55 protein-coding genes, 8 tRNA genes, 2 rRNA genes, 1 pseudogene and 1 riboswitch are annotated in these 57671 nt (G+C 39.6%); of the genes and pseudogenes, 20 read left to right on the top strand and 46 right to left on the bottom strand.

The window, feature by feature from the left end:
- Positions 1 to 621: 621 nt before the first annotated feature.
- Positions 622 to 2037, bottom strand: a complete 1416-nt coding sequence (gene pdxR / locus ACFO3P_RS11200) for a MocR-like pyridoxine biosynthesis transcription factor PdxR (RefSeq protein ID WP_193064951.1) — start codon at positions 2035 to 2037, stop codon at positions 622 to 624.
- Positions 2038 to 2174: 137 nt separating this feature from the next.
- On the opposite strand from pdxR, the gene ACFO3P_RS11195 reads away from it, so the two are divergent.
- Entirely contained in the window at positions 2175 to 3086 is a 912-nt protein-coding gene (locus ACFO3P_RS11195) for a DMT family transporter (RefSeq protein ID WP_193064950.1), read from the top strand.
- A 149-nt stretch (positions 3087 to 3235) separates the two neighbouring features.
- On the opposite strand, the gene ACFO3P_RS11190 is transcribed toward ACFO3P_RS11195, so the two are convergent.
- The 11 genes from ACFO3P_RS11190 to shc all read right to left on the bottom strand — a co-directional run bounded on the left by ACFO3P_RS11190 (position 3236) and on the right by shc (position 11518).
- On the bottom strand, positions 3236 to 4102 hold the full coding sequence (locus tag ACFO3P_RS11190) for a hypothetical protein (RefSeq protein ID WP_289585393.1): 867 nt from the start codon (positions 4100 to 4102) through the stop codon (positions 3236 to 3238).
- 100 nt (positions 4103 to 4202) lie between these two features.
- On the bottom strand, positions 4203 to 4517 hold the full coding sequence (locus tag ACFO3P_RS11185; RefSeq protein ID WP_193064948.1) for a DMT family transporter: 315 nt from the start codon (positions 4515 to 4517) through the stop codon (positions 4203 to 4205).
- Complete coding sequence (locus ACFO3P_RS11180) at positions 4517 to 4858, bottom strand: DMT family transporter (protein WP_042535888.1); 342 nt, start codon at positions 4856 to 4858, stop codon at positions 4517 to 4519. The genes ACFO3P_RS11185 and ACFO3P_RS11180 overlap by 1 nt, the downstream gene beginning before the upstream one ends.
- A 74-nt stretch (positions 4859 to 4932) precedes the next feature.
- Positions 4933 to 5032, bottom strand: a riboswitch (guanidine-I (ykkC/yxkD leader).
- A 106-nt stretch (positions 5033 to 5138) separates the two neighbouring features.
- Entirely contained in the window at positions 5139 to 5426 is a 288-nt protein-coding gene (locus ACFO3P_RS11175; RefSeq protein ID WP_256705530.1) for a hypothetical protein, read from the bottom strand.
- A 10-nt stretch (positions 5427 to 5436) separates the two neighbouring features.
- Complete coding sequence (locus ACFO3P_RS11170) at positions 5437 to 5751, bottom strand: hypothetical protein (protein WP_042531090.1); 315 nt, start codon at positions 5749 to 5751, stop codon at positions 5437 to 5439.
- A 110-nt stretch (positions 5752 to 5861) separates the two neighbouring features.
- Complete coding sequence (locus ACFO3P_RS11165; RefSeq protein WP_289585392.1) at positions 5862 to 6407, bottom strand: hypothetical protein; 546 nt, start codon at positions 6405 to 6407, stop codon at positions 5862 to 5864.
- Between the two features lie 48 nt (positions 6408 to 6455).
- Entirely contained in the window at positions 6456 to 6806 is a 351-nt protein-coding gene (locus ACFO3P_RS11160) for a hypothetical protein (protein WP_289585391.1), read from the bottom strand.
- A gap of 378 nt (positions 6807 to 7184) precedes the next feature.
- Complete coding sequence (locus ACFO3P_RS11155) at positions 7185 to 7346, bottom strand: hypothetical protein (protein WP_212929428.1); 162 nt, start codon at positions 7344 to 7346, stop codon at positions 7185 to 7187.
- A 105-nt stretch (positions 7347 to 7451) separates the two neighbouring features.
- Entirely contained in the window at positions 7452 to 8210 is a 759-nt protein-coding gene (locus ACFO3P_RS11150) for a hypothetical protein (protein WP_289585390.1), read from the bottom strand.
- A gap of 27 nt (positions 8211 to 8237) precedes the next feature.
- Positions 8238 to 9278: a DUF1835 domain-containing protein gene (locus ACFO3P_RS11145; protein WP_289585389.1), complete on the bottom strand. Its 1041-nt coding sequence runs from the start codon at positions 9276 to 9278 to the stop codon at positions 8238 to 8240.
- Between the two features lie 362 nt (positions 9279 to 9640).
- A complete protein-coding gene (gene shc, locus ACFO3P_RS11140; protein WP_289585388.1) occupies positions 9641 to 11518 on the bottom strand; it encodes a squalene--hopene cyclase in 1878 nt (625 codons plus the stop codon).
- A gap of 84 nt (positions 11519 to 11602) precedes the next feature.
- Here shc and ACFO3P_RS11135 point away from each other — a divergent pair, with 84 nt between their 5' ends.
- The 4 genes from ACFO3P_RS11135 to ACFO3P_RS11120 all read left to right on the top strand — a co-directional run bounded on the left by ACFO3P_RS11135 (position 11603) and on the right by ACFO3P_RS11120 (position 14672).
- Positions 11603 to 12769: a DUF2515 domain-containing protein gene (locus ACFO3P_RS11135; protein ID WP_289585387.1), complete on the top strand. Its 1167-nt coding sequence runs from the start codon at positions 11603 to 11605 to the stop codon at positions 12767 to 12769.
- Positions 12690 to 13154: a CBO0543 family protein gene (locus ACFO3P_RS11130; protein WP_193064942.1), complete on the top strand. Its 465-nt coding sequence runs from the start codon at positions 12690 to 12692 to the stop codon at positions 13152 to 13154. Before ACFO3P_RS11135 ends, ACFO3P_RS11130 begins: the two co-directional genes overlap by 80 nt.
- Positions 13155 to 13208: 54 nt before the next feature.
- Positions 13209 to 14252 (top strand): YkvI family membrane protein, encoded by a 1044-nt coding sequence (locus tag ACFO3P_RS11125; RefSeq protein WP_193064941.1) that lies wholly within the window; start codon positions 13209 to 13211, stop codon positions 14250 to 14252.
- Positions 14253 to 14348: 96 nt separating this feature from the next.
- Complete coding sequence (locus tag ACFO3P_RS11120; protein WP_193064940.1) at positions 14349 to 14672, top strand: Uma2 family endonuclease; 324 nt, start codon at positions 14349 to 14351, stop codon at positions 14670 to 14672.
- Positions 14673 to 14754: 82 nt separating this feature from the next.
- On the opposite strand, the gene ACFO3P_RS11115 is transcribed toward ACFO3P_RS11120, so the two are convergent.
- Complete coding sequence (locus ACFO3P_RS11115) at positions 14755 to 15006, bottom strand: DUF4181 domain-containing protein (protein WP_226895139.1); 252 nt, start codon at positions 15004 to 15006, stop codon at positions 14755 to 14757.
- A 160-nt stretch (positions 15007 to 15166) separates the two neighbouring features.
- On the opposite strand from ACFO3P_RS11115, the gene ACFO3P_RS11110 reads away from it, so the two are divergent.
- Both ACFO3P_RS11110 and ACFO3P_RS11105 read left to right on the top strand, forming a co-directional pair.
- On the top strand, positions 15167 to 15925 hold the full coding sequence (locus ACFO3P_RS11110) for an SDR family oxidoreductase (RefSeq protein ID WP_193064938.1): 759 nt from the start codon (positions 15167 to 15169) through the stop codon (positions 15923 to 15925).
- A 19-nt stretch (positions 15926 to 15944) separates the two neighbouring features.
- Entirely contained in the window at positions 15945 to 16274 is a 330-nt protein-coding gene (locus ACFO3P_RS11105) for a hypothetical protein (RefSeq protein ID WP_193064937.1), read from the top strand.
- Positions 16275 to 16298: 24 nt separating this feature from the next.
- Here ACFO3P_RS11105 and ACFO3P_RS11100 read toward each other — a convergent pair whose 3' ends face one another.
- Positions 16299 to 16676: a MerR family transcriptional regulator gene (locus tag ACFO3P_RS11100; protein WP_226895137.1), complete on the bottom strand. Its 378-nt coding sequence runs from the start codon at positions 16674 to 16676 to the stop codon at positions 16299 to 16301.
- 629 nt (positions 16677 to 17305) lie between these two features.
- Here ACFO3P_RS11100 and ACFO3P_RS11095 point away from each other — a divergent pair.
- Positions 17306 to 18136 (top strand): carbonic anhydrase, encoded by an 831-nt coding sequence (locus tag ACFO3P_RS11095; RefSeq protein WP_193064936.1) that lies wholly within the window; start codon positions 17306 to 17308, stop codon positions 18134 to 18136.
- A 237-nt stretch (positions 18137 to 18373) separates the two neighbouring features.
- On the opposite strand, the gene glmS is transcribed toward ACFO3P_RS11095, so the two are convergent.
- Positions 18374 to 20176: a glutamine--fructose-6-phosphate transaminase (isomerizing) gene (gene glmS, locus ACFO3P_RS11090; RefSeq protein ID WP_042531067.1), complete on the bottom strand. Its 1803-nt coding sequence runs from the start codon at positions 20174 to 20176 to the stop codon at positions 18374 to 18376.
- A 583-nt stretch (positions 20177 to 20759) separates the two neighbouring features.
- Between glmS and ACFO3P_RS11085 the strand changes: the two genes are divergently transcribed.
- Positions 20760 to 21353 carry an AAA family ATPase gene (locus ACFO3P_RS11085; protein ID WP_193064935.1) on the top strand — a complete coding sequence of 198 codons (594 nt, stop codon included), beginning with the start codon at positions 20760 to 20762 and terminating at the stop codon, positions 21351 to 21353.
- Between the two features lie 58 nt (positions 21354 to 21411).
- Here ACFO3P_RS11085 and ACFO3P_RS11080 read toward each other — a convergent pair whose 3' ends face one another.
- Positions 21412 to 23205, bottom strand: coding sequence for a S9 family peptidase (locus ACFO3P_RS11080; protein ID WP_193064934.1), 1794 nt, complete (start codon positions 23203 to 23205; stop codon positions 21412 to 21414).
- 307 nt (positions 23206 to 23512) lie between these two features.
- On the opposite strand from ACFO3P_RS11080, the gene ACFO3P_RS11075 reads away from it, so the two are divergent.
- Together ACFO3P_RS11075 and ACFO3P_RS11070 are read left to right on the top strand one after the other, a co-directional pair.
- The gene (locus ACFO3P_RS11075; RefSeq protein ID WP_193064933.1) at positions 23513 to 24580 is read left to right on the top strand and encodes an LLM class flavin-dependent oxidoreductase; all 1068 of its coding nucleotides are present in this window, start codon (positions 23513 to 23515) and stop codon (positions 24578 to 24580) included.
- A 3-nt stretch (positions 24581 to 24583) separates the two neighbouring features.
- A pseudogene (locus tag ACFO3P_RS11070) lies at positions 24584 to 25149 on the top strand (NADPH-dependent FMN reductase).
- 62 nt (positions 25150 to 25211) lie between these two features.
- Here the strand turns inward: ACFO3P_RS11070 and glmM are convergent.
- The 5 genes from glmM to sigW form a co-directional block, all read right to left on the bottom strand.
- The gene (gene glmM, locus ACFO3P_RS11065) at positions 25212 to 26555 is read right to left on the bottom strand and encodes a phosphoglucosamine mutase (RefSeq protein WP_042531057.1); all 1344 of its coding nucleotides are present in this window, start codon (positions 26553 to 26555) and stop codon (positions 25212 to 25214) included.
- Positions 26556 to 26589: 34 nt separating this feature from the next.
- Positions 26590 to 27822: a CdaR family protein gene (locus ACFO3P_RS11060; protein WP_042531055.1), complete on the bottom strand. Its 1233-nt coding sequence runs from the start codon at positions 27820 to 27822 to the stop codon at positions 26590 to 26592.
- Positions 27815 to 28636 carry a diadenylate cyclase CdaA gene (cdaA, locus tag ACFO3P_RS11055; protein WP_042531053.1) on the bottom strand — a complete coding sequence of 274 codons (822 nt, stop codon included), beginning with the start codon at positions 28634 to 28636 and terminating at the stop codon, positions 27815 to 27817. The genes ACFO3P_RS11060 and cdaA overlap by 8 nt, the downstream gene beginning before the upstream one ends.
- A 483-nt stretch (positions 28637 to 29119) precedes the next feature.
- Entirely contained in the window at positions 29120 to 29761 is a 642-nt protein-coding gene (rsiW, locus tag ACFO3P_RS11050; RefSeq protein WP_042531051.1) for an anti-sigma-W factor RsiW, read from the bottom strand.
- 15 nt (positions 29762 to 29776) lie between these two features.
- Positions 29777 to 30340: an RNA polymerase sigma factor SigW gene (gene sigW / locus ACFO3P_RS11045; protein ID WP_042531049.1), complete on the bottom strand. Its 564-nt coding sequence runs from the start codon at positions 30338 to 30340 to the stop codon at positions 29777 to 29779.
- A 137-nt stretch (positions 30341 to 30477) separates the two neighbouring features.
- On the opposite strand from sigW, the gene ACFO3P_RS11040 reads away from it, so the two are divergent.
- Positions 30478 to 30630 (top strand): aspartyl-phosphate phosphatase Spo0E family protein, encoded by a 153-nt coding sequence (locus ACFO3P_RS11040; RefSeq protein WP_139089041.1) that lies wholly within the window; start codon positions 30478 to 30480, stop codon positions 30628 to 30630.
- 288 nt (positions 30631 to 30918) lie between these two features.
- On the opposite strand, the gene ACFO3P_RS11035 is transcribed toward ACFO3P_RS11040, so the two are convergent.
- The 10 genes from ACFO3P_RS11035 to ACFO3P_RS10990 form a co-directional block, all read right to left on the bottom strand.
- Positions 30919 to 32034, bottom strand: a complete 1116-nt coding sequence (locus ACFO3P_RS11035; RefSeq protein ID WP_042531047.1) for a phosphomevalonate kinase — start codon at positions 32032 to 32034, stop codon at positions 30919 to 30921.
- A 9-nt stretch (positions 32035 to 32043) separates the two neighbouring features.
- Positions 32044 to 33018, bottom strand: a complete 975-nt coding sequence (gene mvaD, locus ACFO3P_RS11030) for a diphosphomevalonate decarboxylase (protein WP_193064931.1) — start codon at positions 33016 to 33018, stop codon at positions 32044 to 32046.
- 96 nt (positions 33019 to 33114) lie between these two features.
- Complete coding sequence (mvk, locus tag ACFO3P_RS11025) at positions 33115 to 34071, bottom strand: mevalonate kinase (protein WP_042531043.1); 957 nt, start codon at positions 34069 to 34071, stop codon at positions 33115 to 33117.
- Positions 34068 to 35357 carry a hydroxymethylglutaryl-CoA reductase, degradative gene (locus tag ACFO3P_RS11020; protein ID WP_193064930.1) on the bottom strand — a complete coding sequence of 430 codons (1290 nt, stop codon included), beginning with the start codon at positions 35355 to 35357 and terminating at the stop codon, positions 34068 to 34070. The genes mvk and ACFO3P_RS11020 overlap by 4 nt, the downstream gene beginning before the upstream one ends.
- Before the next feature lie 334 nt (positions 35358 to 35691).
- A tRNA-Lys gene (locus tag ACFO3P_RS11015) sits at positions 35692 to 35764 on the bottom strand.
- A gap of 95 nt (positions 35765 to 35859) precedes the next feature.
- Positions 35860 to 35934: transfer RNA gene (locus tag ACFO3P_RS11010), tRNA-Gln, on the bottom strand.
- Positions 35935 to 35943: 9 nt separating this feature from the next.
- Positions 35944 to 36028, bottom strand: a tRNA-Tyr gene (locus ACFO3P_RS11005).
- A gap of 42 nt (positions 36029 to 36070) precedes the next feature.
- Positions 36071 to 36146, bottom strand: a tRNA-Thr gene (locus ACFO3P_RS11000).
- 4 nt (positions 36147 to 36150) lie between these two features.
- Positions 36151 to 36226: transfer RNA gene (locus ACFO3P_RS10995), tRNA-Val, on the bottom strand.
- 3 nt (positions 36227 to 36229) lie between these two features.
- Positions 36230 to 36304, bottom strand: a tRNA-Glu gene (locus tag ACFO3P_RS10990).
- Positions 36305 to 36742: 438 nt separating this feature from the next.
- Here ACFO3P_RS10990 and fabI point away from each other — a divergent pair.
- The 3 genes from fabI to ACFO3P_RS10975 all read left to right on the top strand — a co-directional run bounded on the left by fabI (position 36743) and on the right by ACFO3P_RS10975 (position 40601).
- Positions 36743 to 37519, top strand: coding sequence for an enoyl-ACP reductase FabI (fabI, locus tag ACFO3P_RS10985; protein ID WP_042531039.1), 777 nt, complete (start codon positions 36743 to 36745; stop codon positions 37517 to 37519).
- Positions 37520 to 37702: 183 nt separating this feature from the next.
- A complete protein-coding gene (locus ACFO3P_RS10980) occupies positions 37703 to 39127 on the top strand; it encodes an aldehyde dehydrogenase family protein (RefSeq protein ID WP_289585386.1) in 1425 nt (474 codons plus the stop codon).
- A 235-nt stretch (positions 39128 to 39362) separates the two neighbouring features.
- Positions 39363 to 40601: a metal ABC transporter solute-binding protein, Zn/Mn family gene (locus tag ACFO3P_RS10975; RefSeq protein ID WP_193065335.1), complete on the top strand. Its 1239-nt coding sequence runs from the start codon at positions 39363 to 39365 to the stop codon at positions 40599 to 40601.
- Positions 40602 to 40657: 56 nt separating this feature from the next.
- Here the strand turns inward: ACFO3P_RS10975 and ACFO3P_RS10970 are convergent, their stop codons facing one another.
- Positions 40658 to 41251 carry a class D sortase gene (locus tag ACFO3P_RS10970; protein ID WP_193065334.1) on the bottom strand — a complete coding sequence of 198 codons (594 nt, stop codon included), beginning with the start codon at positions 41249 to 41251 and terminating at the stop codon, positions 40658 to 40660.
- Positions 41252 to 41411: 160 nt separating this feature from the next.
- Between ACFO3P_RS10970 and ACFO3P_RS10965 the strand changes: the two genes are divergently transcribed.
- The 3 genes from ACFO3P_RS10965 (at position 41412) to ACFO3P_RS10955 (ending at position 43545) form a co-directional block, all read left to right on the top strand.
- Entirely contained in the window at positions 41412 to 41777 is a 366-nt protein-coding gene (locus tag ACFO3P_RS10965) for a helix-turn-helix domain-containing protein (RefSeq protein ID WP_193065333.1), read from the top strand.
- Positions 41778 to 42028: 251 nt separating this feature from the next.
- Positions 42029 to 42802: a triose-phosphate isomerase gene (tpiA, locus tag ACFO3P_RS10960; protein WP_193065332.1), complete on the top strand. Its 774-nt coding sequence runs from the start codon at positions 42029 to 42031 to the stop codon at positions 42800 to 42802.
- Between the two features lie 260 nt (positions 42803 to 43062).
- Positions 43063 to 43545, top strand: a complete 483-nt coding sequence (locus ACFO3P_RS10955) for an RpiB/LacA/LacB family sugar-phosphate isomerase (protein WP_193065331.1) — start codon at positions 43063 to 43065, stop codon at positions 43543 to 43545.
- Positions 43546 to 43645: 100 nt separating this feature from the next.
- Here ACFO3P_RS10955 and ACFO3P_RS10950 read toward each other — a convergent pair whose 3' ends face one another.
- The 10 genes from ACFO3P_RS10950 to ACFO3P_RS10905 form a co-directional block, all read right to left on the bottom strand.
- Positions 43646 to 44425: a DeoR/GlpR family DNA-binding transcription regulator gene (locus ACFO3P_RS10950; protein WP_042531025.1), complete on the bottom strand. Its 780-nt coding sequence runs from the start codon at positions 44423 to 44425 to the stop codon at positions 43646 to 43648.
- A gap of 303 nt (positions 44426 to 44728) precedes the next feature.
- Positions 44729 to 46741, bottom strand: a complete 2013-nt coding sequence (gene tkt / locus ACFO3P_RS10945; RefSeq protein WP_193065330.1) for a transketolase — start codon at positions 46739 to 46741, stop codon at positions 44729 to 44731.
- A 99-nt stretch (positions 46742 to 46840) separates the two neighbouring features.
- Positions 46841 to 47500 (bottom strand): dihydroxyacetone kinase subunit DhaL, encoded by a 660-nt coding sequence (gene dhaL, locus ACFO3P_RS10940; RefSeq protein ID WP_226895223.1) that lies wholly within the window; start codon positions 47498 to 47500, stop codon positions 46841 to 46843.
- 20 nt (positions 47501 to 47520) lie between these two features.
- Positions 47521 to 48510 carry a dihydroxyacetone kinase subunit DhaK gene (locus ACFO3P_RS10935; protein WP_193065328.1) on the bottom strand — a complete coding sequence of 330 codons (990 nt, stop codon included), beginning with the start codon at positions 48508 to 48510 and terminating at the stop codon, positions 47521 to 47523.
- Between the two features lie 89 nt (positions 48511 to 48599).
- A complete protein-coding gene (locus tag ACFO3P_RS10930; protein WP_193065327.1) occupies positions 48600 to 49598 on the bottom strand; it encodes a PdxA family dehydrogenase in 999 nt (332 codons plus the stop codon).
- Positions 49599 to 49707: 109 nt separating this feature from the next.
- On the bottom strand, positions 49708 to 51213 hold the full coding sequence (locus ACFO3P_RS10925) for a tripartite tricarboxylate transporter permease (RefSeq protein ID WP_289585385.1): 1506 nt from the start codon (positions 51211 to 51213) through the stop codon (positions 49708 to 49710).
- A 19-nt stretch (positions 51214 to 51232) separates the two neighbouring features.
- Positions 51233 to 51748 carry a tripartite tricarboxylate transporter TctB family protein gene (locus tag ACFO3P_RS10920; protein WP_052484944.1) on the bottom strand — a complete coding sequence of 172 codons (516 nt, stop codon included), beginning with the start codon at positions 51746 to 51748 and terminating at the stop codon, positions 51233 to 51235.
- Between the two features lie 61 nt (positions 51749 to 51809).
- Positions 51810 to 52781, bottom strand: coding sequence for a tripartite tricarboxylate transporter substrate binding protein (locus ACFO3P_RS10915; protein ID WP_042531013.1), 972 nt, complete (start codon positions 52779 to 52781; stop codon positions 51810 to 51812).
- 84 nt (positions 52782 to 52865) lie between these two features.
- Complete coding sequence (locus ACFO3P_RS10910) at positions 52866 to 53699, bottom strand: sugar phosphate isomerase/epimerase family protein (protein WP_052484943.1); 834 nt, start codon at positions 53697 to 53699, stop codon at positions 52866 to 52868.
- 686 nt (positions 53700 to 54385) lie between these two features.
- Positions 54386 to 54622 (bottom strand): HPr family phosphocarrier protein, encoded by a 237-nt coding sequence (locus tag ACFO3P_RS10905; RefSeq protein ID WP_193065326.1) that lies wholly within the window; start codon positions 54620 to 54622, stop codon positions 54386 to 54388.
- Between the two features lie 201 nt (positions 54623 to 54823).
- On the opposite strand from ACFO3P_RS10905, the gene ACFO3P_RS10900 reads away from it, so the two are divergent.
- Together ACFO3P_RS10900 and ACFO3P_RS10895 are read left to right on the top strand one after the other, a co-directional pair.
- Entirely contained in the window at positions 54824 to 55219 is a 396-nt protein-coding gene (locus ACFO3P_RS10900) for a VOC family protein (RefSeq protein WP_193065325.1), read from the top strand.
- Between the two features lie 646 nt (positions 55220 to 55865).
- Positions 55866 to 56777: a glycine betaine ABC transporter substrate-binding protein gene (locus ACFO3P_RS10895; protein ID WP_226895222.1), complete on the top strand. Its 912-nt coding sequence runs from the start codon at positions 55866 to 55868 to the stop codon at positions 56775 to 56777.
- A 329-nt stretch (positions 56778 to 57106) separates the two neighbouring features.
- Here ACFO3P_RS10895 and ACFO3P_RS10890 read toward each other — a convergent pair.
- The 4 genes from ACFO3P_RS10890 to ACFO3P_RS10875 all read right to left on the bottom strand — a co-directional run.
- A tRNA-Thr gene (locus ACFO3P_RS10890) sits at positions 57107 to 57179 on the bottom strand.
- Positions 57180 to 57185: 6 nt separating this feature from the next.
- A tRNA-Asn gene (locus ACFO3P_RS10885) sits at positions 57186 to 57257 on the bottom strand.
- Between the two features lie 27 nt (positions 57258 to 57284).
- Positions 57285 to 57400, bottom strand: a 5S ribosomal RNA gene (rrf, locus tag ACFO3P_RS10880).
- 62 nt (positions 57401 to 57462) lie between these two features.
- Positions 57463 to 57671: ribosomal RNA gene (locus ACFO3P_RS10875) — 23S ribosomal RNA — on the bottom strand; the annotation flags it as partial.

Genomic DNA, 57671 nt, shown 5'->3' with positions numbered 1-57671 from the left:
AAACGAGGTTGTCTTTCTTCTTTCGTACTGGTTGTTTTGTTCAGTTTTCAAAGAGCAATTTGTTTGTCGCTGTTTCAAATTGGCGACTTTATTAATTTATCATATCTGCAATTCGTTGTCAACAACTTTTTAAATTTATGTTAGCTGAACGATCGCTCGAATTAGCAACGAGATTAAATTTACCATGCTGAAAATAGAAAGTCAACGATTATTTTAAAATATATCCAAATTAAATTAAATTAAATAACTTCATACTATGAATCAATAATTCTATCAAACAGCAAATAACGCAACAAAATGCTGATACGCCAGTCTTTCAGTGGTAGTAACTTATATTTAAAACGTTAGATAAATAATAGTTAGTCAAAAACAATTTCGAACGAAACTTTCTTTCCCCAATTCTATTCGAGCTCTTCTTTGATTTAAAAAAAGGTGCCCGATTCTGCTTTTTGTAATAACGAGTATAAGAATCATGCACATTTTCAACGGCTTTTTTGAGGCTAATACAATCAGCTTCTTTGAGGATGGGATAATGAACTCCCGAACCGTTTTATTCGACGCACAGTTATTAAAAAACTGGCCATTCAATTATATTGAAGGGGCTGTCCGTTTTGCAATATCTCATCCCATATTATTTTTAATTATTTCACTCAACTGAAATATTCCCTTTTCAATTTCATCCAGCGAAGCAAAACCATAGGACAGTCGTACAAATTGTCCTGCTTTTTCCTTATAAATACTTCCTGGATTGATGAGAATCCCTTTGGATAATGCTTTTTCAAATAGCTTTTTCACTTTAAAAGCAGGATTTATTTTCACCCATATAAAGAAGCTGCCTTTTGGAATATCCCAAGTGGCGACAGAACCTAAATATTTTTCCAATGCCTCTAAAGCTCTTTGTCGGCGAATCCTCAGTTGTTTTTGAACTTTTTCGATATGATGTTCATACAAACTGCTGGATAACCATTTCTCTGCTACAAGCTGAGATAATGTACTTGACCCGTAATCTAATTGCATTTTCAAGTCCGCTAACCGGTCAATAACAGGCTCTGGACCGACCAGCCAGCCGATGCGTAATCCAGGACTTAATGTCTTTGATAAGCTTCCAATATATAAGACATTGCCATGACGATCTTTGGCTTTTAATGAATCTGGAGGTGCATTATCCATCCATAAATCACGATACACATCATCTTCAATAACAGGAATCTGTTCTCTAATGCAGTATTCCATTAATTCTTCTCTTCTTCTGTCCTCCATTAAGATACCTGTTGGGTTATGAAAGGAAGGTATGGTATATAAAATATTTCTGCCCGTTTCCTTCGTTTGGTAAATAGAATCGACCTTAACGCCCTTGTTATCCATCGGCAACCCCTCGAGATCCATACCGGCTGACTGAAAAACAGATAACGAATAAAGGTAAGAAGGTTCTTCCAAGAATACCGTTGATTTATCCTTTAAAAGGCCAATGGAGATAAGATAGAGGGCTTGAAGCGCTCCAGAAACCACTAAGATGGATGATGGCGACACATCGATACCTCTTTCTTTCAAATAATTACTAATGGCCTCTCGCAGCTTTATATTCCCTTTTGGCTCTTCATACCCGAACGGGGTCAATTGTTTCGAAACTTTTTGGATGATTTCCTGCATTTCTTCTAAAGGAAATAACTCTGGTGATAATTCCCCTTTACTTAATTGAATGAAACGATTATCTGATTCCGTTTCATTGATTTCTTGTACTGTAGAGACACTTGCCTTATGAATACCCTGCGTGACATTCCCATTCCAGTTTGTGGAAAGATGGTCTCCCATCAATGTCCATGTGTTATTGGTGACAACAGTCCCTTTTCCTGCTTTTCCTTCTATTAATCCATCTGCCATTAATTCCTCTAACGCTATGATAACCGTACTTCGATTGACTCCAAACATTCTTGCCAAATGACGCTGGCTCGGTATTTGGCTTCCAATCGCCCACTCTCCTTTAGAAATTTTCTCTTTTATAAAATCAATAATGATTTGATATTTGGGCTTTTTCATAGATACTCCTTTTCCGACCCTATTTAAACTGGTTGGATTTTTTCTATTTAAGCTGTTGCAGACATTCTAACACACTCATATTACCATAGGAAACACCGTTCGAAACTGGTTGTACTTAAAATAAATGAGGTGTACTTATGATAAAATCTTTCCATGTAAAAATCGCTTTTGCTCATTTGGTAACCATTATTTTATGGGCATCTGCATTTCCCGGAATCCGAGCTGCTCTGACTGCTTACTCCCCAGAGCATATATCCCTTTTACGATTATTAGTTGGATCATTGATGCTGATTCTTGCAGCTTTTATCAAAAGAATTCGTTTGCCGGAAATCAAAGATATACCCATTATTTTATTATTAGGTTTTCTGGGGTTCTCCGTCTATCAAACAGCACTAAATTATGGGGAACAAACGGTTAGTGCAGGGATTGCAAGTTTATTGGTCTCTACAACACCTATATTCGCTGCATTATTGGCTTTATTATTTTTCCGTGAAAAATTTGGCCTGTGGGGATGGATAGGCTCCTTTATCAGTTTTTGCGGGGTAGCTTTTATTGCTTTCGGTGACTCCGCCGGCAGCTTTTCATTTAACGCTGGCATTATCCTTATTTTAATCGCATCCCTTTCAGAAAGTATTTACTTTGTTTTTCAAAATGCTTACTTAAAAAAATATGGTTTTTTCGCATTCACGATATATACGATTTGGGCAGGCACGCTTTTCATGTTGATTTTTATGCCTGGACTTGGAGAGGCAATCATGAACGCGCCAATGGACGCAACACTGGCAGTGGTTTATCTGGGAATTTTTCCAACGGTTATTCCCTACTTCACTTTGGCCTACGTTACGTCCAAAACCGGGGCTTCCGAGGCAACGAGTTCACTTTATTTAACACCAGTGTTTGCTTTCCTTATTGCATGGGGTTGGTTGAATGAGATTCCTCATTTCCTTGCAATCGCGGGAGGCATGATTACTTTATCAGGGGTGTTTATGTCAAATATAAAGAGAGAGGATGAGTTACAGGTTAGCCAGACACCGTTAAAAAATTTATAAAAGCACAAAGAGAGAACCGGAGCTAAACTCAAGTAAACAAGTTTAGCTCCGATTCTCTCTGTTTATTTACAGCCATCCCTCTTGTAAAATCAGACAATGATATAGCGATAAAATCAATGGAGGAATAGCGCCTTATCGATTAGACGGAATTATCTTTTTTCAGACATAGGATATAAAGGATATTCCCATTGGTGCGTACATTCTTCCAGCATATAATATCCGCGTTCCTTGTTTGGCACAATACGCGAGCATTGCTGTGTCGGAATGGCTCCAGCCTCATTCTCATTGGCTATGTCAATCCACTCTTGATTTGCAGCCGCATCATACCGTACTGTTAATGTATTTCCATTCACGGTGATGGTTTGTCCGCCCTCTTTCTTTTCAGCATTATCCATAAACTGCTCTATCGCTTCCTCCAGGTTTTCCGTCTCGTCTGTTTCAGATGAAGGTTGTGTAGAATCTAAATAAACATCCTCCGTCCCTTTCCAAGTATGGAAACGAACAGAATCTGCTGTTAACCACTCTACATTTCCTAACCCCAAAGCATTTTCAGCATTGAAGCTTTCAGACGGATAGTCCCTGCGTCGAGCAACTATGCTAATGGATTGGTCATCCAGTTGTTTGCCGATAAAGCCAAATTTCGTCTTGTAAAAATTATAAGAATAGGTTGTCTCCCCAAGGGTAAAGCTGCGATGCTCGATTACCAGCGACTGCTGATCGTATGGTGAATCGATTTTTGTGTAACTATATTCCATCAACAAGACCATGAAGCCATGAAACAATATGATTGGTATAAAAATAACAAGCCCGGCAATTGTCCATATTTTAGGAAGGTTTGAACGAATAGAGAGCTTTGCACGAAAACCGATTGCAGCAAGAACGATCAGGTTTATAACCATAGGAATAACATATCCAGTTGGTTTTAAAAAAAGAAAATAATAATCGGTATCATGCATCATGATAAGAACCAAATCCATGATTCCTAAAACAAGGAGCGCCCATTTTGTTTTTGTCATAAGATTCCCCGTTCTTAGTTCATTTCTTGTGGAATGGTTTTCTTTTAACCCATTCGCCTTTATCAAAAGATTCTACTGAAACCAATACCCATTTCGCTTATTACGTGATTAATTTAAGCCCGATTACAGAGCATAAAACCATAGCGATAAAAACCATACGCCTCCAGTCTTTTGATTCTCCATAAAATATCATGCCGATAAGTGCGCCGCCGACAACACCAATCCCTGTCCAAATGGCGTAGCCTGTTCCCATAGGGATGAATTGTAAGGAATAACTCAGCAAAGCAAGACTTGAACCAAACCCTAAAATAAGTAGAATGACTGTTTGCCAATTCCGTTTTACAGAGAGCTGATTAATCATGGCAACACCAAATGTCTCCAGTAAGCCTGCGATAATTAAAGTAAACCAAGCCATCAGGATTCAGCTCCTTTCTCTGCCTTATCTGGTGTGACCAATTTCAAACCCATCACTCCAGCTAATAATGTTGCTATGAGAATTACTTTTTCCCATTTAAACGCTTCTCCAAAGAAAAGAAATCCTGCAATAACAGTACCTGCTGTCCCTAACCCTACAAAAATAGCATAAACCGTTCCTGCCGGCAGTACTTGTGCCGCTGTAATCATTAAATAATTACTAACAATAATACATATAACTGTGCCAGTCCATGTCCAAAAATCATATGCATGCGTTAAACCAATCACCCAAAAAATTTCCAAAAAAGCTGCAACGAATACTTTCATCCAATTTCGATTCACTGCAAACACCTCCACTTTTATTATTTCCAAAAAACGAATTAAAAAAAGCCCTGAGAGGCAACTGTACATACAGCTTCTCCCGGGCTTTTATCCCTCCGTGACACAGTAATTCACTGTGTGTTTTCTCTCGGACCAGACCAGCATTTGATGTGCGGAACCCTAGAAAACATTTTTTTCAACGTAATTTCTTATCATAATAGACGTTTTTTTTCTGCCATAAAAGCTTTCATTTAAAAAACCATATCAAAAAGAAGAAATTGATGCAACATTTTTACATACGTCAACTTTCCCCATCAACAAAGCGCAGCATCCCTCTATCAACCGATATAACATCCTCCTGATTAAAAATAATACAGGCTTTTCCACCAACATATTTATCAGACTCGAACTCCCCAAGAACAGTTACATAGCCTTTTTCAAAAAGATAAACAAGCTGTTTGTCATTTTCCTCCGATTCAAAAGCCGTTAAATCATTATGTAAATACGCTGTTACCGGTTTATCATATAACCGCATGTATCTCTCTTCCTTCCCCTCATTTTGTCCCTTTCTTCCATCGCTTTCTAACACATTTATTCCCCTATTTTGCTGCTTTGTCCCGATATACAAATATAGTAATAGCATTTAATAGGATGGTAACGATAAGCAGAACCGCTGCGGCAGAAACAACAGCACCTGCTGTATCCATCAGAGCAATCCAATCCTCTATTTTTACTAAATGATAGTTATAAGCTAACTGAAAACATAACGAAATAGCACAAGCACTCATGCTCGCAAGGGAAAACGCAGCCCAATTCTTTGGATTGTTTTTATCATATCTTGTGAGAATAATAACAGGAAGTATCCACGCAACGAGTCCAAGCAGAAGACTGCCTATATTAAGTAAACCGATCATAGCTGGTTCCTCTTTTCATTTTTCAAATGGGAGACGGGGCTTCCGTCTTGATATATGGAATAAGTCCACTCGCCATTTTATTACTTCATGTATAAAACATTGATAATCTTTTATTCATAACCGCCCTTAGCATCAGGTAACGCTTTATACGCATCCTTTTCCTTAACAATGCTAAATACATCATCGCGTAATCCGATAAATTCCTTTGTATCTTCAGTCGGTTCACAGTAAGCTCCAGAAACAGAATGTGTTATTGTTTCTCCGTTGACGATAATTTCCCACGCATCCTCTTCATGTGGTTCTACACTGCAAATCGTTCCGTCGACGGGTTCTGGAGTAAACTCTTTTGGTTCTTTTATATTGATTTCTTTCATTTTTTCATAAATTTGGTTCATTTCTTCCTCTGTTAAGCTGATTTCTGCAGTTGCTGTACCATTTTCTATTAAATCCTTCGTCACTGTGCCTTCGAAAGTGTTAATCTCATTATTTTTGCCCACACCAAACTGGATGGAAAAATCAAAGTCATCCGGCATACTTTCCGGCATATTGGCAACCGAATCAACGGGAGTCGTTTCAGGTTCGGGTTCATTTGTTTCCGGTTGACTGCACGCGTATAGAGAAAGCGTAAGCAGCATAAAAAGGAATAACTTCTTCATTAGATATACCCGCCTTTACTAAAGAATAGTATGGTATGCTCACTTATTTCAGTTCCAAAGCAATATTTCCCAAAGCTCCCGATCTTCTATGACTAAGTCATACGGATTTTTTATGTCCAGACAATGAATACTCCTCTTTTTAAAAAGAGCTAAATCTTCTTCGCCATTCCAAGATGTAAAATACTCAACAACTTGACTATTTTGAATTGCTTCGTCCATATAATTGTATAGTATAGTTAAACATTTCTCTTCTTCTGCAGTTCCTTTAATTTGATTGTTCAAAGGAATTTGATTAGCATATGCAGCTGCTTGATGCTTGTATGAAAAATGAGAACTATACGAAAACCTGCGTTTAATTGTGCTATCATAATTATTTTCAATTAAATAATCTTGGCTCATTGAAGTAAAGTCATTTAATTAATAATAGCCTATCAAAGATATAGATTAATAATCTGACATTTTAATATCCTTATTCGAACATTCACTGCAAATCACAGGAACGTTCTCCCACTCAAATCTTTTTCTAGGCATTGTTTGCGTCTTCAAATGGCTGGGAGGGAAATTCCACTTTATCCAGCACTTTTCACCTGTTTCTATGATTTTATCGCAATGATCACAATGGAATTTTTTATCTTTATTATTATACATAATGAAGCCGCTCCTCTCTATGGCGTCCTTTGGTTAAGAAAAATGATCCGCATTTATTTTCATCCTTTAGAAACTCCAAGGTGCTTCTATTGGTGTCTTGCTTAGAAGTCTTCCTGCGTATTATCGTATTCATTGCATTCGCTTCTCAACAAATAACAAAATTAATGTTGCTATCGGGCCTAATACAAGGGAAAGCAAGAACCAATTTAACCCTGTCCGATTCTTTCCCTGTGCAAGTCCGGCATTTATCAATGCCAGTGTGCCCCATCCTACAAAATATTGGTTATCCATCATTGATCCTCCCCTCTAAAATAATCAGCACATCAGCTGCCAACAACACACCACACTTTATTATTGTCATCACGTTCTCCTAAAATCCTATTAATGCATCCCATCCTATGACGGCCTCTTTCCCTCTATGTTAACTGTAGTCATGCTTTGCCTGTCAACTTCATAAGAAGCTGTCCAAGTACCTGATTCCCTCCCCTTTTTCCAGTGTTCTGTAAAGGTGACAATATACGTTTCATCCCCAATTTCTTCTGCATCTGTTTCCTTTGTAATGTGATAGCCTTCCACTGTACCTTCCCATTGTCCAATATTGTCAGGGAAGTCATCTGTTAACGTTCCTTCACCATAAGTTGCAAAATCAACCGCATCTTCTTTGGTAAATGGGGGCATAGGCGGAGAGGTTACTTCTAAATAACCCCAGCTTATTCCAAGGCAAGCGATTGGGATAATCCAAAAAGGGTTAACGCTCTTTTTCTTCCTCTTTCTTCTGTCTAGCCACTTATCAAACATCCCATAGATGATGGCGGCTGGCATTCCGTATAAGGCAGCCATTCCATCTTGAAAGATGATGCCATTAGCCAGTCCGAAAAAGCCGAGAATCAACACATACAGCCAGTCATGTTGACGAAACCACTTACTTTGCAAATATTCTATTGCTATTGCCACCGCGTTTCCATAAATCAGGATAATCATCCCAATATACAGGGCATAAACGGTAAACCAGCCCATGAATTGATTTCCGCGATGGTATGCAGATTCAAACCCATTTATAAAATGAATAACAATAAACAATGCCGATAGAAAGATGGTGGTCACAAAGGTTGCGCTTAGCTTTCTTAGAAAGAGGCTTTCTAAATTATTTTCCATATGTATTTACTCCTGACGCTTCGTAATTCATTTGAGTTTCACACTGTAAAACCGCATTGCTTTGGGAACACCTTTTATTTCAAAAACGCCCTTCAAAATTAAACGTCTTACGCTATACTCCACAAACACATCGCTAATATATTGATCTAAATAGCCGATCACCTCGCCAATAAGACGTGCTGATAGGATGAATTCCGTATTCTTTTGCTCCTGATGCAGCATTTTTGCTTTGTTGATTATCACGTCGTCATAATAGCTTTCATCTACACTTTTTATATCTCTATTTTCCCATATCCTCAGAGCTTCTTGTGTAGCAGCTAATGCTTGCCATTTCTGCTCGAATTTTTCCCGCTGCTCTTTGCTTAAAGCAGGTGTCTTACTGCTATTTTGATAAATCAACTGCAGCTTTTCAGACATGATTTCCCCGGTGTGCAACGGATAATTATCCTTTTCTGGAATATTGAATTGTTTTTTATACTGTTTCGTTGTGTTTATAGCGGTTATATCATTCCTTTTATCTCTCAATAAATACAGAACATAGCTTAAAGCAGTCTGTTCATGAGCGTTTTCCCCAGTCCAAATGATAATAGACGCCGTTTCAGGGATAGCACTTATCATGGAGAGTGTACGATTGAAATGATGTCGGTATTCATCTAGACAATCATCATCCAGAATAAGATGATTTTTTAACCATTCCTCCCTGTAGTCAAGTCCCGCTTGATCATGCAATTGCCAAATCGGGCCGATTGAAAAGGCATCTGAAAAGGAGATAACCATTTCTTCATCTTGTAATCCCATTTCTTTTAATACCCATTTCAAGCTTCCAGCCGCGGAATCATCAAAGAGGATATGCACAACTTTATCATTGGTACTATTTTTTATTTTTGTTTGATCTCTTTTGACACTCAAAAAATCATGGTATGTTTTCTTCAAATCTGCTACAAACTGCTCCTCCGTATACTGGTCTGATTCTTCAAGCATATGGATTCGAAAAAAGGTTTGAAATAAAAGGGACCTCACTTCCTCTTCCGCAGCATGATTAAGGGTTCCTTTTAATTCATCGATCAATGTATCTCCCACCTTTATAGGTTTTATTACGATAGCGCCTATTAGCTCTTAATTAAACGAAACTGCTCGATCACATAAGAATTTTTTTATAATCCTCCATCATTTATTTCAACTATCTCCATAAATTCACGTTACACGAAATTACTTATTGATGTAAATACTTATTAAGAGATAACCTCATACTCCCTTTTCTAACTAATAAAAAATCTTTATATAACGGATCTGTTTCTATCAATATCAGTGCCTATTTTGCTTGTCTTTTTTGAACCAGCAAAAATTACCCGGCATGCTTTATCCGAGCATACCGGGTAATTTTCTACTATGTGTTCAAAAAGCAGCCAACGGTTATTACTCATCTCTTTTCAATAAAACTTCTCCCGATAATTCGCCAGAGCAAGCAACGGAAACAAATATTCATAGCTATGGTAGTGAATATAAAATCCTCCAGGAAGCCCCTGCCCCTTCGGATAGGCTGTTGTCCAATCCGCTTTCACCGACGCATCCAGCAAATACGCAATACCCCGCTTGATTTCCGGTGTTGCTTTTCCTTCTGCAGCAATCAGCGCATCTAATGCCCAGGCGGTATGTGTACGCGTGCTTTCCTTGAGCGGGACATATTTTTTCTCTATATCGCTTTTGCACGACTCTCCCCAGCCGCCGTCCTGATTTTGAATGGCGTATAACCATTGGATCGCTTTTTGAACCTGCGGATGGTTGCTGCGTGTTTTAACCGCTGCTAACCCTGTAATCGCCGACCAGGTTCCGTAGATATAACAAATCCCCCATCTGCCATACCAGGATCCATCCTTTTCCTGATTTTGCAGAAGCCACTTCACACCGCGTTTTATAAAGGGCTGATACGTATCTGTATGCGTGTCATTTCCGAAGAATTCCAATGTCCTCCCAGTTAAATCAGCCGTTGATGGATCCAGCAGCATCGATCCTCCCCCTTCAATCGGCAGCCAGGAAAGCAATGTATTATCTACATTCTTCTCAAAGGCCGGCCAGCCGCCATCATCATTCTGCATGGAGACTGCCCACTGAATTCCGCGGTCCCAGGCTTGTCGATAGACGGGGGTGTTACGGGCAAAGGAACGAATAGACCTCAACGCAGCTGTTGTATCGTCCAGATCAGGATTGAACGTATTGATATGAGAGAACCCCCATCCGCCCGGTGTCACATCTTGGTTATGGATGCTCCAATCGCCGTACTTCATCTGTTGTCTCCCAAGTAAATACTGATTTGCCTTCTTAATTACCGTGGCAGAGGAGGGTACACCAGCCTTTTGCAAAGCATGGCTGATCAAAGCCGTATTCCAGACGTTTGCCGTCGTATACTGCATGTGCGTTTGTTTTCCAATACTGGTTTGAAAAGCTTTTAGTCCCTCTACTGCCTTGATAATAATCGGATCCTTTTTCGAATAGCCTCTGGCCATCAGAGCAAATATCATCAAAAACGTTGCACTGAAATAGCTGTAAAATGTCCCGTCTGATTCCCTTCGATTCAGCATATACTCCTCTGCACGCTGCAAGGCTAATTCATGGAGCTGTTCCGGGTTCCCTATCAGACTGCTAATTCCTCGTTGAAAAGGGGTTTGAAAGGAGCGCCAATCGTTTAACTCCGCTTCCCAATCGCCGTCATCTCCCCGTTGTAAAAATAGATCGGACAAATCAGGCGAACGCTTTGTCTTCCGGCTGAATTTATAATCTGCAGTAATTAATATAGGAACCAAATTGGACCGTGCATATAATGATAAGTCAAATAGATTAAGTGGAAAAGAAACCGGAAAAAGAATGAATTTAACCGGAACAGGAAGATAGCGCGGCCACTTGTACTGCCCTGTCAGAGCTAACATAACCTTTGCAAACATATTGATTTCCTTTAAGCCGCCATGCCGCTGGATAAACCTTGTTGCCAGATGAATCTCCCGGTCCTCCTTTTTTCGGTGACCGGAGTAAAGGAGCGCATAACAAGCCTCCACCGTTGCCGTGAGGTTCCCTTCCTCTTCATCGTGGAATATTTTCCAGGCACCATTCTTCCCTTGTTTACGAAGGATTCTGCTTACCAGCGCATCGATAAGATTCTCATCATCCATTTCCAAAGTACGTAAGAGGATAATCATATAACAATCTGTGGAAATCCCCGTTTCAAAGGGATACGCCCAGGAACCATCATGCTTTTGTTCTTTTGTAAGCCTGTCAACCAGACGATTTATCTCTACATCTACCTTTTCCTTCATTAGAAAACCTCTCTTATAAGAACCATTTTTCCTATACATATGACACACCGTGTAAGCATATTCCTTAGAGAAGGAGGAGACTGGATGACAATTGGCTGTTTCAAAAAAAGGAAAGTGTATGAAAAGTCTGCTCTTGAGATAAAAAAAGAACTGAAGAATATAAGGAATCCAAAAGCAAACGGCCTATCCGTATCCATGCTTCCTAAAAGAGAGCAGGTATTCATTCAACGCATTCATCAACTGACAATTAAATGGAATAAAAATAATGTCACCCGGACACAAGCCTACTTCGATTTTTATATGCAGCACCCAGAAATCCATTGGGCTTTATTAGGGCATATGGTATCACGCAACGGCGGTTGGAACATGACTGATTTGAAAGGCGACCTCCTATCGCGTTTGTTATCCGAAAAAGAACAAAAAAACTTTTATTTATTTTTAGAACGGGGCAATTGGTTAATATTCCAGGATGTTTATCCGCAATTATTGCTGTATCAGCAAAGTGTAAGAATGCATCAAAATCTTTTTCACCTTCTTCCTTTCTTGAATGTCTCTAGATTTATGGAAGTGGTATGGAATCATTTTTGGGAGCATGGTGACCGTTATCTGTTAGCCATCGCAACCATTATTAATGAACAAAGCTATTTAGAAAAAAGAGTGGTGCATCATCCTCATTTTAAAGAAACGGTTTTAGATACATTGGGTTTTAAGCTGTATGATTTTTTACGCTTTAACCATGTTATTTTCCCGCATTATCACCTTGGAAAAATAGAAAAGAAGCCCGTATTAATCGGTGATACCCTGCACCATTTCGGCTCTCTCCATGAGCGGATTATGCTGGGGAAACGTTTATATGCCATCCTTTTTCAACAGAAATCTGTCTTAAAAGATATTCTGCTATGGGTAGGGAAGCATCCGCATACAGGCTCCCGAGCCGATTATTGGAAAGATTTGTTTCATTCTGTGAATGAATCTGCACCGGGTACGGTCTATCGGCGAAGAACAAGGCATTGTGAACGCAGAAAAGGAGCTCCCCGAATCTATAGCCCTCCATTGAAATATGCTTGGAAAAACGTTAACCACTCCCCGGCTGAAAGAGGAGACTGGTTTAACGATGTAAGTGTGATTGATTATTTCGTAGAAGAAGAAAAAAATACAGGTGGGGAAATTCATGAAAAATACTGCAAGGCAATGGAAAAAATCGAGCTTATCATCATTGCAAAAAAGGCGATCTTCCTCAGACAGGAGTAAAGAACAGCAGGCGTATGTCATCGCAGCTCTCTTTTCTTCCATCGTCGGGACCTATTTAGATTTATTTTTTGTCGGCATCGGCATGTATCACTTTCCTATGCGGCTTTTCCCAGAAATATTTACAGTCAATATTGCCTTTACACTGCTGATTCTTCCTGTTTCCGTCATTTTATTCTTGTACCTGGCCAATCGGATGAGGACCCTTCCGCGGTGCATAATGATTCTTACGATTAGTACAGCGGTCATTTTTATCGAAAAAACCGCTGAAAAGCTGGGAGGATTTATGCCTCATCCAGATTGGAATCATGCCTATTCCTTTTTCGGGTATATGCTTTTCCTCATGATTGTTTGGATAATTTTTCGGTTTTTTCAGGTGAAAATTTGAAAAGCTGGTATTTACTCGTCCTCCTAATCATAGAAATGATGAGGAGGTGGCGTGATGCGGAATCGAAAAATTTCTATATTGCTGTTAGCAGCTACATATGTTGGAACGGTTATTGGAGCAGGCTTTTCTTCAGGGAAAGAAATTGTTACGTTTTTTAGTGTCTATGGAGCTTTAGGGACCGTCGGCATTGCAATCAGCGGAATCTTGTTTATTTGGATAGGAACCAAAATAATGATTATATCTGTCCGAATTGGAGCCTATTCTTATCAGGATTTAAATGAATACCTCTTTGGAAGAAAGATTGCCAAAGTGATTAATCTGTTTATCTTTTTCGTCGTTATCGGCGTTACTTCCGTCATGCTTTCCGGGGCAGGCGCTGTATTTCATGAACAGCTTGGCCTTCCGTTTCAAATGGGAGTGATCCTTACACTCATTCTCTCTTATATCGTTGTCATGAAAGGATTAAATGGATTATTTGCCATCAACTCCTATATTGTGCCATTAATGCTTCTTTTCGTCCTGTTTGTAGCAGGCTCTATCGCGGGAGAGCATCCGCATCTGCTGGCAGAAAAACTCCTACCTGTTCAGTTATCGGACAACCTTTCTTGGGCAGGCTCTCCTTTTGCCTATGCAGCATTTAATCTGATGACAGCACAGGTTGTTCTTGTACCATTGGGAAAGGAAATTCAGGATGAACACGTTTTACGCTGGGGCGGATTTTTGGGTGGAATGGCTTTATTTTTCATCCTATTATTAATCCATTTTTCATTGTCCGTCTTTCCGCAAACATTTCCTTATGAAATACCGATGGCCGAGATTGTCCAACATTTTGGAGCCCTTATTCATATTCTGTTCTTAATCGTTATTTACGGCGAGATTTTCAATACAGTGGTCGGGAATGTGTTTGGAATCACACGACAGCTGCAGTCGGCATTTCGTCTTCGTTATCAACATGCTGTCCTGGTAATTCTGTTTGTTGTCTTTTTAATCAGCCAGGTGGGATATGGAAAATTACTGTCGGTATTGTACCCGTTGTTTGGTTATCTGGGGTTGTTCTTTCTGTTGTGGTTATTGATTAAAAGAATGCCTGAGAAATAAATAGACTCTTTTATTGGGAGATAATAAAGTAAATAGGTGCTTCATTTTATTTTTAATAAGAATTCGCTTATAATTCAAATAAGGCTAGTGATTGAATTGCGTTTAACAGATAAAAATTTCAACACCCATAAAGAATTGGAAGTGAAACAACAAACCGATGAAGTATTAGTATATATCGATGGAATTATTTACACTTCTCCGCCTCTAAGTATAAAACATCAGAGGATATCGTCTTTTCTCTACGTAGAACTTCATAATGCATTAAAAAACAGCGGTTGTGACGCATTTTCTGCACCAACAGCTGTCTTGTTTGAACCAAACGAGAATAATCATAATAAAAATAAAAGGGTTGTCCCTGACTTATTTGTGACATGCCATCCCGAAAACTTCACTGAAAATGAAAATCTGTTTTTTGATTAAATAATAAAAGATGCCGAAATAACAGCAAATATCTCGCTGTTGTTTTTTTAATTGTGCTTATATACGATTAACATTTCCCCATTTATATGAAACTGTACGCAACCGTAGCCATACCAATAAAAATCCATATTCTGAGGTGCGGAAAATCATTTATTGCAATGACCATCACGATTAAATTTACCAGGTAGAGTATTCTCTCCCCATATTTATGTAGTCTGTTCACATATTTCCTACCTAAATCAGCTATTTGTATCTCCCATTTTTTCATGAGATATCGGTTGACAAAGTGATTTAAAATAAGAATGGCAATTACAAATGAACTAAAGAGATACATTAGCCTTCTAAAACATATAGCAGAAACCACTTAATTTTTACTAAAGTTAATATTTCATTCAAGTTCATTCAATTTATATAATATTTTCAAATTTTTTATTGCCTTCAAGCGCACTTCAAGGTTTATACTCTAACTGAATTATATTAAGGAGGTAATGAGCATGGCAAAATTTAATACATTGAAAGATAAAATAGTGGTTATTGCAGGCGGCGGAAAAAACCTTGGCGCTTTGATAAGCAAGGATTATGCAAATGACGGAGCAAAAGTAGTCGTGCATTATCACAGTTCTTCCTCTAAGGAAGAAGCAAAGCAAACCGTTGAATCAATTAAAGATAATGGCGGAGAAGCTGCATTATTTCAAGGTGATTTAACAAGTGCAACTAAAATAGAAGAACTGTTTGATTTTGCCGTAAGTCAGTATGGCAACATTGATATTGCTGTTAATACAACCGGCAAGGTTCTTCGCAAACCGATTGTAGAAACGTCTGAAGAAGAATATGATAGTATGCAGCAGATTAATGCAAAAACAGCCTACTTTTTTATCAAAGAAGCTGCGAAGCATATGAACGACAATGGGAAAATCGTTACGATTGTTACAGCATTATTAGCTGCTTATACGGAGGGATACTCTACTTATGCGGGCGAAAAGGCACCTGTTGAACACTATACACGAGCTGCTTCGGCAGAATTAATGAGCCGGGGAATTTCCGTCAATAATATTGCTCCTGGTCCAATGGATACGCCTTTCTTTTATCCGCAAGAAACGGAGGAAAGAGTAGCATTTCATAAGTCGCAAGCGCTTCATAATCAATTAACTCAAATTGAAGATATCGCTCCAGTAGTTAAATTTTTGACTACAGACGGATGGTGGATTAATGGACAAACTATATTCGCAAATGGAGGGTATACAACCCGCTAATCAAAAGGAGGAGATTTCTATGCATTGTTTTTTAGCCGAATATGCTCCAATAGAAACGACGATATCTATTCTGGCTTCTAATGGGGATGTAAACGCAAGTAGAAAAGTTTCCATCTCTAAAGAATCTTTCATTAACGATTTAACGAAAAAAATGATTGAACTGTCACATGAACAAGGTCTTTACCACCATGATATCTTTGCAATTGGTGTCGTAGTGGATGCGAAAGAAATGCTTGGACGCGGGTCGGAACAGCTCCAAAAAGAACTAGCATCTTCATTTGGTTTTACATCCGTTGTTGATTCGGACGAAAATATTGTTCGTAAAAAGCTACTGCAAAATGCCAAATAAACCATACGAAAACCTCTCAGGAATCTAAATCTGAGAGGTTTTTTTGGGTGACTTCTCTTCTTCTAGTATCTTCATTTTCTTGGTCAGCTTGTCCAATGCTATATCAATCTCCATTTTCTGTTTCTGCAATTTTTCCTGATGGTCACGAAAAATTTGTGTTCTTTCTTCTAAAGTGCTATCCCCTTTCATGTATAAGTGTGCCACATGCCTTAATATTTCAATAGACATTCCCGTTGCACGCATACACCCTATTAACTCCAGCCAAAATAAATCTTCTTCTTTAAACATCCTGTAACCATTTTCACTGCGCTCAAGAAATGGCAAAAGTCCTTCATTATCATAATAACGAATGGTTGATGCCGGGACTTCTGTTTTCTCGGAAGCCTCTTTAATTGTCAGCATATTTCCACACCACCTGTTTCTCATTTTCCTTTGTGTGTCATTTCAGCAAAACGATAAAATAAAACTTGTTAAATCTCCCACTAAAAAATATAATTTTTCATTCATTTCTTTAAATATACTATTATTATAAACATTCAAGTGATCTTGAATGCAACCAGAAGAGCAGCGAACATACATCTTCCCCTTTACATGTACTGAAATAATCTTCATTTTGCAATGAAACTTATGCTGGAGTCACCCTACTCGGCAGCGACGTTAAGCAATATGACCACTGGATTATGTACAATATAACATTCGAATGAATTCTGTACTGATACAGTTGGATTGCCAGGATTAGAATCAGCAGATGCAATGGCGGCTTTCAACCATGCCAAAATAATTTTATAAACTATTCTTATACGTTCTCTCGATTTGGCATCATAAAATTTATAATCTGGTTCAAACTCATAGTTCTTTGTGAGAGCGACCTCACATTAGTAAGGAACAGTCCTTCTATAGTAACCAGGTCAGGAATAATTCTAAAATAAAATACACGTCTTAACAGTGAATAGTTACTATTATTCATTGATTAGCTTAATTGAATTCGTTACCATTTAGTTATTAACATGAAATAAAAAGGTGGCGAAGTTATGAAAAAATTTAAATTGATGTGGATGGCAGTATTTTTATCAATTACACTATTAACTGCATGCTCCGGAAACACTGCAACTGAAGAGGGTTCTGCAGAAAAAAGTGTTGATGAAGCCGAAGAAGAAACTCACTCTGTAGAAGAGATAGAATGGTCCTATACAGGTGACACTGGTCCTGATTATTGGGATACACTGCATCCAGAATATCTCACTTGTGCTGAAGGACAGGAGCAATCACCAATTGATATTGATTTAGCAAAAGTTAAACTAGATGAAACATTAAACGATATCGAAATTAACTATCAGCCTACTGCATTTACATTAGAGAATAATGGCCATACAATTCAACTGAATGACCCAACTGGAAGTAACTCTATTATTGTTGAAGGTGAAGAATATAGCGTACAACAATTACACTTCCACATTCCAAGCGAAAATACCATTGATGGACGATTCTTTGATATGGAAGGACATATTGTACATAGTAATGAAAATGGAGATCTTGCTGTACTTGGGTTCATGATTGAAGCTGGAGAAGAAAACGAAATTCTAGCAGAAGCCTGGTCAAAATTGCCTGAAACAGAAACTAACAAGGATTTAGAACTAGATAATTTGATTAACTTACGTGATTTATTACCGGAAGACCTTACTACTTTTAGATTTAACGGTTCGTTAACAACACCACCGTGTACAGAAGATGTTAGCTGGCTTTTACTAGAAGAACCAATTCAATATTCTCAAGAACAGATTGATGCATTTGGTGAGCTTTTCTCACCGCATAATCATCGTAAACCGCAATCATTAAATGATAGAGATATTCACACGCATTAATTCTTTATCTAGTTTATAGTCCATACACAAGCCGTGGTCCTATTTTTAAGGATGGTTTAAAGCAGGGATTAATTTTGGATTTCCTACCTAATTTGAATATAAAAACCCGAAGGTTTGGTGGGAATATACCGAGAAGACCTTCGGGTTTGAGAACGTTACTTTTTTATAAGGAACGTTTTTATTATTTAAGCCGCTTTATTTTTATATAGGGACACTTTTTGTCATTAAGACTCTTAATTACTCCACCGTAACACTCTTCGCCAAATTCCGTGGTTTATCCACGTCACAGTCACGATGCAATGCTGCATAATAAGCCAGAAGCTGCATTGGAATCACACTTACCAATGGAGTCAATAGCTCATGCACTGCCGGCAGTACAAAAGCATCCTCATCCTGCTCTAAGCCTTTTGAGCTGATAATAAGTGCATTTGCCCCGCGTGCAACCACTTCCTGCACGTTTCCACGAATAGAATAGTTTACATTTTCTTGTGTAGTTAAAGCAATAACTGGCGTACCATCCTCAATCAATGCGATGGTACCATGCTTCAACTCTCCTCCAGCAAAGCCTTCTGCTTGGATATAGGAGATTTCTTTCAGCTTCAATGCTGCTTCTTGCGCAACATGATAATCTGTACTGCGGCCAATAAAGAAAGCATTGCGTGTTGTCGCAAAATAATCTCTTGCTAACTGCTCCAGCTCTTCTTTTTGGTTCGTAATGATTTCCATTGCATTCGCTACGATAGCCAACTCTTGTAATGGATCAAAATCTAATTTAATACCTTTTACCCTTGCTGTATCTACTGCAAGAACCGCTAAAACAGCAATTTGTGCTGTATATGCTTTTGTGGAAGCAACAGCGATTTCTGGTCCAGCATGTAAAGGCAAGGTATAATCTGCTTCACGAGAAAGGGTTGATCCAGGCACATTTGTTAATGTCAGTGCTGGATGTCCTAATTCTTTTACTTTAACTAATACAGCACGGCTATCTGCAGTTTCCCCACTTTGGGAAATAAAGATAAATAAAGGTTTTTCAGATAGCAGTGGCATGTTATAGGAAAATTCACTTGCAACATGTACTTCTACAGGGATATTAGAAAGCTTTTCTAGAAACTCTTTTCCAACTAATCCGGCATGATAGCTCGTTCCTGCTGCAATAATATATATGCGATCTGCTTTTTGCATGGCTTTACGAATATTTTTTTCTAGCTTTAATTCGCCTTTTTCATTCTGATATTCACGAATAATATTGCGCATCACAATTGGCTGTTCATCGATCTCTTTCAGCATGAAATGAGGATACGTTCCTTTTTCTGTATCACTTGCATCGATTTCCGCTGTAAACGGCTCGCGGTTGATAACTTCTCCATCTAATGTCTGCACTTCTACAAAGCTTCGATTGACAAGAACAATTTCTTTATCATAGATTTCCAAGTACTCGTTTGTTTCTTTCAACGTCGCCATAGCATCGCTGGCAATCAGGTTAAAACCTTCGCCTAAACCAACCAATAGCGGACTTTTATTTTTGGATACATATAAAGTTTCCTGATCTTCTGCATCAATCAGACCAATAGCATAAGAACCTTTCAGCAGGCTCATTGCTTCACCAAATGCTTTTTTGGTATTTTTATGTTTTTCATAAAGTTTTTCAATAAGCTGTACGATAACCTCTGTGTCTGTTTCACTTACAAAGTCAACATCTTCCAGATATTCCTTCTTCAGGTCTACATAGTTTTCAATAACCCCATTATGCACAATGGTAAAACGTTCTGTTGAGCTCTGATGTGGATGTGCGTTTTGCACACTTGGCACACCATGCGTCGCCCAACGCGTATGACCGATACCAATAGTCGCATCCTTGCTGTTATCTACTTCTTTGCGTAACGCTGCGATACGTCCTTTTACCTTTGTTACGTGTACGCCATCTTCCCCTAAAGTCGCAATACCTGCAGAGTCATATCCGCGATATTCTAATTTTTCCAAGCCTGTTAATAAAATTTCTTTCGTATCATTTTGTCCAATGTAACCGACGATTCCGCACATGTCGATGTCCTCCTTGTTTGAAGGGGCAGAGACAAAAGACCGATTCGAAGCGAAGGGGCCTTGTTCTGCCCCTTTCTCGTGTTAGTTTTTATAGACATCATTCTTTATCTCTTTGTTCATCAAGTCACCCTGATGGTTTAAAGATAAAGCAGCAGCTGCGATGGACAGCTGGGAGGCACCCGCCGAATAATTCGATAACCCCCGACCTCGTCAACTATTCTTCCTGACCGTCCGTAGAATAGTCCTGGCGCTTGTTATTATAGTTTCCTTTCGTGTTTCTCTGCTCCTCTCTCCTTTTATTTGCTCTTGTTAAACGGACTTCTTTCATTTGGAAAACAAGAACTTTCTATATTCTATCGGAAAGTCGTATTCAAGGTCAACCTTTTTCTTGCTTTCCGATAAGATAGTTTATGAAATCCTTCTAAAATGTTGCAGAATATCCATAAGTGTCGGGAGGTATCCGCCTTACAGAAGTGGATGGGAGAAGGTTTGAAGAGGGGTGAAGCAGAGTGATATAATGAAAAATAAATGAAAAGACTTTAAAGAAAATTTTAAAACCTCACCTGACAAAAGGAGCTTCCCCATGACAAAAATTATTTGGATCAACGGTGCTTTTGGAGCAGGAAAAACACAAACAGCATATGAGCTTCACAGAAGACTGGAAAACTCCTTCGTGTACGACCCAGAAAATATTGGTTTCTTCCTAAATCAGAATTTGCCTGACACGTTGAGAAAGAATGACTTTCAAGATTATGAAATGTGGAGAGAATTTAATTGCAAGACCATAAAGTATATCGCTGAAAACGATAAAGAGCCAATTATTATTCCAATGACAATCACAGATAAGCTTTATTTTAAAGAAATTACCGGAAGTTTGGAATCAGAAGAAATCCAATTATATCCGTTCGTTTTATCCGCATCAAAAGAAGTCATTGAACGCCGGTTAAAGAAACGGCTGGAAAGAAAGAATTCATGGAGCTTCAGACAAATGGACCGATGTATAACACGTTTAGCTGATGACGCATTTGGAGAAAAAATACAGACAGACCATTTATCCATTGACGGCGTTGTAGAAATCCTTGCAGCAAAAGCCAATTTAGTATTACAAGAAGATAACCGCTCCAATCTAAAAAAGCGATTGGACCGGATAACAACACAGATAAAACATATTCGATAATTTATAAACAAAAAACATCAGCAAAGCTATCCCATTCGCAGCTTCACTGATGTTTTTTCTACTTATGCTTTTCCATAAAATCTAACATCCGCTTATACACTTTAATCTCATTCTCTTTTTTAGAGAATCCGTGCCCCTCATCCTCCAGCACCAGGTACTCCACATCGCGGCCTTTATCCTGCAGCTTTTGGACAATTTGATCTGATTCTTCCTTCACCACACGCGGATCTTTTGCACCTTGGATAACCAGCATCGGCTTTGTCATGGTTTCCAAATAAGTCACTGGAGAATCATTTACAAAGCGCTCCTTATCACGCTCTGAATCACCTAGCCATCTTTCCATAATCGGCTTCCAATCCGCCGGTACAGAATTGACAAAGGTAAATAAGTCGGACGGGCCAAAGATATCAATCACTGCTTTAAAATATTCTGGATGACGTCCATGCAGGAGCAGCGCCATATAACCGCCGTAGCTTCCTCCTACTAAGAATAGATGATCCGGGTCCGTAATCTTTTGATCAAACAGCCATTTGATGCCTTCCACATTATCGAGGCGCGGTCCATGCCCCCAATCCTGCTCGACGAGTTTCACAAAAGAGGAACCATAGCCTGTACTCCCGCGAAAGTTTGGTGCGAAAATATGATAGCCGCGATTGAGGATGCTTTGGAACATCGCACGGAAAAATTTCCGTTCTGCTGCCTGCGGTCCGCCATGCGGCCAAAAAACGGTATACCCATTGGCATTTTCCGGTTTTGCCCTGAACAGAAGTGATTCGATTTCCATCCCGTCAAATGAAGCATAGGTCACAATTTCAGGATCCACGAGCTCCTCTTCCGATACACCCAGAACACGATTATCTGTGAGCTGCTCCCATTTCTCACCATTTGTCAGACGATAAATGTTATCCGGCTTTACTGCGGATCCTCCAAGGAGATATACTGCCCCTGATTCTGTTACAGTCACCTGATCAATCAAATCAAAAGGCTTTGTGATTTCTTTCAGCTCTCCTGATTTTATTTTATACTGATAAAGCTTATCGACAACACCCTTTTCTGTCACTACATACAATGAATCGGATGATTTATCATATTTTACGGTTTCAATCGATTCTTCCTCCAGCTCAAGAACTTTTGAAAACGTCTCTTGCTTCATGTCATACTTGGCTAAATACATATATTCGCCTTCATAATCCGTCGGGAAATAAATGCTGTGATTATCCGTAAAAACTGGATCATAGGATACATGCACTTTTTTCGGATCAGGAGTAAGATAGATTTTCTCTTCCTCTTTTTCGATGAATATATTATTATACGTGTTCGCAAACACGCTTTCGTATATTAGTGTCTCTTCATCTTCCGATACACCTGCCAGTGTAGTCGGCGCTCCTTCTCCCTCTGCTATCAGCTCATCTTTATCTGTATCCAGATGGCGCACATGTGTGTTTAAAAAGCTCGGATTATTTTTAGAGGTATTATAATAAATTCGTTTTCCGTCCTTGCTCAGGTGTGCAAACAAGTATTTTTCGTCCTCTGCTCCCGTAATCAGCGGCTGCGGTAATCCGCCCTCTGGAGGCAGGGCGTAAATGTGATAATTTTCATCCCCATCTGCATCAAAGCTTGTTAAAACATACTTCCCATTTGGATCAAACTGAATAAATGAGGAGGATTCATCCTTTTGAGAAAACTGAAATGGATACGCATGCTCTTTACTCAAGTCTAATGCCCATAAATTACGTTTACCGCTCAAGTTCGTTGAAAATACCAGCTTTTGTTCATCTTTGCTCACTTGGAAATGATCGATACTATACGTATAAAAGAACTGTTCTACTTTCGGTTTTGGAAATTTTATCATTCTGCCCGCACTCCCTTTTATCTGTATTTTCTATATTATACCACTATTTATAAAATACACCATACACTCTGGCCTTTCCGTGCGGAACAGCAAAACTATCTTTAATTCAAGCTACTTTGATTGTCATTTTATCATTTGAATAGTAAAGTGATATAGAGAGGAGAATTTGAGACGATACATGCAGAAAATAACACGCCATTTTCCTATCTGCCTGTAGCTCACTTCCTCCCCAAAGCAATTTACTTCAAATACATTTTTTAATAGATAGGTTTAACCTTAAAATCTAAAACAATGGAGGAGCATAGGTATGGAACAATATCGCATTGACCAAAAGAAAGGATTAGAATTTGGGCTCTATACACTGGGAGACCATCTGGCCAACCCTTTCACCGGAAAACGGATTTCGGCACAGCAGCGTCTTCAGGAAATTATCGAATTAGCAAAGCTGGCAGAACAAGCAGGGTTAGATTTTTTCAGTGTCGGAGAAAGTCATCAGGATTATTTCACTACGCAGGCACACAGCGTGGTATTGGCGGCGATTGCGCAGGCGACAGAAACCATCAAGCTGGGCAGCTCGTCAACGATTATCAGCACTTCTGACCCCGTTCGGGTTTATGAAGATTTTGCTACGATTGATTTAATTTCGAATGGACGTGCCGAAATTATTGCCGGAAGAGCTTCCCGAATCGGGCTATTTGAATTATTAGGATATGACGTACAGGATTATGAAGCGTTATATGAAGAAAAATTTGATTTGCTGCTGCAAATTAATGAGAAGGAAAGGCTCAGCTGGGAAGGGGACTATCGTGCACCCTTAAAAGATGCCCATGTGCTGCCCCGCCCGAAAGATAATACACTGCCCATCTGGCGTGCAGTTGGCGGAACCCCGGCCAGTGCAATGAAGGCAGGCTATACCGGGGTACCGATGATGCTGGCAACACTTGGCGGACCGGCCAGCGCTTTTAAAAATGTTATTGATGCGTATCGGGAAACAGCTGAAAGAAGCGGACATCATACTGACGATCTTCCTGTCGGCGTCACCGGTTTTTTCCATGTGGCAGAAACAAGCCAGGAGGCACTGCAGCAAATGTACCCTTATATCAATGAAGGAATGAAGCTGACGAATGGACAAGGATTTCCAAAGCAGGCATTTGCACAAGCAAAGGATAAGCGCAGTGTCATCAATGTCGGCAGTCCGCAGGAGGTTATTGAAAAAATTCTCTATCAGCATGAGCTGTTTGGACATCAGCGCTACTTAGCGCAAATGGACTTTGGTGGCGTTCCATTTGAACAATTGGCTAAGAATATTGAAATGATTGGCACGAAAATTTTGCCTGCCATTCGTAAGCACACTGGCATGAATCAGGAGGATTAGCACATGAAGATCATTGGTTTATCCGGCTCCATTGTCGGTTCAAAAACACGGACAGTCATGGATGCTGTAGCAAAAGAAATTGCTGAAAAATATCCAGAAGCAGATTTTCAGCTGATTGATTTAAAAGATTATGATTTGCAATTTAGTGACGGCCGGAACTATCTCGATTATTCCGGAGACACCGCCTGGGTCACCAGGCAGGTGATGGAGGCAGATGTGATGATTATCGGCACGCCTGTCTTCCAGGCATCGATTCCGGCAAGCTTAAAGAATATTTTTGATTTGCTTCCTGTCGGGCATTTCAGAATAAGACCGTAAGCTTTTTCGTAACCGCAGGCTCTTCCAAGCATTATTTAGTTGCTGATCATCAATTAAAACCAACTTTATCCTATATGAAAGCACAAATAGTACAAACCTTTGTTTATGTTGAGGAAAAGAGCTTTCAACAAAAGAAAATCGTCGATGACGATGTCTTCATTCGATTAGAGCGTTTGATTGAGGATACCATGGACACGTATGAAGCCAACGAAATCATCCGGAAAAAGAAAGAGGATTCCTATGGATTCTAGAAGTTAAAAAAACGCATGGATGGGTACATCCATGCGTTTTTTACTTTAGGTACATGATATTATTAAGCACCTAAATGATTTTCAATGACTTTTACGATTCGTTCTGCATAGGTCTGGCAATCTTCCTCTGTCTTCGCCTCTACCATGACACGCACAAGCGGTTCTGTTCCAGATGGGCGGACTAAAACGCGTCCATTCTCTCCCAGTTCTTCTTCCACAGCTTGTACTTCATCTAAGATGATTGGACTGGTCAATGCTTCATTCTTATCTGTAACCCGAACATTAATCAATGTCTGCGGGAAAATAGTCATTTCGTCTGCCAGTTCTGACAAGGTCTTGCCTGATTCACGCATTACATTCACAAGCTGCAATGCAGATAACAGACCGTCTCCTGTCGTAATATAATCTAAAAAGATAATATGGCCGGATTGTTCCCCGCCTAGGTTATAGTCGTTTTTACGCATTTCTTCCATAACATATCGGTCACCGACTGCCGTCTTATCGCTTTTCAGACCAGCTTCTTCTAATGCCTTATAAAAGCCTAAGTTACTCATGACAGTGGATACGACAGTGTCCTTACGAAGCATCCCAATTTCTTTCAGGTATTTTGCGCAGATGAACATGATTTTATCGCCGTCCACGATGTTTCCTTTTTCATCCACAGCAATCAAGCGATCACCGTCTCCATCAAAAGCCAGTCCGACATCCGCTTCTTTATCCAGCACATATTGCTGTAGTCCTTCCGGATGTGTAGAACCGACACCATCATTAATATTCAGGCCGTTCGGTGTAGAGCCCATGGAATGAATGTCAGCCTCCAAATCTGCGAATAGATGTGTAGCCAGGCTGGATGTTGCTCCATGTGCACAATCTACAGCGATACGTATTCCGTCAAAATCGTTATCAATCGTATCTTTTAAGAAGGACAGGTATTTCTGTCTGCCTTCAAAATAATCACTCACTGATCCGATACCAGCGCCTGTCGGGCGAGGCAGATCATCCTCTTCTTGTTCTAATAAAGCTTCAATTTCCGCTTCCTGAGCATCTGTCAGCTTAAATCCATCTGAGCCGAAGAATTTAATCCCGTTATCTTCTACAGGATTATGGGATGCAGAAATCATCACCCCTGCCTGCGCGCTCATTGCTTTTGTTAAGTAAGCGACCCCCGGCGTTGAAATAACACCCAGCCGCATTGCTTCTACGCCTGTTGACAGAAGTCCTGCAATCAACGCGCCTTCCAGCATATGTCCAGAAATACGTGTATCTCTGCCGATTAAAACGCGTGGCTTTTCACTGCCTTTTGTTAACGTATATCCGCCAAAACGACCGAGCTTAAATGCCATTTCAGGAGTCAGCCCTTCATTTGCTACTCCCCTGACACCGTCTGTTCCAAAAAATTTACCCATTATTATATCTCTCCTTTGACCATACAATATACAACTATTCTTCTGCTGTTTCAGCCGGATCGATTATTTCCACCGTGACCTCTTCCACATTTCCTGTGGCAGTGACATCCTCAGGAGCTTCAATGTCAATAGGCACTTCATGCTCTCCTGATTCTAAATCAGATAAATCCAGTACGGCGTTGATATCATCTGCCGTTAAACCATTTACCACCGAGGCATCCCCTGTCACTTCTACTTCTAATGCAGGGTCTGCATAAGATGCTTCCAATCCATTTGCTAAGCCTTCTTCTTCTAAAGCTACATTCTCGATTACATTTGTTCCTTCTACTTCTACCGTAACTTCTACCTCTTCCGTCTCCGGTGCTTGCACGTTTTCAGGCAAATCAAGCGGTACTTCAACTGTGCCGGATTCTTCAATCTCGGATAAGTCCAGCGGCTCGGTAGTCACTTCTGAAATATCCTCCAGCACGTCACTTTGAGAGTAAATCTCCACTTCCTCTTCATTTGGAGAAATAGAGTCCAGCTCAAGGTCTTCTTCCAGCTCACCTGTTGTCTCTACAGACAGTGGTACAGACTTGCTTGGATTGTCGACTTCTACGGAGACCTGAACACTTTCAGGGTCTAATCCGACATTCAATTCATTTCCTTGTATATCATATACACTAATCGGAAGCTCCCGATTGTTAATTGACTCATCGACACCTTCCATATTCACATAAGCCCTTACAGAGCCAATCGATTCAATGACGCTCGCTGAGCTTGTTATCGTTATCGTTTCCGGATCGACACTATAATCGACCACTTCGTAACCATCTGCCATCAGGTCTTGATTAATCAGATCAGCAGTTACAGTAAACTCTTGAGATGCCCGTTCTTCAATGGTGACTTCTGCTGTTTTCGGCTCAATAAATACTTCCACATCTCCTGCTATATTATGCTGCAGTTCAACAACATGCGTTCCTTCTTCTAAGCCTTCTAAGTCGACGTATACATCAAAATTACGTTGAAGTATATACGGTGTCATACTGCCTCGATTCCCTTGTAAAGTAACATCGACCTCTTCTGGAACATCACTGACAACATAGCTGTCGCGGTCAATACGGATATCTACTGGAATTTGTTCCAAGGTTTCTGTGGAAGTGGTTGAACCAGAAAATGTTGAATCGGAATTTGGTGTTTCGGACACATTGACAAAAGCATAGAGTGTTACCGCAAAAGCTAAGGAAAGGATACGGACAAACCACTTACTCTTAAACCAATTATCCACGCTTACCAGTCCTCCGTTTCCATGATTTTTTGTCAGAGGCTTTCGGGACGATTGATAAATGCGTTAAAAGCATTTCTCTTAATTTTTCTTCATCGATATCACGATGCAGCTCTCCATTTTTTGTACAAGAGACGGCACCTGTTTCCTCAGAAACAACAATCGTTAACGCATCTGTTACTTCACTTATTCCCATTGCGGCACGATGCCTTGTTCCTAATTCCTTGGAGATAAATGGACTCTCGGATAAAGGCAGGTAACAAGCCGCAGCTGTGATCTCTTCATTTTTTATAATTACTGCCCCATCATGAAGCGGTGTATTTGGTGTAAATATGTTTGTCAGAAGCTGGTGAGTAAGCTTTCCGTTGATTGGAATCCCGGTTTCCGCATAATCCCCAATTCCTGTTTCTCTTTCAATGGAGATAAGCGCACCAATTCTTCTTTTACCCATATAATTACAAGATGTAACAATAGCCTCAATTTCATTTTGAATAATTTCTTCAGCAGAGCTTCCCGATCTGGCGAAGATATTCCCTCGCCCCAGCTGTTCCAGTGCTCTTCGTAATTCCGGCTGGAATAAAATAACAATTACAATAACTCCCCAATTAATAACTTGGCCTGTGATAAATTGGATGGTTTGTAAGTTTAACAGCATACTTACTCCCCACACAACCATTACAACTGCTATTCCTTTTAATAGCTGAATAGCCTTTGTACCTCTGATCAGCATGATTAATTTATATAATACATACCAGACGAGAGCGATATCAACGCCAATTCGCAGCAGATCTAAAAAGTCAAATCCCCCATCAAGCATGTGCACACATCCTTTACCCAATAGAATTACCTGTTTGTTTTAAACATTATCTTAAAAGCAATTATTTCTCTCGGAGAACCGGCCGTAAAATTCCCGCCTTTAAATAGAGAATGAAACTCGATTTATTTAAGCAGAAGATAACGTGATGCAGCTCTCTGAATCCTTCAGCGGAGGGAAAGAATAAATTCCCGCTGAATGAAGTTTCGTTTTATATTATCATGAACTATTATGAATTACAGTCGATAATTATTATATCATAAATTTGTAAAAACAGACCTGTCTGTAGTTTTTTATTTTCTTTAGAAAATGGAACACCATTAAAATGTGTGTGTAGAAATCCTGCCAAATTTGACCACTTCAATACCCTGAACCAGCTGTTTTTTCATAATTGATGGAGCAGCTATGTTTTACTCCATTATGACAGTTTCTTTCGCCCAAAAAAAGAGAGCGACATCATCTCGCTCCTTTTTTCATTGTTTTATCTTAAAATGCGAATAATCCTTTAAAGAAATTCTTTATATGATACCATATCCACTCAAACGTTTGGTCTACGGTTTCCAGTTCTCCGTTGACTCCTCCTGCAGAGGCCATCAGGCCGCCGCCTTCCAGCTCCGATTCGCCGTCTAAAAGCTCTCCATTAAACAAGGTAACATTGCCGTCCACCGTTCCAAGCACTAATAAATCACCGTTTTTCACGTAGACATCTCCGGAAACAGTGACACCCTCGGGCACAATCACGGTGTCTCCATCAACGACAAGCTCTTCCTGTGCAGAAACAACAAGCTGATCCGTTCCTTGATTAAAAGTGGAGGAAAGACTGCCTATCATCAACAAGAAGAAAATAGCTGCTGCAACAAGGATTGGATGATGTTTAAACCAGCGCTTATACTTTACCGATTTCTTTTCTGTCGGCAATTTATTCATAACATTTTCTGTAAAACCAACCGGGGCTTCCATCCGTTCCGCACTTTTTATTAAAGCAATGGTTCGATGAAGCTCATGAAAATGCTTCTGACAATCTTCACAATCCTCCAGATGCCTTCTTAGTAAGCTTTCTTCTTCTGCGGAAATATCCCCATCTAAATAGTCATGCATTTTTTTTATATACTCTTTATTGCAGCTCACATCAAGCACGCTCCTTTACACATGTCGAAGCCTCTTTCTCAAGGCCTCTCTTCCACGATGAATCCGCGTTTTTACCGTACCAAGAGGAACATCAAGAATTTCACTGATTTCCTTTAGTGAAAATTCTTCCAGATACCTGAGCATGATAATACTCCGGTATTTAGAAGGAAGCTGAGAAATCTCATGATGAATATACCGCTGCAGTTCTCTGCTTTCCACTTCTTCTCCAGGCAGACGTTCCGTACTGGCAAGCTGAGAATACATATCCAAACCTTCTGTCCCTTTTACTTCTGCATCAAGATGAAAGTCCGGTTTACGCTTGCGCATGCGGTCAATGGTTAAATTCGTAGCTATGCGGTATAACCATGTAGAGAATTTTCTGCTCTCATCAAATGAATCAATATTCACATATGCACGTATAAACGCTTCTTGTGCAATATCTTCCGCTTCGTGCTTATTACCCAGCATACGGTAGCAGTGCTGGTATATTTTATCTTGATAAAAGGATACGACATCCGAAAAAGCAGATTGGTCTCCTTTTTTAACTTCTATAATCTTTTTCTTTATAAATTGGTCCATCTAATTACCTCCGCACTATGCGGTACTCTCTATACGAAACAACCGCTTGTAAGGTTTCACATTTTAAAAAAGAATGTTTATTTTTTTTCCGACAGGGTATATCTAACGATAAGTATACTAAAAAAGGAGTGAAATTTGTGGATAAAAAATCGTTATTCATGGAGATTGAACAGTGCAGGCAAGAAATGCTGGCATTGTCTGAGGAGCATGGATTAGACTCAGAACCTGTTCTGTCCACAAGCGAAAAATTGGATGCATTAATTTTTGCTTATTTAAAAAAAACCTCTTAAATCATCCTTACTCAATTTTCAAAGACATGTCCTGTGTATGTCTTTTTTTGTTACATTTCCTATCCACAAACATCTCTATGTAATCTTCCCCTCACCAACTATATCTCTATGAATAATAATATCTTATTTTGTCCTTCACTTCATTAAACATTTTTTATTTTTTATAAGAAACTTGAAAATATTTGAAGATGGTATCAGAATTCCTTTGATTTAAATGCAAAAATAAAAGAACCGATTTACAATGCATCGAATTGCAAAACGGCTCTCCTTTATCTTTTCTAATATTTCTTAAACAGAATGATTCTCTTCCATCACCGTCTCTCCGCCGGTAGAAGGAGATAACGTCAAAGCTTTGATTCCTGCTTCTTCCCACGCATGCGCTAGTTGTTCCGCAGCTTCCTGCGAAGGCATAAAAGCAATCCCGCAATCTCCGCCTCCAGCGCCAGAAGGCTTTCCTGCGCCACCCAAATCCTCTGCCAAGTTACATAAGACGGTTAAATCGGGTGTCTCAATATTTGTATCTGCTGCTTTCCCAACTTGATTCAACGCTTTTCGGTTAGCTGTTATCCCAGCAAATAATTGATTGATATCATTGTCTTTTGAGCCAGTTAAAAACTGAGATACGGCATGTTCACTGTCTTTCAGAAATGAAGTATAAGCTTTCGCATTGTTTATTTTCAATAAGCGCACCTGGTTCACTAAATCTTTCGTAGATGCAGCACTGCCTGTCCAGCCTACACAAAAGTAAACATTTTCTGGCAGCGTAATCGGCTTCGTTTTATAATATTTCCAATCCTTCTCTACGACTTCTGTGACAGACCCCGCTTCCTGGTACGCTTCGAGAAGCCAATCTGCCTGAAAAGAAGAGAATTGAAGCAGCCCGCCATAAGTGGATGCAGCGATATCTGCTCCCGATCCGTTTCCTTGCGTAATCACATGCGATATCGCAGCCAGACGGAAAATGGTATCTTTTTCAGCCAATTGCGGAGCCTGAAAACGTAATACTCCCGCTACGATAGAAGTAACAATCGCTGCACTGGAGCCCAATCCATATTTCACGCCAGAGGCATCATCCAGCTCACTGCGTGTAGAAACATGCATCGGAAGAACTGGCAGTCCTTGTTCTTCTAAATAACGATATGTAATCCGGAGTGCATTCTTAACAAAAGACAGCCTGGGATCGTCTGAATCAATATGTATGTCTGTCTCTCGCCAAGACCATGGAACCTTATGAAGAGAAAAGTCCGAAAGAGTCAGCTGGTGGCTATCCGCTTCCGCTACCGTCGCATAGACAAAACGGTTCACAGCCATCACTGCCAGATTCTGATAAGGCTCTAATACGGCAAATTCTCCCGCAATCATTAATTTCCCTGGTACTTTGACCGTGATTGATTTTGCCACCATATTATCCTCCTATCTATAGCTTATTCCGCTTCCGGGTTTGCTGATTATAATATCCTCCACGCCTTCTGTTGCCTGCAGGCGTTTTTTCACCTTAGCTTCGTTTTCTGGTAAATATAAAACTTTTACATTCGGGCCGGCATCAATCGTAAAAAAGGCAGGAATCCCTTGTTCTCTTAAGGTTTGTACCGTCTGCATCACTCGCATCGTGGTATCCTGCCAGTATGTAAACGGAGGATTCGCTCCCAAAGTTGTAGCATGCATGCGCATGCAGTTCGCTTCTGCAACGCTTCCCATCTTCTCAAAATCCTTCACTTTAATGGCTTGTTTTATTTCTTGCAGATCCTTTGCTGTCTGCTCCAGCCAGCCTGCATAAAAAGGAGAGGTTTCTACGGTACGGCGCATCCCCTCCCTGCTTGAGACCTTTTTCTCTGTTTTTGACAAAACCACAGCAGCAATGCGAATATCCCAGTGTGACTTGTCAGCAATTTGCACGGCAAACGAATCGGATCCATCTTCCCGTTTCCCCATCTGCCATTCAACAAAACCGCCGAAAATCGAACGGGAAGCAGAACCAGAGCCTTGACGAGCCAGCTTCGATAATTCCGTATCATTTAGAGAAAGTCCGATTGCTTTGGAGCTTGCTGCAGCTAATGCTGCAAGACCAGATGCAGAAGAAGCAAATCCGGCAGCAGTAGGAACATGATTCACAGATTGAACCTGTGCATAGATTTCCTTTCCAGAAAGAGCACGCACCTTATCTAAAAATATCGCTACCTTTCCAAGCGCATCTCCTTCTACATTCTGTTCATTCAAATGAAAGGAATCTTTTTTTAACCCTTCCTGAAAATGAACGGTTGTCTCTGTAGAAAAACCATCTAATGTCACGGAAAGGTTACTGTTGGCAGGAAGAATCAATGATTCATTCCGCTTCCCCCAATACTTGATTAAAGCAATATTCGTATGCGCTCTTGCTGTTGCCTTCATATTATTTGAATCTCCTTTTCTACAATCCCTGTCAAATCATTCTTTTCATGCGGCTTCATTCAGCCGGGGAAAAGCCCCGCCGAATGAGGCATCGCTTTATTTCTTCAAAACAAACGGCCAGACTGCTGCTGCACCAAAACGGCGTAATTTCTCTGCCAGCTGCTTTGAATGAACTTCATTTTGCGCAAGCGCAATGATACAACCGCCATTTCCTCCGCCTGTCAATTTCGCACCTAAAGCCCCTTCTTCCCGGGCAAAGCGAATCAATTTATTTAAACCGGCATCACTGACTCCTAATGCTTCCAGTTCTTTTTGTGCTTCATTTAACAGTTGACCTAAAAACTGTTTACTAGCTTTTTCCAATGCATCTTTTGCATGATGCGTTAACGCCCCGATCCGTTCTATTTTGGAATGGATACGCTGCGGAGCTGCTTTTAACAGACTTGCTACCGATTCAACTGATGTACGTGTATCCCCAAATCTGCCGGAGTCTGCAACAATAAAATGCAGGTCTTCTCCTAATTCAATGTGCTCAACAGGACTTCCTTTTTTATACCACACTGGTTTATCGGAAGTGATCGTTAAGGTATCCAGCCCGCTTGGTGCTCCATGCGCATAGGTTTCTGCCACATTCGCTAATTGCAGCAAATCTTCTGTCGAGCATTCCTTATCGCAATAATGGAATAAAGAGCGAATAATAGAAATAGCGACAGATGCACTTGAACCAAGACCCTTTCCTGGCGGTACCGAGGAATTAATCCGTATTAACAAATCCTTATAAGGAATCCCAAGATATTCACAAGAACTAGAGACACATTCCACAATTCCTTCCAGCTCTTTCGGGGCATGCCGCAATGGGCCATGATAAAAGGTACTGTCCATTTTCACCGCTCCAGGAACATACTCAATTACCGTCTCTACGCCAATTAAAGGAAATGGAATAGCAATTGCCGGCTGCCCGTGTACAACCGAATGCTCTCCAATTAAAATGACCTTACTATGAGCTACGCCAATAGCTGTTTTTTCCGATGCTGTTACTTTTTCTGCACTCATTGTTTATACTGTTCCACCAATTCTTTAGCTTTTCCCACACGGATTTCTTGTTGTTCTACTAATTGTTTTGCTATCACATCAATCATCTCCCCAGTTGCTCCGCCAGCTATCGCAACAGAACGTGAATGAAGCGCCATATGCCCTTTTTGAATCCCATCGGTCGCCAACGCTTTGAGCGCTCCAAGATTTTGAGCAAGACCAACTGCTACAATTACCTGCGCAAGCTCTTCTGCTGATTCAATTTGCATAACGGATAAAGAAAAATCAGCTAATGGGTGCACGCGAGTCGCTCCCCCGACAGTTCCTATCGACATTGGCAACTCAATTTCACCAACGAGATTACCTTCTTCATCCTTTGACCACGTAGTCATGGAGCCATAATGACCATTTCTGGCAGCATAAGCATGTGCCCCCGCCTCTACTGCCCGCCAATCATTTCCTGTCGCAATCACAACAGGGTCAATGCCGTTCATAATCCCTTTATTATGCGTTACTGCACGATACGGGTCAGAGGCAGCAAATTCATACGCATGGATGACACCATCTCTGACCTCTTCTCCAGCAAACGAACCTGTTTTTAGCAGATGCGGAGGTATTACACATTTTGCTGTAGCCAGGCTGCGATCGGCATAGTTCGATAAAATACGCAAATGCACTTTTCCTTTGGTTATTTCTTCCACGATTGGCGCAATCGATTCCACCATGGTATTAATCATATTCGCTCCCATGGCGTCACAGGTGTCTACATAGATATGCATGACCAGCATTTTGCTATAAGACGATGCATCGTTCTCATTCAAAACCCGTACATCTAAGTCTCTCACACCGCCTCCGCGGCTGACAATGCTTGGATAGGCATCATCGGCAGCTTTCATTAATATATCTTTTTGACGAAGGATTTGCTGCTTTGCTTCTTGAAAATCCGGACATCCAACCACTTGAATCTGCCCAATCATCAGTCTTTCTTTTGATTCTGTCCGAAAACCGCCAGCCTCTCTGACTATCTTCGCAATATGACTGGCAGAAGCAACAACAGAAGCTTCTTCAATAGCCATCGGTACTACATATTCTTTCCCGTTTATTAAAAAGTTTAATCCCAATCCGAATGGTAATTGATAGGTGCCAATGACGTTTTCAATCATATTATCTGCTTTTCCTACCGTAAGCGCATCGGCGTTAGACAAATTTTGCGTTTCTGCATCTGTTAAAGTAAAGGCCTCACGTAATAATGCCCGCCTTTCTTCTACCGTCATATTATAAAAACCTGGTATTCTTGAAGAGGTCATGCCTAGCTCATCCTTTTTATTTATCATATCTGAAATATGCTTTTTTATTACAATGTACTAAAATAAACTATTTTGATTATAACACGAATTCTATCGTTTTTTCATTCAGAAGATACTTATTTCGTGACTGAAACTATGTTTGCAGCATTACCGTAATGCATTGGTATTTCCAGCTTCTAACATATACCAAAAACGCTGGACTGCTCAGACTATGGCAGGCTCTTTACTAACGTTGAACTGTTGTTCAAATAATATGAGATTTTTATGCTGATAAAGAAAAAAACGAGATAAGATTATCCCGTTTTTCTGTGTTTTATACTTGTCATGCTTGTAGTGAGCCATGAAGGATTCGAACCTTCGACCCTCTGATTAAAAGTCAGATGCTCTACCGACTGAGCTAATGGCTCCTATGATAAGACAGGTTATTATATATAGCCCTGTCCATAAAAAAATACTATTATCAGTAATAGTATTATCATGTATTTCTTCTAAAAAATAAAAATGGCTGGGCCACCAGGATTCGAACCTGGGGTACACGGGATCAAAACCCGATGCCTTACCGCTTGGCTATGGCCCAACAAAAACATGGTGGAGGGGGGCAGATTCGAACTGCCGAACCCTGAGGGAGCGGATTTACAGTCCGCCGCGTTTAGCCACTTCGCTACCCCTCCATATTATTGTTAACCATATTATCAATTATATACATGAAAAAATGGTGCCGGCCAGAGGACTTGAACCCCCAACCTACTGATTACAAGTCAGTTGCTCTACCAGTTGAGCTAGGCCGGCGTGATGGTGGAGGATGCAGGGCTCGAACCTGCGACCCCCTGCTTGTAAGGCAGGTGCTCTCCCAGCTGAGCTAATCCTCCATTTGGTGACCCGTACGGGATTCGAACCCGTGTTACCGCCGTGAAAGGGCGGTGTCTTAACCGCTTGACCAACGGGCCATAATGCGTTTCTGAGAGGCTTTTTGAAAGCTTCTCTCGCAAACTGACGAATTTTATTATATCGAGGAACCAACCGTTTGTAAAGGGAAAAATGAAAAAAACTTTATTTTATTTTTCAAAAGTCGATAAATCACTCCACCAAACCCGTTATGACACTATTTCCAAGGCTTCTCATTTCTTATTTCCTCTCTTTTCTTCTATAAATATAAAACCAGCGTGAGTATCTTTTTTGACAACAAGAATTCTCCGGCAGGAAAGTACCGTATATTTTCCCGACTGCGATTACCTGGGTTCTGAATCGGCAAAGCGGTCCAACTGAACTGCTTTTTTACTTATCACACATACTTCTTATAGAAAAGAAAAACAGTTTATAACTTTATCACCTGGTACTAATCCGTTATAATAGATGCTAAGTTAAATGTTGAATGGAGGATACGTATGACAAAATTATTAGAAGGTAAAAACATTGTTGTAATGGGCGTCGCTAACGAAAGAAGTATTGCTTGGGGTATTACAAAATCTCTACATAATGCCGGAGCGAACCTTATTTTCACCAATAGACAGGAAAGATCCTACAAAAAATTAGTAAAACTTTTAGAGAAGCATGAAATTGAACCAAAAGCAATCATCTCTTGCGATGTTGAATCCGATGAAAGTATTCAGGGAGCCTTTCATGAAATAAAAGAAAAAATCGGCGTGATTCACGGCTTGGTTCACTCTGTTGCCTTTGCTAAACGGGAAGACCTGCAGGGTGAATTTGTCACTACTTCCCGCGATGGTTTCCTGCTTGCTCAAGAAATCAGCGCTTATTCCTTAGTAACCATAACAAATGCTGCGAAGGAACTGATGACTGAAGGCGGTTCGATCGTGACACAAACTTACATCGGAGCAGAACAAGTCGTTCCTGGCTATAACGTGATGGGTGTTGCTAAAGCTTCTCTGGAAGCAAGCGTCCGCTACCTAGCTGAAGATGTGGGCAAAGATGGCATTCGTGTGAACGCTGTGTCAGCCGGCCCAATCCGTACACTCTCTGCAAAAGGAGTAGCTAATTTCAACGAAAAATCTCAAGTTGTGGAAGAAAAAGCTCCGCTGCGCCGCAACATCGATCAAGACGAAGTTGGAGATGCAACATTATTCCTTCTTAGCGAACTGGCACGTGGAATCACCGGCGAAGTATTGCATGTAGATGCCGGATTCAATATTATTGGCGGCTAATCTCTCAAAAACTGTCTCTCTTCATTATTTAAGAAGAGACAGTTTTTTTATTGGCTAAATCCATGTTCTCTACTACGTTTAATCACTTTTTATTGCGGGAACAAGTAGTAATGGATATTCAAAAAGGCTGATAACGTATTATTGAATATTCTTTATTGAAAAACAAGCAAAGGGGTGGAGAAAATGTATAACTATATACAGCATTATATTAACGGTCAGTGGGTTGATTCCACTGGAAACGAAACAATTGATGTAATCAACCCTGCAACCGAAGAAAAAATTGGTGAAATCAGCTCTGGTACCAAAGAGGATCTTGATAAAGCAGTTCAAGCTGCACGGGATGCTTTCCCGGCGTTTTCACAAACAACCAAAGAAGAACGTGCTGATTTATTAGACCGAATCGCAGATGAATATGAAAAACGAAAAGATCAATTTATTGAAGTTATCATGGCAGAGCTTGGCTCTCCAGTAACATTTACAACCAACGTACAATATCAGATGGGATTAAATCATTTCCGGACAGCGGCAAAACTGGTACGTGATTTTGACTTTACTGAAAACCGGGAAAACTCCTTTATCCAAAAGGATGCGATTGGCGTCGCTGGTTTAATCACGCCTTGGAATTTCCCGACAAATCAGGCGTCTACAAAGCTGGCTAGTGCGTTTGCAGCGGGCAGCACCGTCGTATTAAAACCATCAACAGAAACACCTTTCGCGGCTGTCTTATTAAAAGAAGTGTTCGAAGCTGCCGGTGTTCCAAAAGGCGTATTCAATCTGGTAAACGGAACAGGCTCTACCATCGGTAACGGCATCAGCTCTCATCCAGATATCGACTTTGTATCCTTTACAGGATCCGGCGGCGTAGGTACGAAAATTATGGAAAACGCCGCTCAAGATATTAAAAAGGTTTCCTTAGAGCTTGGCGGCAAATCGCCAATTGTCGTATTGGATGATGCAGATGTGGATTATGCTGCAAAAACAGCTATTTCCCATATCGCTGGCAATACAGGTCAAGTATGTACAGCAGGAACGCGAGCATTGGTCCCAGAATCCATGCATGATGATTTTATCCAAGCGATTAAAAACCATATTTCCGAATATCCTGTCGGCGATCCAAAAGACAAGTCTACTTTCACCGGACCACAGGTATCGGAGGATCAATGGAAAACCGTTCAAGACTATATCCAAAAAGGAATCGACAGTAACGCAACTCTAGTTACCGGCGGAACAGGTAAACCAGAAGGCTTGGAAACCGGATATTATTCTAAACTGACTGTATTTACTAATGTAAAACCTGAAGATACGATTGCCCAGGAAGAGATTTTCGGTCCTGTACTTTCCGTTATCACCTATAACGATTTAGATGAAGCAATTGAAATTGCCAATGGTACAATTTATGGGTTAGCAGGCTATGTTGTCGGTAATGATCCGGAGGCGCTGACCAAAACAGCAAAAAGCCTTCGCTCCGGCAGAATTGTAGTCAATAATGAACAAGCTGACTTTACCGCTCCATTTGGCGGTTTCGACCAGTCTGGTATTGGACGCGAATGGGGAGATTACGGCATCGAAGAATTCTTAGAACCAAAAACGATTGTCGGCTTACCTTAATAAATACCACATCCATTGTCAGCAGCAAATGAGCTGCTGACAATTTTTTTGTAAAAAACTCCTTGACAACCCCTCTAAAAACCTGTAAATTTTAAATCGTAACGATTACGAATAATAAGAATTACAGGTTCATTGTTTGTTTTTTACGAAGCAAACCATAATAGTAAGGATTACTTATTTTTCTTTTTTATAAGAAATTCAAACGCACTATATAAATTAATGGAGGTTCAATTCAATGAAAAAACGGGTCATTCTCTTTTTCGGTTTATTCCTTCTTTTCCTTGCAGGCTGTCAATCCGCAGAGGACAGTCAGGATGGAGATCAGGAACAGCTTGAAATTTCTACTACTATTTTCGCATTAGAAGATTTTATTTCCAAAATCGGCGGCGATTATGTCGATGTAGAAAGCATCTACCCGCCAAATGCGGATGCACACACATACGAACCAAGCTCACGTGAGATGGTCGATTTAGCTAAGAAGGATTTATTTATTTATTCCGGTGTCGGCATGGAGCCTTTTGCTTCCAAAGCGGGGGATATTTTAGAAGGAGAAAATGTAGAGGTTTCTGCCATCGGTGAAGATATCCCTCTTCGCGGAGAAGCGGAGCACGCTCATGAGAATGAAGAAGAACATTACAACGAGGAAGAAGCAGAGGACAACGGCGACATTATCATTGACGGCATCAATGACCATTACCACAGCGGCGATACAGCTTCCATAGAAGCAGAAGCAAATGTCGATGAAGACATCGCGGGATGGAACTGGTATTTCCGCACAGAGGGTTCAGAGGAATGGGAATTGGATGAAGAAGCGGACGATGCTTCCTTTGAAACACAAATCAACGATACGTTAGAAGTAAAACTGGAGCTTGAAGATGCAGATGGAGAAGTAATTGCCGAATCAGGCGTCGTTGAATTATTGATCGATAATCATGACGGCGAAAGCGGTGTGGGTGATCCGCATGTTTTCCTTGACCCTGTCATCAGCATTCAATTAGCTGAAAATATTACCGATCTTCTTATCGAAAAAATGCCAGAACATGAAGCATATTTCACGGAGAACTTAGAGGAATTAGAAGGACAATTGGAACAGGTGGATCAGGAATTAGCACAAACGATTGAGAACGCAGACCATCCGCAAATGATTGTCTCCCATGCAGCATATGGCTATTGGGAAGATCGATACGGCTTAGAACAAATCAGCATCCATGGACTCTCCTCTTCGCAGGAGCCTTCTCAGTCTGCTTTGGTGGAAATAGTGGATACTGCCCGCGAATATGATTTAAAGTATGTTGTCTTTGAACGAAATATCAGCAGCAGAATTAGTGAAATTATCCAAGACGAAATTGGCGCTGACAGTGCTGTACTGAGCAATATGGAGACTATTACCGAAGAGGATATAGAAAACGGCGAAGATTACTTCAGTCTAATGGAAAAAAATATTGAAACGTTAAAAACCGTACTAAATGATTAAAAAGAAGCTTTCAGCCAGATATGATTTATCAGGTTGAAAGCTCCTTTTTTGTTCTATTATTCAGAAACCGGATAAGCATAGGCAACAAAACGATCCGGCGCACTGCCCACAAAGTGGAATGGATAACAGGTAGTGACAACTAATACCTCTTCCCCCATCTCACCGATGACAGAAGTGTCATCCTCAGGCACAATTTCCGTTTCTCTTATTTCATACGTATACTCACCATAAGGCATCTGCACCACAAATGTATCCCCTATCTCCAATTCACCAAAATCACGAAAAACCGTATCCCGATGCCCGGATAAGAGGATTTGCTCCCCCTGCCCAGGAAAAACGGAATTGGATAAGTGTCCGACTCCTTTTTGCAATGAATCTGGGTCTGTCCCCTCCACAATAGGCAACGTTTTTCCCAATTTAGGTATCTCTAATGTAGCAAATGCTTCGTCCTGGTCCGCATCGAACGCTTCTATTGATTTTTCTGTATCCTCCCCGCCTGCTTCACCCTGCTCATTGGCGCCTTGTTTGATTCTTTCCTCCGCCTGAATCAAAGACTGCTTTTGCGATTGTTCGTGTCCTATAATTTGATAGCCAAAAACACCAATACAAATGACACCTGCTATTATAAAAAGGATTCCTATCCGTTTCATTGAAGCCGCTCCTTCATCAACCAAAATATGTATCTCCAACACTGAATCTATAACAATTATACTATACTTTCGCTTTTCTATCCAAACCTCGCCAGAAGTTATTTTTCACCGTTTTCATATGTTATAATTAATTTCTAAAATAGAAATAAAGAGGTGCGCAATGAATACCGGTCAACGAATCATTCAATTACGGTCGCAACGAAATTGGACACAAAAAGAGCTGGCTAAACAAGTAAATATGAACGTCAGTGTCATGAATCGGATCGAATCTGGCGAACGCCCAATTAAAGGAGAAGAATTAACCGCTATTGCCGATACATTGAAGGTTACTGCAGACTATTTATTAGGCAGAGCAGAAGAAGCTCCTTCTAGTGCAGCTGACCACGAGAATGAATTGGTCCAGCACATTCAAAAGATAAGTCCCGATGCCGAAGCGATGCTCCGTGATATGGCAGCTCTCACTCCCGAGGAAATGCAGGATGTGTATGATTATATGCTATTTAAAAAAAGCAGAAGAAAGGATTGAGAATCCTGTTTCTATCTGATTTGCCCCATGACGTTGGCACGATGATTTAAAATGCACCCAAGCTGTTGAACAGCCATTCTTTTAAACTTCTACCTGAAAGGGGTGATGTATTGCCAAAACCCGAATTCGCCTGCCCTCCGGCGAATGTACAGTTTCTTTGTAAAAGGTACAATGAAATACCTATACGATAGAGGGAAAAATACAATCATAAATGGAAACGCACTCAAAAAGCAGAAAGCGAGGATAATAATATGAGAAAACCAGTCGTTGGAATCAGCTATAAAACATATGTTAACACAATCGACAAAGCAACGGAATTAGTAAAAGCCTTAGCAGAAGTGGCCAAAAACGAAAACGAAGTAGAAAAATTCGCCTTCCCATCTTTAGGTGTCCTCTACCCAGCAGCACAAGCCTTAAAAGGGTCTGAAATTGCCTTTGGCGCACAAAATATTTCACCCTATGAAAATGGCGCTTATACCGGAGAGGTTTCAATTGAATCTATTATCGACATAGGCGCAACCTATGTGGAAATTGGCCATGCAGAAAGACAACGTATTTTCCACGAAACACTGGATATGATTCATTTGAAAACAAAACTTACGCTGGAAAAAGGACTGACCCCCGTTCTATGCATTGGTGAAGAGGAATACTTAGAGAATAAATTGGAACGTAAACAGGTGTTGAAGGAACAAATCCTTACTTCCTTTGGTGAAGTCGACGTAAAACATATTGGAAGGACCATCTTAGCTTATGAGCCAGTCTGGGCAATCGGAAAGACAGAAGCAGCCGATGCAGCATATGTGCATCAGACACATGAACTGATCCGCGAAATTGTTAAAGAAGCATATTATGCAGAAACAGCGGAAGCCATCCGTATCATTTACGGCGGCTCGGTGAGCAAAGACAATGTCTATGAAATTACCGCCCATGACGATGTAGACGGGGTTTTCATCGGCCGATTCGGACATGACCCTGCAAATTACAAACAAATTCTTCATACAGTGAAACAAGTAAAAATAAAATAAAAGCAAATGAAATAAAATAATAATTGATATAAAAAATGATTGAAACCTTCAACGTCCTCTCGTATATCTAAAATATATACTTTGAATCAAAAGAATCTTTTTCTGTAGAATTGTACACAGTCGAAAAAAATGCTTCCATAAAGTACGCAATTTTATTTTCATTTTTTATCAAATTGATTAAAAACGAAAATAAAAGTTGATAAAAGAAAATTAGAAGTATATAATGAAAGTAGATTAAATATACGAGAGGAGTTTGCAGAATGAAAATTGGTATTGGTGCAGACCATAACGGATATGAATTAAAAGAAACGTTAAAGAAATTTATTGAAGAATCAACCGATCATGAAGTGGTGGACTTCGGAGCACATTCCGGCGATGCTGTGGACTATCCTGGGGTTTCCTTCAATGTAGCAGAAGCCATCAGCGAGAAGAAAATAGAACGCGGTGTGCTTATTTGCGGAACTGGTCTCGGCGTTGCAATTGCAGCTAATAAATACCCGGGAATCCGCGCAGCGACAGCGCATGACACGTACTCTGCAGAACGCGCTCAATTAAGTAATAACGCCCAAATCATCGCAATGGGAGCCCAAGTCATCGGACCAGAGTCCGCTAAAAAAGTAGTGGAAGCCTATCTGAATGTAGCATGGTCCGGCGGATCTCAACGCAAAGTAGATCAAATCACTGACAGAGAAAGCCAATTTCTTGATCAGAACTTCAAAGATGCAGCAAAAAGTTCTTGTTAATGTTTTCGATATTATCATAAGGAAAAGCACTGTACGCAAGAAAATTCTTGTACAGTGCTTTTCCTTAAAGTATATATATATAAACAAAAAATTACTCGCTTTACAGCGCCGAAATCACTTGAATATTATGATTCACAAGAATCCGCTCTGTATCCGAATCGATGGAATCATTGGTAATAAGTACATCTATCTGATCTGTACTTGCAAATGGCGCACTAGAAGTCACCCCAATTTTAGAATGATCAATAACAGCCACAATTTTCTGCGCTTTCTTCACCATATGTTGTTTTAATTCAACCTCATACAAATTAAAATCGGTCATTCCATTTTCTACAGAAAACCCATTGGCAGAAGTAAAAAGAATATCAATATTAAGCTTGTTTAATAACTCCACCCCTAATGTGCCTTCCATTGTCGTAGAACCCTTCGTCACCACACCGCCAATTAAAATAACCGTAATATTCGGGTTATCCTTTAACTCCAGCGCTGTTTGAATCCCGCTCGTTACTACTGTCAGCCGGATCATTTGTTCATTAAGATAACGTGCTAACTCAAGTGCTGTCGAACTGGCATCGAGCAAGATACATTGCTTTTCTTCAATGAACTGAAAAGCTTCCTTAGCAATCAATGATTTTTCTTTACGGTTTTGTTTTTCACGCACAGAAAAACTGGTATCATAATCAACCTCGCTCTGTTGATTTAACATTGCCCCGCCATGTGTACGAGTTAAAAGACCGTTTTTCTCCATTTTGTTTAAATCTGTACGCAAGGTTGCTTCAGACACACCGATTTGCTCCGACAATTCTTTCACGGTCAGCCGCTGCTTATCATGCAAGAGTTCCATTATCTTGTTTCTTCTTTCCGTAACAAACATTTTCATCATCCGTCATCCTCGCAAAAAAAGTATCTATTCCTATTCCTGATTAGTCCATAGTTGTCTATGGTGTATTATACCATAAAATGAATGAATAAAATAATAAATGAAAGCGATTGATAATTTTACTTTAAATAATGAATTTTTTTATTAAAAGTTATGTATCCATGCTCCCTTAGCAGAAACAAAGGAAATGAAATATCCTCCATCTATCGGATTCGGTTTGCTCCCGATTCTTAATAGATGAGGATATTATGAGTTTGGCAGAACCAAAATTGGGTTCACCAAAAAATTAAATCTCTGCGGATTCTAAACAAATAAACGCTCCACTTGCGCCACAATATTATCAACACAGAATCCATATTCTTCGGTTAACTTATTTCCATTCCCAGAAGCCCCAAACGTATCTATACCAATCATTACTCCATCATTCCCAAGATAACGGTCCCAGCCAAATGAAGAGGCCATTTCAATAGCAACCCGCTTCTTCACGTTAGGCAACAAAACACTCTCTTTATACGATGCCGTTTGTGCTTCAAAACGATCCCAAGATGGCATACTTACGACAGAAGCATCTATATTTTTCTCCCGCAATACTTTTTGAGCCTCGACAGCCAGCTGAACTTCAGAACCGGTTGCCAAAAGAATAGCATCAGGCTCACCTTGAGAAGAATCACTCACCACATAAGCACCTTTCTTCACGCCTTCATAAGCACTTTCCTTTGTTCCTGGTAAAGTCGGCAGATTCTGCCTCGATAATACAATAGCTGTGGGCTGATCCGTTGATTCCACAGCAAGTCTCCATGCTGCCTGCGTTTCATTTCCATCCGCAGGTCTGATAAGAGACAAACCAGGCATTGCACGGAAAGAAGCTAGATGCTCCACTGGTTCATGAGTCGGTCCGTCTTCCCCGACCGCAATAGAATCATGTGTCCAAACATAGGTGACTGGCAATTTCATTAAAGAAGACAATCTTACTGCCGGACGTAAATAATCACTGAATACAAAGAAGGTGCCGCCAAATACGTTTAATCCGCCATGAAGGGCCATTCCATTAAGCGCTGCCGCCATTGCAAATTCACGCACTCCAAACCAAATATTTTTCCCGGCGTAATCAGCCTTTGAAAAATCAGATACATCCTTTATCGTTGTTTTATTAGATCCCGCCAAATCCGCACTGCCACCGATGAAATTAGGTACATTCTTCGCGATGGCATTTAGCACTTCTCCAGACGAGGCTCGCGTTGCCAGAGAAGAACCAGCTTCATAGACCGGGAGATTTTTATCCCAATTAGCCGGTAATTCTCCTTTCAACACTGATTGCAATTGTTTCCCCTCTTCTGGATACTTATCAGCATAAGCTTCTACCAGTTCATTCCAATCACTTTCTGCCTTGGCACCTTTTTCTGCAACTTTATTTTTAAAATCGTCATATACTTCAACGGGGACGTGAAAAGCACCATATTCCCAGTTATAGTTTTGTTTCGTAAGTTTCGCTTCCTCTTCACCAAGAGGCGCTCCATGCGAAGAAGAAGATCCTGATTTATTGGGCGACCCATACCCAATTACCGTTTTCACTTCAATTAGTGTCGGCTGTTCCGTATTTTGTTTCGCTGCTTTCATTGCTTTTCTCAAAGCATCGACATCATTTCCATCTTCCACCCGAATGACTTCCCAGCCATAGCTTTGAAAACGCTCCTGCACATTCTCTGAAAAAGATCTATCTAAATCACCATCTAGTGAAATATCATTTGAATCATACAAGACAACTAATTTCCCTAAACCAAGATGACCGGCTAAGGAGGCAGTTTCATGAGAAATTCCTTCCATTAAATCTCCGTCACCCACAAGTGCAAAGGTATGATGATCGACTACATTAAAACCTTCCTTATTATAAGTAGCAGCCAGGTGCGTTTCCGCTATCGCCATTCCAACAGCTGTCGCAATTCCTTGTCCGAGCGGGCCAGTTGTGGTTTCTACCCCATCCGTATGATGCACTTCCGGATGCCCTGGAGTTTTAGATCCATATTGACGAAAATTTTTAATATCATTTAATGATACGTCATAGCCTGATAAATGCAGCAAACTGTACAAAAGCATCGAACCATGACCAGCCGAAAGGACAAAACGGTCACGGTTAAACCATTTTGAACTTTTCGGATGATGCCTCATAAATTCCGTCCATAGCGTGTAAGCCATTGGTGCTGCCCCCATCGGCAGACCGGGATGTCCTGAATTTGCTTTTTCAATGGCATCAATGGATAATGTTCGAATTGTATTAATAGATAATTGTTCTGTTGATACGTTTGTAGTACTTGTCATTTTAAATCACCTTCTCCTTACTTTATATAAGCTGCTGTTTTTAATCGCCTCAATAATATAGAGGCACTCCTTAGAAATGCCTCTATATTAACCTCGTATCTATTTATTTAATTGCTCTACCCATTCTCTCATGGATTTAAAGATGATCCATACACTTGTAGCACCAGCATCTTGATTACCAAGCGCTCTTTCCCCTAAAGATTTTGCTCTTCCAAATTTCGCAATATAATTCTTAGAATTCTCTACTCCATCAGCAGCATTTTCTTCTGCTTTTTTCAAAGCTTCTAATAGTGTTGCAGAGTCAGTTACACTCTCTTTCAACCCATTAACAGCCGGCTCCAGAGCGTCAATCATTGTTTTATCTCCTAAACTGGCTTTACCCCGCTGCTTAATCGCATCTAAGGATGCACTAAAAATTTCCGAAAGTACAGGTACATCTAATTCACTTTTAGAATCCAGATCTTTTACACCGCCAAGAAACATCGTGCCGAAAATAACGCCAGAAGCTCCTCCCATAGATTGCACCATGGACATACCCGTCTTTTTAAAAATATCATTAATCGTTGTAAATTCTTGATCTTTTAGATTTTCTTCCACTTTTTCAAAGCCTACTGACATACCAATTCCATGGTCGCCATCACCAATCGCGCTATCGACTTTGGTTAACAATGGCTTATTTTCTCTTATTTTTTCTCCTGCATAGAGAATCATTGCTTTTGTTTGCGCAGCATCCAATTTTTTTACGTCCGTTGCCGTCATTGTAAATCCCTCCAACTCCATTATTTCTTGTAGTATGGTGCATTTGCCGGGGCATCATAATATGCTTTTAATTCATCATCCAATTTCAGTAAAGAAATCGAAAATCCACCCATTTCCTGGGTTGTACAATAATTATTTACATCGATATCATGAATGCCAATTCCTTTTTCATCGAGAATTTGCGCTACTTTGCGATTAACAATAAATAATTCCATTAATGTTGTTGAACCAAGGCCATTGATTAAAACACTCACTTCATCACCCGATGTCAATTGACTTTCATCTAATAACTTTTCCATTAATTGATTGGTCAGTTCATCAGCCGGCATTAGTTTGGTCCGTTCCATCCCCGGCTCCCCGTGAATACCCATCCCTAACTCTATTTCATCATCAGCTAATGTAAACGTAGGTTCCCCAGAATCAGGAATGGTTCCAGGCGATAATGCTACCCCAATAGAGTAAGTATATTCATTCGCTTTTTGTGATACCGCTGTTACTTCTTCTAAAGAAAGACCTTTCTCAGCAGCTGCTCCTGCCACTTTAATAACGAAAATATCTCCCGCAATTCCACGGCGATCTTCTTTTCTTTCTAACGGTGCAGAAACCACATCGTCCGTCACTTTAACAGTGGTCGTCTGCACATCTTCAAATTCAAGGAGCTCTGCTGCCATATCAAAGTTAAGAACATCCCCTGCATAGTTCCCGTATATAAATAAAACCCCTTTGCCAGAGTCCACTGTTTTTGCTACCTCTTGAACCGTATTCGGCGTAGGAGCAGCAAAAACGTTTCCAATCGCAACTCCGTCAGCCAACCCATCCCCAACTACACCAAAGAAAAGAGGTTCATGACCGCTACCGCCACCAGTAACAACAGCTACTTTATCTTTTAATTCTTTTTTAACGATTCCATTTACTCCATCTATTTTTTGGAAGCTACCATGATGTGCGCGCATAATTCCTTCTAGCATTTCTTCAACTACATCACCTGGATTGTTAATGACTTTTTTCATGAGAGGAACCTCCTCGGTTATTTATGTATTGTTCTGTAGAGTTCTCTCCTTTCTCTTTAAAGGAGAGAACTCTACAAGTTATAATCGTTTTACTTATATCCGTTATTGATTAATTTCACACACAATTTTAATGATTCTTCCAGTGCGTTCGAATCCGCGATTCCCTTACCTGCAATATCAAATGCTGTCCCATGAGCTGGAGTTGTAATTACAATTGGCAGTCCTCCACTAATCGTAATTCCTTTGCTAAATCCTAATGTTTTCATTCCTATTTGAGCTTGGTCATGGTACATTGCGAGCAGGGTGTTAAATGATTCTTTTTCTAACCTAAGGAACATTGTATCTGCCGGGAATGGTCCATGAGCATCCACACCATTCTTTTTCGCTTCTTCAATTGCCGGGATGATAATATCATTTTCTTCATCACCTAATAATCCATTATCTCCTGCATGTGGATTCAGTCCAGCAATTGCTATTTTGGGTTTAATACCCGCTTTAGAAACAATCTCATTAGCAAAATAGATACTTTCTAGTACACTTTCTTTAGTAATATTTTCTGCGACTTCTTTTAAAGGAACATGAGATGTCACACGCGTAAACCATACATCATTCATTACATTCACTTCACTAAATCCTGATTCTAATTCAAATACAGAAGCTACTAAATGAATATCATCCTTAAATTCATACCCTCCCTGATACAGGGCACTTTTATTCATAGAACCATAAGTTAAACCGTCCAACTTTCCTTCTTTTGCCAAATTAAGCGCATATACTAAATTGTCTCCTGCAGCTTTTCCTGAAGCAGCAGATAAAGTACCATATTCGACATCATTAGGATCAGTAGATTTTACATCAATAAGCCATAAGCTGCCCTTCGCAGGATCAACATCGTCTATTGTATCTACCTTTTGATACTTCATTTCATTACCCGCTACCTCAGCACCTCTTTGAAAGATTCTTTCGTCTCCTATTAAAACCCATGTTGCTTGTTCTAAAATTTCTTCCTTTATCATTGCTCTCGCAACAATTTCCGGTCCTACCCCTGCCGCATCTCCATATAATAACCCAACTCGTGGTTTACTCATTTAAACTCCTCCTCAATAAATAATTTCACATTCTTTGATGATGATATTTCTCTTGCCTTTCATTTTAATGAGAGCAAATATAAATCATTAATTTTCTTTATCTATTAGGTTAGCCCTCTTGCTCTTGATTTTTTCTCTTTTTAAATAATCCGCTAATTAATGGGAAAAACAACATTAATGCTGAAATAATCAATAAAGTTAAGCTAATAGGTCTTGTGAAGAAAATAGAAAAGTCTCCGCTAGACATCTCAACAGCTCTTCTAAATTGACTTTCCGTTAACGGACCTAACACGACACCCAGAATAATTGTCGCCAAAGGAAAACGGTATTTTTCAAGGATAAAACCAATAATCCCAAACACAACCATAATCAAAATATCAACATAACTATTCCGGACTGTGTAAGTACCAATAACACAAAACACAACAATAAGCGGACCTAAAATAGAATAAGGAACATTAACTATTTTTTGAAATATTTTTATAAATGGTTTTGATACAATCAGCATAACTAAATTCGCAATCAGCAATGCTGCAAATATGGTATACATCAATTCTGGCTCCGTACTGAATAGTGTCGGGCCCGGCTGCATTCCATGAAGAACAAAAGCACCTAATAAAACTGCTGCAGTTGCGCCGCCCGGAATCCCCAATGATAATAACGGAACAAGCGTCCCCATTGCTGCAGCATTATTTGCTGTTTCCGATGCAGCAATCCCCTTTGGATTACCTTTACCATAAGAATCTTTTTCTTTTTCTTTAGACCACCTTACCGTTTCACTGTAACTAAGCATAGAGGCGGTAGTTGCACCTATCCCCGGTAAAATGCCGACAAATATACCAATAATAGTAGATCTGGCCATTGTACCTTTTATTTTTTTAAATATTTCTATTTCAAATAACTTTGTTTTAACATTTGATATTACCTCTTGCACAGCATGGCTCTCTGTCGTTTTTTTAAGGAATTCCGATAAAGCAAAAAGTCCAATAATTACCGGAATCAAATCAATTCCTGATAATAAAGCTGAAGATCCAAAAGTATAACGCAATGTTCCTGTCAACGGATCCATACCTATTGTACTAATCATTAACCCGATTAATACTCCTATCAACCCTTTTGCCAAAGCCTTTCCACTAAGCGAAGCTACTACCGTCAATCCCATTACTGCTAAAGCAAAATACTCTGGAGCTGAAAAAGAGAGGGCTACGTTCGCCAACGCTGGGGAAATTAGTATCAAACAGAGTGTACCAATAACTCCTCCTACAACGGAGCAGAAAATTGCTATCCCCAGAGCTCTTCCAGGCTGCCCTTTCTGCGCCATAGGATAGCCGTCAAACGTGGTTACTACCGCTTCTGGAGTTCCTGGTGTTCTAAGTAAAATAGCACTAATAGCACCTGAAAATGCAGTTATTGCATATATCCCAGTAAGTAAAATAAAAGCCGAATCTGGTTCAAATGAATAAGTAACCGGAACCATTATTACCACCAGCATTGTTCCACTAACCCCCGGAATAGCTCCGCCCAAATATCCAATAAATATTGCAGCAATTAGCATAATTAGGTTTATTGGGTCAGTGACTACATTTAATAGTCCCGATATTAAATAATCCAACATTGTGTTGCCCCCTTACAACTTAGTAAAAAAACAGGCTGAGTTCTCTAAAAACACCTATACCCCTTGGTAATGGGATTTGTAATAAAACAGAAAACAGAATAACAAAAACTACCATTGTTATAATTGAAAATAAAATAGCCGTTAATTGTTTTTTTGTACCAAGTAAAAGCGTAATGCCATATAAGAACAAAACGGTAGAGAAAATAAAACCAATTACATTCAGCAATAATACATAAATAATTACTACCAATAAAGAAACAACCGGAATGGACAAATGAAATATTTTCTTTACTGGTGCTGCTTCTTCTTTAGCTATTAATTCCTCTGACTTCATTACCTTTGCTTTAATTAATGTGCTAACAATCCCGTACAGTCCCAAAAAAATCATTAAAATCAGAAGAATATATGGCCATGTCGCTGGTCCAATAATAAAAGATTGATTTGTACTCTGGATTTGAGGAGTAGAAGCAAGAAAAAAAATAGCAAAGATCATGACAATACTATAGAAAATATAGTCTTTTTTTGCTTGATTCATTTTCGTCCCACCTTTATATCGTAATGCTTAAGAAAGGAGGGTTCTTCCCTCCCTTTCTCAATTAATTTCCTTGCAATTCATCAGCAACTTCTGTATATCGTTCAATTAACTCCTCTGTCCGCTGTGTAAACTCTTCTGAATCCATCCATCCTTCACGTAAGTGCAGATAATTTTCCTCTTCATACGCTTTATATTCTTCAGAATCATAGACTTCTTTCATAGCCTCTTCTAATACACTAATAATTTCAGGGTCAGCATCGCTTTTTATATAAAAACCACGCTCATTCCCATCTGTTAAGTCCCAACCATTCTCAACCGTTGTGGGTAAATCTGGAAATTCATCTAATCTCTCTTCTGAAAAAACTACAAGAGGTTCAACTGAACCATCATCATAAAGCGCTTTTGCCGGACCGAATTCTTCAACCATTGCATCTAAATGTCCTCCAATAACTCCAGCGTGCATATCACCTGCACCTTCCATCGCTATAAAACTCAAATCTACTTCTGCTTCTTGTCCTAGAAGAAATACTGTAAATTCATCCATCCCCATAGAACCTGTTCCACCTACAGTAATTTCACCTGGGTTGTCCTCTGCAGCTTGGATAAAATCTTCAATGCTGCTATATTTATCAGGGTCTACCCAAAGCGCATATGTATCACTTTGAAAACGGGCAATTGGGGTAAAATCATCTAACCCATGCTGATTCGTACCCGCAGCTACTGTAAGCGGGAAAGCAGCATCCCCCACTAAAGTATATCCGTCTGATGGAGCATTATAAGCATTCTGAGCCGCAACAACCCCAGCTCCTCCTTCTTGATTAACAACATTAATATTTACTCCTAAAATATCTTCTAACTCCGAAGTCACAGCACGTGCAAATAAGTCTGTTCCTCCTCCTGCACCATGCCCTACTAAAACTTCAATGTTTCTTTCCGGATAATTATTTGCCGCATTACCCTCTTCACTGTTTCCCCCACATCCTGCCAATAACATCATCACGGATAATAAAACAAGACCTATTTTAAACTTCATAATAATCCTCCCTCATCCTTTATAAATATTGAAAATCAACTAGCGTTAAATTAAAAACCTAAAAATATTACTGTAAAACGGAAATTAGTTATCCTGGTTAACACCATCTGTAATCGGTCTCAATTTTTCCTCAACATATTTCCCAACATTTAAAATCACCTGATTCGGGTCTTCCGCAGCCTCTTCTGTTTCCTCTTCAATCATTATCCATCCCTGGTAACCGCTATCTTTTAAAGTCTGTACGATATAAGGGAAATCAATATCTCCAGTGCCCATTTCCTTCCACTCAAAATTATTAGAACAATCTTTAAAATGTACATGTTTGATAATAGAAAGATTCTCTTTAATAATTTCTTCTGGGCGCATTCCTCCAGCTTTTATATGACCAGCATCAGGAGTATAACTCATATATGTTTTATCTAGCAGTTCAAACAAAACATCATAGTCTTGCTTTGTTCTGAAATAAGACGTTTTTGGTGAAGCAGGATGAAAAGAAGCTTGTACTCCTTTTTCATATGCTCTTTTTCCTACGGCATTTGCACAAGCGATAATCTGCTTTTGACGCTTTAATAAATTATCTCTATTAGGACCGACACGAGACGGGAGATTCATAACTGCTCCAGGAAAATTTATCAGATAATCAATATAATAGTCCGCACGTTCCTTTTCTTTTTCTGTTTCTTCATCATTTTCCCAAGTAAAAGGTACTGTTAAAGCTGCTAAATATATACCTCTTTCATCTAATGCTCTTTTTAGTTTTTCAGGATTATTTTGATATCTTCCTAACATCGCAACCTGTACGTCTACCCCTTTAAATCCTGCATCCTTCACTGTGTTCATTACATTGTCTAAATAGTCTGTCTCTTTATCGTAATCTAGTTCCCAAGTTGATGTATGACAACCAAATTTAATACTCATTTGTAACCTCCCTATTTGTATAAAGGATAAAACTTTAAAAGTGACTTGAAATCGGTTTCAAAATCCTTAGATTAATATTATCATTTATTTTCGATTTGTCAATAATATTTTTGTTTTTTTGTGATAAATTTAGTTAATATTTTTTTTCGTTGTTGATTATGTTTATAATATTATTTCTATCACTTTTATTTTTCCAATTAATACAGAGAAAAGGCCTATTTCATTTTGATATGTCTTTTTTATTAAGTTAAATTGCTTAACTCTTACTACCTTATTTAACTTATTAGTAATGCTCGAGTATACTTATTGAAGCTATTTTTGTTAGTTACAGTATGTGTCAGAAATTATGAAGTAATCAGGTTTTTAATATAAATCATTAAATATTGTTTTCAACTCTAAAAGAATTACAGTTTGTTAATCTATAAAACATTATGTTAAACGAAAACAATTGAAAATAATCAAAAGGGGAGAAATTCATAAGTGGAATTAAGATATGTTGGAAAAAGCTACTTCGAAATAATTACATCATTGAAGATAAATCAGAACAATAGTTGAAGAATTTTAAACACTCACCGAGGAAAACATTCTGAGGGTTTCATTGTCTCATGAAGAAATCTATTACTTACGCGCATAAAAATAAGGGGTGTCAGTTTATGTAGTTTCGTAACTGAATACCCCTTATTAGATTATTCTTTATCAACAAGATAAGGTGAAATACTTTCTAATAGATCATCGCAGCTGTCTGCATGAATTCTTAATTTTAAAGGTTCTGTCAAATCCAGGCTGAATATCCCCATAATTGATTTTGCACTTAATATATATGTGTCAGAAATAACCTCTGCCTTGTATTCAAACCTTGATACCCTTTCCACAAAATCTTTAACGTCATTGATTTTATCTAATTTAACATAACGCTCAATCATCGAACTCCTCCTCCAATACTTTTCTTTGTCATCTATCTCTTCTATAATAGATTATAATGCATTTATTCTATCAAGATATATACTTTTTATTTTCTCATTCATCCCGCACTTTGTAAACTTTTTTCAAATCTATTATATCTATCTGAATAGAAAATAATCAGGAAAAGTCTAGGTAATTACTGCTTTCAGGGAGGCGTTCCTTTGACCCATGGTCTAATTCATCATATTGAAATTTATGTTTCTGATTTAAATAGAACAATCCATTTTTGGGACTGGTTTTTAGGCGAATTAGGATATACACCTTTTCAAAAATGGGAAGGCGGACAAAGCTGGAAACTAGGTGAAACATATCTTGTTTTTGTACAAGCGGAAGAAAGATTTCTGGATATCCCCTATCATCGATGCCGAGTTGGCTTAAATCACTTAGCTTTCCATGCAGACTCCCGGAAATTTGTAGATGACATGACGAAAAAGATCCAGCAAAGAGGGCTAACTATTCTTTATGCTGAGCAACATCCATTTGCGGGCGGAGACAACCATTATGCCGTTTATTTTGAAGATCCAGACAGAATAAAAGTAGAGCTGGTTGCGCCTTAATATCTAGCTATTTGCTGTACAACGGATGTAGTATAGTTAATGTCTATATAAAAAAGCAAATCCTGTTGTCAGTGGATTTGCTTTTTTATATAATGGGCATTTTTCAAATTTGAAAAGCGTAGAGAATTTAAAATGGATTACACATGTTTTATTTACTCTTTTCCTCTATCGGATGCTAGCCTGAGAGAAGAAGACACATTAGGTACATAATGCTTTTATTTCTACTTTTTAAGCTCTTTCAATTCAATTATTAACTATCTTAAATTTAATCCTTTCTAATATTATATGTTTTTTAACCACTTCATTTCTTATGATCTAAGTGCTCCAAGCTAAGACTGTACTCTTGAAAATTATTTGCTAAATTCCTACCACCCTATACTTCCAATACATAAACTTCTAACTAAAATTCGAAAGCAACATGTAATACAGAGATAGACGCAGTAAAAGGCTGCTCTTTTACAGAAACCTATGTTTAATCCGCTTTTAACAACTTATTTATGCAGAAACAACTATTTTTAGCGTTTGAATTAAAAACCTAATAAGTATAGCATTGATTCTGCCGGCTCATAACAAACTCTGTGTATTATAAAGTAATTGGTAACGTTATTAGAAAAGCAGTACATAAAATTGGAGGGTATTTTTACATATGATGAAATTTAAGAAATTCACTTGGAAAAGTCTCGGTATAATTACTGGTTTATCTTTATCACTCATTGTTGCAGGCTGCAATTCCAATGATGGGGACGTACACGCTGAAGCAAATATTAGTGACGAACTAGATTATACAATCACTGGAACAGAACCTGGTGCCGGGCAAACTCTAAAAAATGAAGAAGTTTTAGATTCCTACAATAATCTTGCTGGTTGGGAGCAGGAGCTGTCTTCCGCAGGAGCAATGTTAACGCAATTAAGTGATGCTATTGAAAATGAAGAACCAATCGTTTTCAGTGCTTGGTCTCCTCACTATAAGTTTGCTCAGTGGGATTTAAAATACTTAGATGATCCACAGGGAATCCATGGAGATGAAGAACAAATCACAACGATAGCAAGAGAGGGCCTGAAGGATGAAATGCCTGAAGCTTATACAATTCTTGATCGTATCGAGTTAGAGCTTCCAGACGTAGAAGAAGCGCTATTAGAAGCTCAAGAAAAGGATTTTGAAACAGTAGCGCAGGACTGGGCAGATGCTAATCAGGAAATTGTTACAGAGTGGACAGATGGCGTAGATTCTGTAGATGGCACTTCCATTGAGTTGGCTCTTTTACCCTGGGATGATGCTATTTTCACAGCAAATGTTGCTAAAATTGCATTAGAACAACAAGGGTTTCAGGTAACATTGACACAAGTTGACCCAGCTATTATGTTTGAATCCATCGCTACTGGAAGTGCTGATGCATCCTTAGCTGTATGGATGCCCGTGACACATGCCGAATTATATGAGCAATACGAAAGCGATTTTGATGATTTGGGACCAAACTTAGATGGTGCTAAGACTGGTTTGGCAGTACCAGCTTATATGGATATTGATTCACTTGAGGATTTAGAACCAAAGGATTAATTCTTAGCTCTAATCATTGTTATATAATTAAAAGGTTTCCATTCAATAAATATATCTATTGAATGGAAACCTTTTTTAAGTCTGATATCCACACATCTACATGAGAATCTTTTATTCCTAATAACTCTGTGATAAAATGATGATGCACTCTTTTCCTCTCCCATTCCTTTTGTCTCGACAACTCAAGGGTATCAGAGAGAGGAAAAGGAGTGTATTTTTTTGCCTTCTTTCCATCTGACGATGGAACGGAGGACACCACCACATTCAGTATAGAGCCTTATAAACACAAAAAAACGCCCTACCCTTTATAGGATAAGCGTTTAACACTAAGCTTCCAAGCGGACTCGAACCGCTGACCCCCACCTTACCATGGTGGTGCTCTACCAGCTGAGCTATGGAAGCAAAAGGCTCCACAGGTAGGATTCGAACCTACGACCGATCGGTTAACAGCCGATTGCTCTACCACTGAGCTACTGTGGAATATAAATTAAATATGTAAAAAAATAAGCCTGGCGGCGTCCTACTCTCGCAGGGGGAAGCCCCCAACTACCATCGGCGCTGAAGAACTTAACTTCTGTGTTCGGCATGAGAACAGGTGTGACCTCTTCGCTATCGCTACCAGACTTACTTAATATAGGGATTTGCACCCTGAAAACTAAATAAGAGTAACGCGACATGAAAAAACTTAGATAAGTCCTCAATCGATTAGTATCCGCCAGCTGCACGTGTCGCCACGCTTCCACCTCGGACCTATCAACCTCATCGTCTCTGAGGGATTTTACTCACTTAAAGTGATGGGAAGTTTCATCTTGAGGGGGGCTTCATGCTTAGATGCTTTCAGCACTTATCCTTACCACACGTAGCTACCCAGCAATGCTCCTGGCGGAACAACTG

The organism is Oceanobacillus aidingensis (assembly GCF_042654105.1).
GTDB classification, from domain to species: Bacteria; Bacillota; Bacilli; order Bacillales; family Amphibacillaceae; genus Oceanobacillus; species Oceanobacillus oncorhynchi.
Note: the sequence above shows the minus strand (reverse complement) of the source record. Positions and strands in the feature narration are given on the sequence as shown.

What these genes read in the sequence shown, in the direction of transcription:
- pdxR (WP_193064951.1), bottom strand. Translation starts at nt 2,037, where the DNA reads ATGAAAAAGCCCAAATATCAAATCATTATTGATTTTATAAAAGAGAAA.
- ACFO3P_RS11195 (WP_193064950.1), top strand. Translation starts at nt 2,175, where the DNA reads ATGATAAAATCTTTCCATGTAAAAATCGCTTTTGCTCATTTGGTAACC.
- ACFO3P_RS11190 (WP_289585393.1), bottom strand. Translation starts at nt 4,102, where the DNA reads ATGACAAAAACAAAATGGGCGCTCCTTGTTTTAGGAATCATGGATTTG.
- ACFO3P_RS11185 (WP_193064948.1), bottom strand. Translation starts at nt 4,517, where the DNA reads ATGGCTTGGTTTACTTTAATTATCGCAGGCTTACTGGAGACATTTGGT.
- ACFO3P_RS11170 (WP_042531090.1), bottom strand. Translation starts at nt 5,751, where the DNA reads ATGATCGGTTTACTTAATATAGGCAGTCTTCTGCTTGGACTCGTTGCG.
- ACFO3P_RS11165 (WP_289585392.1), bottom strand. Translation starts at nt 6,407, where the DNA reads ATGAAGAAGTTATTCCTTTTTATGCTGCTTACGCTTTCTCTATACGCG.
- ACFO3P_RS11160 (WP_289585391.1), bottom strand. Translation starts at nt 6,806, where the DNA reads ATGAGCCAAGATTATTTAATTGAAAATAATTATGATAGCACAATTAAA.
- ACFO3P_RS11155 (WP_212929428.1), bottom strand. Translation starts at nt 7,346, where the DNA reads ATGGATAACCAATATTTTGTAGGATGGGGCACACTGGCATTGATAAAT.
- ACFO3P_RS11150 (WP_289585390.1), bottom strand. Translation starts at nt 8,210, where the DNA reads ATGGAAAATAATTTAGAAAGCCTCTTTCTAAGAAAGCTAAGCGCAACC.
- shc (WP_289585388.1), bottom strand. Translation starts at nt 11,518, where the DNA reads ATGAAGGAAAAGGTAGATGTAGAGATAAATCGTCTGGTTGACAGGCTT.
- ACFO3P_RS11135 (WP_289585387.1), top strand. Translation starts at nt 11,603, where the DNA reads ATGACAATTGGCTGTTTCAAAAAAAGGAAAGTGTATGAAAAGTCTGCT.
- ACFO3P_RS11130 (WP_193064942.1), top strand. Translation starts at nt 12,690, where the DNA reads ATGAAAAATACTGCAAGGCAATGGAAAAAATCGAGCTTATCATCATTG.
- ACFO3P_RS11125 (WP_193064941.1), top strand. Translation starts at nt 13,209, where the DNA reads ATGCGGAATCGAAAAATTTCTATATTGCTGTTAGCAGCTACATATGTT.
- ACFO3P_RS11115 (WP_226895139.1), bottom strand. Translation starts at nt 15,006, where the DNA reads ATGTATCTCTTTAGTTCATTTGTAATTGCCATTCTTATTTTAAATCAC.
- ACFO3P_RS11110 (WP_193064938.1), top strand. Translation starts at nt 15,167, where the DNA reads ATGGCAAAATTTAATACATTGAAAGATAAAATAGTGGTTATTGCAGGC.
- ACFO3P_RS11105 (WP_193064937.1), top strand. Translation starts at nt 15,945, where the DNA reads ATGCATTGTTTTTTAGCCGAATATGCTCCAATAGAAACGACGATATCT.
- ACFO3P_RS11100 (WP_226895137.1), bottom strand. Translation starts at nt 16,676, where the DNA reads ATGCTGACAATTAAAGAGGCTTCCGAGAAAACAGAAGTCCCGGCATCA.
- ACFO3P_RS11095 (WP_193064936.1), top strand. Translation starts at nt 17,306, where the DNA reads ATGAAAAAATTTAAATTGATGTGGATGGCAGTATTTTTATCAATTACA.
- glmS (WP_042531067.1), bottom strand. Translation starts at nt 20,176, where the DNA reads ATGTGCGGAATCGTCGGTTACATTGGACAAAATGATACGAAAGAAATT.
- ACFO3P_RS11085 (WP_193064935.1), top strand. Translation starts at nt 20,760, where the DNA reads ATGACAAAAATTATTTGGATCAACGGTGCTTTTGGAGCAGGAAAAACA.
- ACFO3P_RS11080 (WP_193064934.1), bottom strand. Translation starts at nt 23,205, where the DNA reads ATGATAAAATTTCCAAAACCGAAAGTAGAACAGTTCTTTTATACGTAT.
- ACFO3P_RS11075 (WP_193064933.1), top strand. Translation starts at nt 23,513, where the DNA reads ATGGAACAATATCGCATTGACCAAAAGAAAGGATTAGAATTTGGGCTC.
- glmM (WP_042531057.1), bottom strand. Translation starts at nt 26,555, where the DNA reads ATGGGTAAATTTTTTGGAACAGACGGTGTCAGGGGAGTAGCAAATGAA.
- cdaA (WP_042531053.1), bottom strand. Translation starts at nt 28,636, where the DNA reads ATGCTTGATGGGGGATTTGACTTTTTAGATCTGCTGCGAATTGGCGTT.
- sigW (WP_042531049.1), bottom strand. Translation starts at nt 30,340, where the DNA reads ATGGACCAATTTATAAAGAAAAAGATTATAGAAGTTAAAAAAGGAGAC.
- ACFO3P_RS11035 (WP_042531047.1), bottom strand. Translation starts at nt 32,034, where the DNA reads ATGGTGGCAAAATCAATCACGGTCAAAGTACCAGGGAAATTAATGATT.
- mvaD (WP_193064931.1), bottom strand. Translation starts at nt 33,018, where the DNA reads ATGAAGGCAACAGCAAGAGCGCATACGAATATTGCTTTAATCAAGTAT.
- mvk (WP_042531043.1), bottom strand. Translation starts at nt 34,071, where the DNA reads ATGAGTGCAGAAAAAGTAACAGCATCGGAAAAAACAGCTATTGGCGTA.
- ACFO3P_RS11020 (WP_193064930.1), bottom strand. Translation starts at nt 35,357, where the DNA reads ATGACCTCTTCAAGAATACCAGGTTTTTATAATATGACGGTAGAAGAA.
- fabI (WP_042531039.1), top strand. Translation starts at nt 36,743, where the DNA reads ATGACAAAATTATTAGAAGGTAAAAACATTGTTGTAATGGGCGTCGCT.
- ACFO3P_RS10980 (WP_289585386.1), top strand. Translation starts at nt 37,703, where the DNA reads ATGTATAACTATATACAGCATTATATTAACGGTCAGTGGGTTGATTCC.
- ACFO3P_RS10975 (WP_193065335.1), top strand. Translation starts at nt 39,363, where the DNA reads ATGAAAAAACGGGTCATTCTCTTTTTCGGTTTATTCCTTCTTTTCCTT.
- ACFO3P_RS10970 (WP_193065334.1), bottom strand. Translation starts at nt 41,251, where the DNA reads ATGAAACGGATAGGAATCCTTTTTATAATAGCAGGTGTCATTTGTATT.
- ACFO3P_RS10965 (WP_193065333.1), top strand. Translation starts at nt 41,412, where the DNA reads ATGAATACCGGTCAACGAATCATTCAATTACGGTCGCAACGAAATTGG.
- tpiA (WP_193065332.1), top strand. Translation starts at nt 42,029, where the DNA reads ATGAGAAAACCAGTCGTTGGAATCAGCTATAAAACATATGTTAACACA.
- ACFO3P_RS10955 (WP_193065331.1), top strand. Translation starts at nt 43,063, where the DNA reads ATGAAAATTGGTATTGGTGCAGACCATAACGGATATGAATTAAAAGAA.
- ACFO3P_RS10950 (WP_042531025.1), bottom strand. Translation starts at nt 44,425, where the DNA reads ATGAAAATGTTTGTTACGGAAAGAAGAAACAAGATAATGGAACTCTTG.
- tkt (WP_193065330.1), bottom strand. Translation starts at nt 46,741, where the DNA reads ATGACAAGTACTACAAACGTATCAACAGAACAATTATCTATTAATACA.
- dhaL (WP_226895223.1), bottom strand. Translation starts at nt 47,500, where the DNA reads ATGACGGCAACGGACGTAAAAAAATTGGATGCTGCGCAAACAAAAGCA.
- ACFO3P_RS10935 (WP_193065328.1), bottom strand. Translation starts at nt 48,510, where the DNA reads ATGAAAAAAGTCATTAACAATCCAGGTGATGTAGTTGAAGAAATGCTA.
- ACFO3P_RS10930 (WP_193065327.1), bottom strand. Translation starts at nt 49,598, where the DNA reads ATGAGTAAACCACGAGTTGGGTTATTATATGGAGATGCGGCAGGGGTA.
- ACFO3P_RS10925 (WP_289585385.1), bottom strand. Translation starts at nt 51,213, where the DNA reads ATGTTGGATTATTTAATATCGGGACTATTAAATGTAGTCACTGACCCA.
- ACFO3P_RS10920 (WP_052484944.1), bottom strand. Translation starts at nt 51,748, where the DNA reads ATGAATCAAGCAAAAAAAGACTATATTTTCTATAGTATTGTCATGATC.
- ACFO3P_RS10915 (WP_042531013.1), bottom strand. Translation starts at nt 52,781, where the DNA reads ATGAAGTTTAAAATAGGTCTTGTTTTATTATCCGTGATGATGTTATTG.
- ACFO3P_RS10910 (WP_052484943.1), bottom strand. Translation starts at nt 53,699, where the DNA reads ATGAGTATTAAATTTGGTTGTCATACATCAACTTGGGAACTAGATTAC.
- ACFO3P_RS10905 (WP_193065326.1), bottom strand. Translation starts at nt 54,622, where the DNA reads ATGATTGAGCGTTATGTTAAATTAGATAAAATCAATGACGTTAAAGAT.
- ACFO3P_RS10895 (WP_226895222.1), top strand. Translation starts at nt 55,866, where the DNA reads ATGATGAAATTTAAGAAATTCACTTGGAAAAGTCTCGGTATAATTACT.